This window comes from Alteromonas sp. IB21 (assembly GCF_016405965.1).
Taxonomy (GTDB): domain Bacteria; phylum Pseudomonadota; class Gammaproteobacteria; order Enterobacterales; family Alteromonadaceae; genus Alteromonas.
The window spans coordinates 1-57,671 of the sequence record NZ_JAEFCD010000006.1; the positions used below are offsets into that span (position 1 = coordinate 1).

Below are 57,671 nucleotides of genomic sequence, written 5' to 3' on the forward strand. Positions count from 1 at the left end.
TCCAGTTGAGATAATTATCCCTTAACTGGCTGTGTGAATCTATTGGAGCACGTCAATGAGTAAACAAACTTAGTTAGACCATACACACATGAATCAATACACATGAGTAAGGGATGACTAAGAGAGTCTTAAACACAAACCTCTAGTCCATTAACTAATTGGATTAATCATTGATACATCCAGTAACGGACTGTCTTTAAGACTAACTAAACGATACTGGTGTTGGTCTTAGATTTGATGACTTAGAGTTGCCCCCCTTACCCCCCACGTTATGTAGGTAGATAAGGGTGGAAACAATCATCTGCAAACCAGTATCAGCTAGCCCTAGCGTTGGTCTTGAGTTTGATTGACTGGTCACTTGCCCCTGAGCCGTAGCTCACCACCGTGAAGTTAGTGACCGAGTGTTCGTCTTCACGATGTCCTTTGGAATTTTCTCTGTTCGTAACTCAGGGATTCATACCGTTAGGCACGCTTCCTTCTTCCTTACGTCAGGGAGTCATCTGTTCAATTTTTTCTTCCATATGTCAGGGAGTCATTAACTGAACTTTTTCTTCCATAGGTCAGGGAGTCATTTAAGCGTTGAATTTACTGACATTACTTAACATTAGGGAGCGCTAATAAACATATGGGCTTCATGGTCATTAGGTGTCACAAATGGATAAAGGTAAATCGTAACTTCAAGTCCTCGTAACAGATCGACAGCGGCTCTCTACGGGCTTTTCTAGGCGTGACTAATGCGATTACATTAGGTGAGATAACTCGATCTGAGAGGGCTTTACAGAGCCTCAAACAGTTAAGCGTGAGACTCCTAATGATAGTGCTGAGAATGTCTTGTAGAGGAGTAGCAGACCACACGAACTATAAGTTTCAGTGATCGAATTACATAGATTAATTACTCTGGTTTATGAACTCATTGATTATCTTATGCACCGCTCCCTTACTACAGCTTAATTCTTCAGCAATCTTAGCCATGCTCAAGCCTTCCTCTCGTAGCTGGTGGACTCTCTCACGGTCTACAGACTTCTTACGCCCAAACTTAACGCCTTTCTCTTGCGCCTTAGCGATACCTTCCATCTGTCTCTCGTAGCGTAAAGACAACTCGAACTCAGCTACAGCAGCAATCATGTGGAACATTAGCTTACCGTGTGGTGTTGTCGTGTCGATGCCTTGGTCAATCACAATGAGACCTACGCCTTTATCATCGAGTAACTTCGAGATATTCGCTAGGTCAGCCACAGAACGACCTAAACGGTCTAACTTGGTCACAACAATAGCTTCACCTTCACGCACGTAATCAAGCATCTTCTCTAGTTCTGGACGGTCTGCTGTTTTACCTGAGCGCTTCTCTTGGTAAATCTTTGTGCAGCCTTTCGCCTTTAATGCGTCTAGCTGAACGTCTAGCTTCTGGCCTGTGGTTGATACTCGTGCGTAACCGATAAGTTGACCTGTCATGATTAAATCCATCCTGTTCAATAATGTCTAAAGGCTATGTGGACGATATATTAATGAACGGAATTTGAACGGTCAATAGCTTTGTTAATTATCTTTTACTTTGGTGGACGAATGTCGATATGGAGATTTGCATAGCGAGCACTAATAACCAACCTCCAAGTTTGTCGTTCGGTTTACATCGCCACAACTCTGGAAATTTCCGGAGTGAGAACATAGAGCCACTAGCAGAGCCTGTGCGCTGTCTTCGTGTTTGGTCAAGATGAACCTTGCGACTGGTTTGAAGGTTGTCTTAGCGGTGTTCCTGTGGTGCGTAGAGGCACCCTATGGGGGGAGTTGAGGCTTCATCATTGTCGATTTGGCCTCTCAGATTTTTACACCAAAATGAATTGGGTTAACCGAGCGGCCTTAATCACGCTTACAGCTAACTAAAGCAATGATTCCAGCAGCCCCAATGAACAACAACAGTACACTAACCTGAGTCCACAAGACATCGTAGCTTTTCTTGTGCTCTGTCCTACGTAACTCATTGGACTTTGTGTTCATGTCAACTGCTTCGCTCATGGCTTCTGCTCGTTGATTCATGGACATAGTATTCCAAGTCTCACCATAAACAGAGTCACGTATAAGTTCTATGTACTGCTGCATTTCCTGCTGCTCAGCTTTGGTAAAGTAAGGGATGCTATCCAGTAGTCTCAACGTTAAGCCACTGAGTCCAACTAGCGCAACAATTGCAAATACCTTAATAACTAACTTCATCCTGAATTCCTTATTGTGTGGCTGAGTCTCAGCGCTTAACTACAGTTCCCTGATACCTGAACATTTTCTTAGCTTCAAATAACCTTTCGATTTCCCGTGCGCTCTCCCTGTTGTCCGTGTAGGTAATCATCAGGTAACACTCAGCCTGTAAGAACTTACGCCTACCTTCTTCTGTGGTCAGGTCGTAAGCTGGTGCTATTGAACTGTCGAAGTACAGGTGTTTGGCTAAGATGGAACGTGTCGACCGTACATCACTTGGTTGAACACCTGTACCTTCGTGTTTGAACTTCAGGTACTTCTGAGACGACTTAGCGTGTTGCCTGAGTCTTGCCCTGAGCTTTGTCGCTATGCCGACCTTCAGAGGAATGCCGTCATCAGTGAAGATTTGATACACACCAGCCTTGTTAAGTAACTGGTCAACTTGGCTGAATGCACAGACCTCTACGTCATAGTCATGGTTAACTGACAGTTTGCCTCGTGGCGTAAGCTTACCGTCTGTCAGCACGAGACCTTCAGTTGTTGTATAGCCGCACTTTGCTGCTTGTTTCTTCAGGTCTGTCTCCATGCCTAATCCTTTGCTTCCCATCATTCAATCAATAATATGGGTTACAAGCGGCATATGTAAAGGGTTAGAACGTGAAGCTACGTGAAATCTGAAGGTAAACCAGCAGCTTACCATTGAGACATTCACGTAGCGTTGCCTGATAATTAAGCAAGATGCTCAGAAACAGGCTTGAGACAGTCGGCTTGCTGTATCTTCTCGATATACTGCCAGAGTTCGTCCTTGCTCTTGTACTTACTGTAAAGGTTGTACGTCAAGGACAACTGCTTGTGTCCAGCTAGCTTGGTGGCTATTTCTTCAGGACAACCCACCTGCTCTAGCGCTGTCGCAAAGTGACCTCTAAACGAGTGTAAGCCTGTCTTGTAGCCTTCCACCTTAGCGAACCCTTTAGTTATCTTACCGAACTTCGACGAGATACTGTTAGCGGCACCTTCAGCACCTATTACAGCTTCACCAATCTCAGGGAACAACCAAGGGCTATCTCCTGCCCTGTCTAAGACCTGAAGCACAAGAGGCTTAATAGCTGGTGATACAGGCACTATTCGTTGAGCGTTAACTGTCTTACCCTCTCGTACCTCAAAGAACAAACGACCATCTACATCAACGAACTGTTCCTTTTGAGCTAGTGCTAGTTCACTTAGTCGTGTACCAAGGAACGGCAATAAACGAGGAAGCATGTGTAAGGCATACGGATAAGCCCAAGTCGATGTATTAAGCTTCTTGAAGTCAGTCTCAGCGAGAATGTGAGCCAGTTCTTCATCAGTGAAGTTACGGTAGTGTTCAGGCTTACTTTTCTTCTTGCTTGCTTCAACCTTACAGTTAAGCCAAGGGTTACCGCCTTGAGCCTTCTCACGACTTAAAGCCCATCGCCAGAGTTCTTGTAGCTTAGACTTGTAGTGAGTAACCGTGTTAGCTGATTTACCTGAACTCAGTAATCCATCAATGAACATTTGAGCCTGACCAGAGCTTACATTAGCTGGTAACTCGTCACGACCTAGGAACACTACAAGAGCCTTAACGTATGTAGCCATAGCTGAGACATACTTAGCGTTCTTCTTGTCCTCTGCCCACTGAGACCATTCTTCTGCAACCTCTTTGATTGTCGGTTGAAATTCTGAAGGAATATCTCCAGACATAGCAGCCTTCCAAGCAGCCTGAACTGCTGGATTAGCTTTGTCCTCTGGATTCTCAATGACAACTTCAAGGTCAGCTTCTTCCATCGGGTGATGGTCTGCACCTTCAACTTTCTCACCTTCACGCTCTACGCGTTCCTTTCTCCACGGTGTGTAGTACTCAAAGAACTTAGCCTTGTCTGAGTCACCTCGTTTGACGTGTGCTAGTTGCATATCAATCTCAGCGTTAATCGCGTTACGCTTTAAGATTGCTTCGTGATAGCTGTGAGTGTTGAGAGAGTGTTGTATGTAACTCGACTTGTACTTGTCTTTGAGTAGTACAGGAGTCTTTCGACGATACAACCACAAGCCTGAATCTTGTCTTTTGAGATATTTCTTATCCATCGCTTAAACCATTGCTCAAATAAACAACAACAGAAACTAAAAGTGACCCGAAAGGTGACCCTGCTGGTGACCCAGTTAGGTTATTTAGTTCGTTAATTCGTGGATATTTTTAGAGAGGAAATGCTTGTATGTCAAGCCACTCAAGGGTGAGAGAGAAGTTGGTCGGTGTGAGAGGATTTGAACCTCCGACCCCTGACACCCCATGACAGTGCGCTACCAGGCTGCGCTACACACCGACCGAAAGAGCGAGTAAGTCTACTCAATTTTACTCACAATGCAACGAGAATTAGCAATTAGACAGTTCAAGCGCTCAATTGCTAACCACCTTGTTAAATATCCCCGTAAAACACAGCGTTACAAATGCCGCTAACAGGTGCTAAGCCAATGTCACGTAGCACACCGCGGTGACTACTAAGGCAACCAACACGTTCAGCATCACCCCCTCTCTCGCCATGGTTTTTATATCGAACTTTTCTGTCGAATATGCAATGGCATTAGGTGCGGTTGCTACTGGCAACATGAAGGCGCAACTTGCGCTAATTGCAGCGGGGATCATAAGTAGTTTGGGGTCTACGCCCACCGCAAGACCAGCGGCGGCGAGGATTGGCATAAGCAAGGTAGAGGTTGCGGTATTAGAGGTAATTTCAGTAAGAAACGTAACAAACAAGCAAATACCAAGAACAAGTAGTAACACAGGTAAGGTGGCAAGACCGGTTAACCAAGAACCCATTAAAACGCTTAGGCCCGATGACATAAAGGCTTTAGCAATACAAATACCGCCAGCGAACAACAGCAACATACCCCATGGAATATCATTCGCCGTTTTCCAATCAAGCAGCTTGTCATTGTTGCCTTTTGCGTCAACTTCGCCATTATCGTTTCCGCTATTGGTAAAAAACATTGCAGCAACACCTGCTACTGCAATAGTACTGTCGCTGATTGTAGTTACGCCAATCCAAGCTGTCCAAAAAGGTCTAAAAATCCACGCCAAAGCCACGGTACCAAATATAGCAAGTACACGCTTTTCGGCCTTCGTCCAGGCGCTTGGCACGGGCAAATCTATGTTGCCCACTTCTTTTATACCGCGTGCTAACCATAAGGCCATAATCGGCACACCTAAAATCACAATAGGCACACCTGTTTTCATCCAATCGAGAAAGCTGTATTCAATGCCCAGTGTTTCTTCATACACACTCATAAAAATAATGTTAGGGGGCGTACCTATAGGCGTCCCTACTCCGCCCAAGCTTGCCGAATAAGCAATGCCGAGAATAAGTGCTACCCCAAATCGCGGGTTATCTACCGCGTTAATAATAGCAATGGCCATTGGAAGCATCATAAGTACTGTGGCCGTATTGCTGATCCACATGCTCAGTACGGCGGTGGTTAACATAAAACCCAACACCAGTTTAACCGGGCTGCTACTGCCCGTTATTCGAAGCATGTAAATCGCAAATCGCTTGTGCAGGTTAGCGCGCTCTAGCCCCTTTGAAAGCATAAAAGCGGCCATTAAAAGGATGATTACGTGGCTTCCAAGTGCCGACGCAGCCTCACTGTGTGACAACACTCCAAACAAGGGGAACAGTGCAAAAGGTAATATTGAAGTCGCCGGAATAGGTAACGCCTCGGTTACCCAAAGCACCGCTACAAATAGCGTAATCGCGGCGGTAAAAATAATTTCACTAGGCTGGTTGATAGTCCACAAGCCCAGGCCACTTAAAACTGAGGCGATAAACGCAAACAGAATAATACTGTTTTTACGCGTCGGCTTTCGCTTGAGAATTTCTGAAGAAGGTTCAGGGTGTGTGTGCATTGCGCTTCCCATTGCTGATAGCTTTATTATAAGTGCCAGGGCATTAACCCTCGTTGTTGCTTATATATTTTCTATCAGTAATTAGCGGGAAACGCACGAGGCTTTTCCAAAAAATATTGGTTTTAGGCTATTTTTCTTATTTACTTTCGTCGTCTGAAGAGATTCGGCTTGCTACTGCGCCCGCTTGGTCTTTGTATTTAGCATCCACCCTCGCGTTGTAAGGCTTCTCTGCTGGCGCTGATAGTACCTCAAAACTAAGCGCGCCTATTTTCATTTTGGGGCGAAGCGCCAGAGGCAGTTTACCGCTATTGTAAAACTCAAGAACGATGTTACCCGACCAACCCGGATCAATTCTATGCGCGGTAACGTGCACCATTAAACCCAACCGAGCAAGAGATGAGCGCCCGTCTAGCCAACCAACGATGTTGTCTGGTAATGTGACCGACTCGTGTGTAATCGCCAGCGCCAGTTCGCCTGGGTGTAGAAAGAAGGCTTTACCCTCTTCTAACACAATTTCATCGCTCATTACGTGGTCGAGGGCTTCTTGAACTTGAATTTTTGGGCCACTCAAATCGATAAACGGTGCTTGGTGATCTTCAAACACTCGAAATTTGTTACCTAATCGGATATCCACCGTTACACCGCTAATCTGATCGTAGTCAGGTGTAGGGTCGATTTTAATTTTTCCATCTTGTAGATGTTGGTAGATATCGCGGTCGCACAAGCGCATGGTGTAATCCTCATTTCATTAGGCCGCTATTATGCGGATGTCACTGCTTGCATTCAACTGCTCAAAGGCTTGTTTTACTTGCTTTTGCGCAATTTTTAGAAAGTTTGACGTAATTTTGAATTTAGGCTGCCAAACATGAACTCATTTCGCCTTCTGGCATTCCCTAAACCTATGGTCTTCCATACTGTACCTTTGAAACCATACCTTTAAACCCAAGCCTTTAAATCTATGCCTTCCCTACTATACCTATCGGATCGCCTTTTATATGTTTAGCAGCCCCTTTTCGCGGCTCAACGGTCAAGGCTAGGTGCATAGACAGTGCTCGCGCTGCCTCGCGATAGCTTTCACTCAAGTCGCTTTCAGGTGAGGAAACTAATAAAGGCGTTCCAGCATCACCATGCTCGCGTATATGAATATCAAGTGGAAGCTGACCTAAAAGAGGCAGGCCGTGACGTTCGGCAAGCGCCTCGCCACCGTCTTTAGAAAACACGTAATCTCTTGTGCCGCAAGCTCTGCATTGGTAATAGCTCATGTTTTCGATAAGCCCTAGCACCGGCACGTTTACTTTCTCAAACATGCTTATGCCTTTTTGAGCATCCGCTAATGCTAAATCCTGCGGCGTAGTCACCACCACAGATGCCGTTAGCGGCACTTGTTGGGCCATGGTAAGTTGAATATCGCCTGTACCTGGCGGCATATCTACAATCAAGTAATCGAGTACAGGCCATAGGGTTTCATCTAATAACTGCTTGAGCGCCCGGCTTGCCATAGGCCCGCGCCACACAGCAGCATCTTCTTGAGGAACTAGATAACCAATAGAGTTCGCCACCAGCCCGTGAGCCATAAGCGGCTGCATGTGCTTATTATCTTCACTTTCAGGGTGTGCATCAGGGTTGCCCAACATAATGGGGATAGACGGGCCGTAAATATCGGCATCTAGAATACCCACTTTGGCCCCCTCTTGCATAAGTGCAAATGCTAAATTGATACTGGTTGTCGACTTACCTACCCCGCCCTTGCCCGACGCAATGGCTATGATGTTTTTTATGTTAGTAACCGGCGCTACTTTAGTTTCTCCACTGGCCACATTTTGTCTAAACGTAAGGTTGTCAACATCGAGCTTTCCTTTAAGCTGCGTAAGCACTTCTTGTTTAAGGGAGGCTAATTGAGTAGCAATACAAAATGGCAAGGTAACCGTAACGCCCGCATCTTCATTGTCCGGCTGGCTAAAAGCACACCATGGCAAGGTATCTTCAACATCTAATGAAAAATACGTGGCCAAAATAGCAGCAACTTTTTGAGTTAACGGCTCTGCTTTGCGAGAAAAGAACATAAAATGCCTTACTAGTAGTAGAATTGTGTGAATTACGTAATGCAAAAAACGCGGTTTTCCGCTAGTATTTGCAGCCATTTTGAAACGCAAAGAATCAATAACGTCATTATGTCAGAAAAACGCCGAATTCTGGTAACCAGTGCGTTGCCATACGCAAATGGCTCTATTCATTTAGGCCACTTGCTAGAACACATTCAAACCGACATCTGGACTCGTTTTCAGCGCCTTCGCGGAAACGAATGTTACAGTGTTTGCGCAGACGATGCACACGGTACGCCGGTTATGCTTAAAGCCCAGGAGCTTGGCATTACACCAGAAGAAATGGTGGCGAGAACCCGTGCTGAACATCACCAAGACCTTGTTGATTTTCATGTTAATTACGACAACTACTATGTAACTCATTCGCCAGAAAACAAGGCACTGTGTGAAGAAATTTACACTCGTTTGGATAACGCAGGTTACATCAGCAAGCGTACTATTAACCAGCTGTTCGACCCTGAAAAAGAAATGTTTCTACCGGATCGTTTCGTTAAGGGCACGTGCCCAAGCTGTGGCGCAGAAGACCAAAACGGCGATAGCTGTGACGTGTGCGGTGCAACCTATAGCCCTACTGAAGTTAAGAACCCGCGCAGCGTTGTATCTGGTGCTACACCGGTACTACGTGAGTCTGAGCACTTCTTCTTCGACCTGCCTAAATTTGAAGGCATGTTAAAGGAGTGGATCCGCTCTGGTGCTCTTCAAGAAGAGATGGCAAACAAGTTACAAGAATGGTTCACCGAAGGTCTTCAGCAGTGGGACATTAGCCGTGACGCGCCTTATTTCGGCTTTGAAATTCCAGGTGCGCCGAACAAGTTCTTCTACGTGTGGGTAGATGCGCCTGTTGGCTATATGGCAAGTTTCAAGAACTTCTGCGACCAAAACAACCTAGAGTTTGATGATTTCTGGAAGGCCGACTCAGAAGCTGAGCTTTATCACTTTATCGGTAAAGACATTACTTATTTCCACTGCCTATTCTGGCCTGCCATGCTAGAAGGCGCGGGATACCGTAAGCCGACAGGTGTAAACATTCACGGTTTTGTAACGGTAAACGGCGCGAAAATGTCAAAGTCGCGCGGTACCTTTATTAAAGGCCGCACCTACTTAGACCACCTAAACCCAGAATACTTGCGTTACTACTTTGCCTCTAAGCTGGGTGACGGTGTTACCGACATCGACCTTAACTTTACTGACTTCGCACAAAAAGTGAATTCAGACCTGGTAGGTAAAGTAGTTAACATCGCAAGCCGCTGTGCGAGCTTTATCACTAAGCGTTTCGACGGCAAATTGTCTGACAACGTGATTGAGCCAGAACTTATTGCTGAGTTCCAAAACGCGTCTGAAAGTATTGCTGCGCTTTTCGAAAAGCGTAAGTATCACCAAGCTGTGCGTGAAATTATGGCCCTTGCCGACAAAGCAAACCAATTCATTGATAACAATGCGCCATGGGTTACCATTAAAGACGAGACTAAGCAGCAGTTCACACACGATGTGTGCTCGCTGGGTATCAACATGTTCCGTCTGTTGGTTATTTACTTAAAGCCTGTACTGCCGGTACTTGCGGAAAAAGCTGAAGAGTTCTTAAACGACACGTTCGACTGGAATTCACTGCAAACCCTATTAAAAGGCCACGCCATCAACAAGTTTAAGCCAATGATGCAGCGTGTAGAAATGGAGAAAATTGACGCCATGGTTGAAGACTCTAAAGAAAGCCTAGCGCCTGCTGCACCTGCTATCGACCCAGACAGCCCACTTGCGAAAGATCCAATTAGCGAGACCATCTCGTTTGATGATTTTGCAAAAGTTGATTTGCGTATTGCACGCATTGCTAAAGCCGAACACGTGGAAAAAGCAGACAAGCTTCTGCGTCTAGAGCTTGATTTAGGGGGCGAAACCAAGCAAGTTTTTGCTGGCATTAAGTCGGCTTACTCACCAGAAGCGCTTATTGGCAAGCATACGGTAATGGTAGCTAACTTAGCCCCGCGTAAAATGCGCTTTGGTATGAGTGAAGGCATGGTATTGGCCGCAGGCCCTGGCGGCGACGAGCTATACATTCTAGAGCCGCATGAAGGCGCAAAGCCTGGCATGCGCGTTAAGTAAGCTACTCAAAGCAACATATAAGCGTTTAGGGTTTCATTTAAAAACGCCCTAACCCGCCTTCATATAAAAGCCACGGCAGTTTCAAAACGTCGTGGCTTTTTTATTGCAATGTGTCTGTTCGACTCGGCAGAGTAAAGATTGCGCGTGCTGTCGACTTCTCCTTCCCTGCGCTTAGTGGAAAAACGGCTTAGCAGTATTAACGGCGCGAGCGGTTAAAGGTAGAGGCTCTTACACTGGCGCCTACTGCGGAAAAACTGGGTTTTAAGTTCCGCTTTGGCTTAATTGCCGTCATAGGAATAACCCGCTTTTTCGCTAAAATGACGTAAACCGCACTACACCAAGGCAAGTAAGATGCTAAATACTCTTGAAGCTTAACCGCCCCGCTCCATCGTTGTTGGAAGAAGAGCGTTGAAAACAACACCTGTCGCTGTTCTACTATTTCGAAGCCAAGTAACTGCAGCCAGTCTTTAATGCGATATGAGGTAAAAAAGCGTGCATCGTGAAGAACGTTGCCACGTTTTACTGGCAGATACTTAGCAATACCTGCCAAGCTAAGCGGATTGAAGCCACTAATAATGACATAGCCGTTTTGCGTAATGACGCGATCTACTTCCCTTAAGATTTCGTGGGGATCTTGTGCAAAATCTAATTCATTAGCCAACAGAAAGCCATCAATGCTGTTTTCCGAGAAAGGCAGACGATGTGACTGACCCACTATCGTATTACCTCTATTCTTTTTTACGTTACCATATTCACGGTCTTTGAATGCGTGGCTTGATGCTTTACTTTCGCGTGCTTCCATATCCAGCCCATTTCGCTCACACTGTCCACTTAACTGGCTGTCGAATGGGACATGGTTAATATGATGCCGAATTGGGCTGCTATCTAGGTTAATTTCGGCGCTAAGCGTACCTAATTTTGCAAAGTGATAGCCAAAAATGCGCTCTGCATAATCGCTGCATACGGTGTTGACTGCAGTACGTATATGTTCGCCAGCGGGAAAATCCCCCCAATTTGTAGGGTAGCGAGGTGGTTTGGCTTTAAACGCCGATTTCATTATCACTGCGCGCTCTTTGGTTGCTCTGCTGTCCACAAGCCCCTATAGTAACGCATAATTCTACCTACACAAGCAGGTACAAAAATGACGTCAGAAACACTTCCTTCAAACGTAGCCGTTCACCCTATTCCTGCATTCACTGATAACTATATTTGGTGCCTTCACAATAATGCTAACGCAATTGTTGTTGATCCGGGTGATGCGGAGCCAGTCTTAGCATTCATTAAAGCAAAGGGCTTAACGCTTAGCGCCGTACTTATAACGCATCACCACAGAGATCACACAGGTGGTATTGCAAAGTTAGTATCGGCTGTTCCAGACCTTCCTGTTATTGGTCCGCGAGGTAATCATATTCGAGGCATCACTAAATCGGTGTCGCAAGGGGATACGGTATCGCTGCCTATTCTGAATTTGTCACTGCAAGTGATGGAAGTACCTGGACACACCCTTGATCATATCGCTTTCTTTGGACATGGTGCCTTGTTTTGTGGCGATACCTTGTTTTCTGCTGGTTGTGGGCGATTATTTGAAGGCTCACCGGAGCAAATGTATCACTCACTAAACAAGCTTAAGCGCCTGTCTGATAGCACAAAAATTTACTGTACCCATGAATACACCCAGGCGAACGTTAAGTTTGCGATGGCAGTTGAGCCCAACAATGTAGCGCTTAATGAGTATGCAAATTGGGTAGTATCAATCCGTGAACAAAACCTACCAACGCTGCCAACTAATTTAAAAGAACAGAAAAATATTAACCCGTTTCTACGGGCCCATGAACTTTCCGTAAAAAATGCTGCCGAAGCGTATTGCGAAAATAACCTGGCCGACGATGTAGCAGTCTTTGCTGCAGTTCGCCGCTGGAAAGATGAGTTTTGATGCATTATTAAGCCGATTATCGTAACATTGTCGGTTTGCAGTGCTCCAAGAGGTTTCTTCATATATGCAGTTGAAGTTTTTCCCTCTATCGCCGCTGATATTGGCGATAGGTTTAACGGGTTGTCAGTTAACCGATAATAATAACGACAATGCGCAGATAGAAAGTCACGAAAACGCTTCATTAGAGGCCTGTAATGAAATTCATAACACCGAAGAAGCCATTTCAGATTGTGAAATCGCAAGGGACGGCGTTATTGACGTTGTTCACCCGAATGATCAGACCTTGGAAGAAGGCGCGGAAATCACCGATACACCTGATGTACATACACAGGCGGTAATTACGGATGTGTGGGCGCGAGCTAGCGCCAAGTTTGGGCTTGCAATTCCAGATGATAAAAGAATTAATTCTCAACGAAAATGGTACTTAAAGCACCCTGAGTATATGGCTCGTGTTGTTAAACGGGCAAAGCCTTTTCTTTATTATATTGTTGAAGAAATTGAAAAGCGCGACATGCCTATGGAGCTTGTGCTTTTGCCTATTGTAGAGAGTGCTTTTGACCCCTTTGCCTATTCCCACGGACGCGCTGCGGGAATGTGGCAGTTTATTCCCGGCACGGGTAAACGTTTTGGCATGCCGCAAAACTGGTGGTATGACGGGCGCCGTGACGTAGTTGCTTCAACCCAAGGTGCGCTTGATTACCTAACCTATTTAAATGAAATGTTTGATGGAAACTGGCTGCACGCGCTTGCCGCGTACAACAGTGGCGAAGGCCGAGTACAAAGAGCGATAAAAGCGAACCAACGAGCGGGAAAACCCACTGACTTTTGGAATTTAGACTTACCAAGGGAAACTCGCGCCTACGTACCAAAGCTTCTCGCATTGGCGGATATTCTCAAAAACAAAGATGAGTACGCTTACTCTTGGCCGGAAATTGAAAATGTGGCTGTTATCGAAGTCGTCGATATAGGCTCACAGGTCGATTTAGCCTTCGCAGCAGAGCTCGCAGGCATGTCGTTAAAAGAATTACACGGATTAAACCCAGGCTTCAATCGCTGGGCAACCTCTCCAGATGGCCCTCATCGGCTGGTCCTGCCCATCGGAAAGGCGGCGGCGTTTTCTCAGGCCCTTGCCAATATTGATCAAAAGGAGCGGTTAAACTGGGTGCGCCATTCCGTTAAGCCCGGCGATAGCTTAAGCAAAATTGCCAAGCAGTACCACACTACGGTAAAGGTGCTAAAACGAATCAATGAGCTGGATTCATCTATGATCCGCGTGGGTCAAGCTATTATGGTACCTGTCGCGCTTCAAGAGCTAGACAGCTATACCTTGTCGCAGGAACAACGTCTTGCAAGCTTGCAAAATAGTCATAGTTCTAAGCAGAAAGTTAGTCACACAATTAAATCGGGTGATACGCTTTGGGATATTGCGCGTAAGTACAAGATAAGCACCAATCAGCTTGCTAAATGGAACGGCATGGCTCCAGGCGATATGCTGCATCCGGGCAAAACGCTGGTTGTATGGCAAGAAGGCAGCGCGCAAACTGGGGTTACTAAAACAATTACCTATACGGTAAGAAGCGGTGATTCTCTTTCTCGTATTGCCAGTAAGTTCAATGTTAAAATAGGCGACATAGGCAAGTGGAATTCGCTTAATACCAAACGCTATTTACAGCCAGGTCAGCAACTTAAACTTCACGTGGATGTGACAAGGTCAAGCGCCTCGGGCTGATGACTGTTTAAAAGCACTATACAGGATACGGAAATGCTAAGAATTAACCGAGAAAATTTGCGAAACAGTCATGAAACGCCTTGGTTAATTTTAGACTTAGTCATGCTGGGTATACTTTTTATAAACCTGGCATGGCTCATTTTTGATGCGCTGTATGCCACTGACTTCGTTTATGGCCTTCTAGGTACTTATTTCCCCGCATTTCTAAATACTTACGACCCTATACACAACAACTTTTTGCTGGTCGACCTAGTTTTCATCGCCATCTTTTTCACCGAATTCTGCTTTCGCTGGATTGTTGCTATTGTTCGAAAAGAACACTTACGTTGGTATTTCTTCCCTTTTTTACACTGGTACGACATTATCGGCTTGATACCAACCGGCCCTACTCGCCTGTTTCGTTTCTTGCGCATATTCTCAATACTACATCGACTGCACAAGTTCGAAATTATCGACTTAAATCAAACCGCGGTCTTCCGCTTTTTTGCGTTCTATTATGATGTATTTGTGGAAGAACTGAGCGACCGGATTGTTGTTAAAGTGCTAAGTGACGCGCAAAAAGACATCTCTGCGGGCTCTCCTTTGTTAGATGATATTAACGCACAAGTGCTTGCCCCCCGCCGTCCTGTCATTACTCAATGGATGGCAGGTGTAATCAATCATTTAGGCCAGTCTATTCAAAGCGAAGAACACGGCGAGGTGATTCGAGAGCACGTACGGAAAAGTGTAGGTAAAGCGGTAAGAAGCAATGCACAAGTTTCCTCTCTTCACTACCTGCCGGTAATTGGTAGAACTATCGAAAACACCCTAGAGGAGTCGGTAACGGATATCGTAACCACATCGCTGGTAAACCTGTTAAGCGACTTAGACGCTGAACGAATTGACCACTTTATTTCTGTGGGCATGCACGACTATACACCTACTGCCGACGCGCTAGATAAAGAAGTGCTTAATGTTGTAAATGAATGTTTGGAATTGGTGAAAGCCCATGTTGCACAGCAGCGTTGGAAGTCACATCTCACCGAAAAAGAAACAGCTATTCCTACCGGCAAACCTGACGTAAACCAATAAGCGCTGTCTTTAGAATACCCATCCTCGGAAGCAGCGTAACAAACGTTACAACTTGGCATACAGGCTACATAGTTATTGGCGACGCAACCCAAACCCTGCTATTCGGTGTGCAGGTTAGTGTTCGCAAATGGAGATGTGTAGAGCACAAATATTCTGTCAACAAACGTTGTAGATATCGACAAAAAAGCCCACATCCGTGGGCGCTCAATTTAGGGCTGAATAAACTGGCTTATCTTTTATGCCAAATTAGGCTTTACGCCACGTTGTGCCGCTTGGGCCGTCTTCTAGCACTACGCCTTTTGCATTTAACGCATCGCGTGCAGCATCTGCGGCTGCCCAGTCTTTAGCAGCACGGGCATCGTTACGTTGTTTAATTAACGCTTCAATTTCAGCGGCTTCGTCATCATTGCCCTCACCACCTTTAAGATAGGTGTCTGGGTCGCTTTGAAGCATACCCAAAATTGCACCTAAGCCTTTAAGAACCGCTGCCAGTTTACCCGCTTCTTCGGCGTTGCCTTTTTGGCGGTTAAGCTCACGGGCCACATCAAACAACACTGAAAAGGCTTCAGGCACGTTTAAATCGTCGTTCATAGCCGCTTCGAAACGCGCTAAGTAACCACCGTAGCTAAGGTCAGTACTTTCGTCTACTTCAACACAACGCAGCGCGGTGTACAAACGCTCTAGGGCCGCTTTTGCTTGGGTGATGTTGTCTTGTGAGTAGCTTAACTGGCTACGATAATGCGCCGACATTAAGAAGAAACGCAAGGTTTCTGAATCGTGCTCTTTAAGCACATCGCGCAATGTGAAGAAGTTGCCTAACGACTTAGACATCTTTTCGTCATTAACTTGTACCATACCCGCGTGCATCCACACGTTTACATAAGGCGTGTCGTACGCGCAGCACGACTGAGCGACTTCGTTTTCATGGTGCGGGAAGGTTAAATCTGAACCTCCTCCATGAATATCAAAATGTTCGCCAAGATGCTTGTGGTTCATTGCAGAACATTCAATGTGCCAACCGGGGCGACCGTCTCCCCATGGTGATTGCCATGCTGGCTCACCGGGCTTGGTGGTTTTCCAAAGTACAAAATCTAGCGGATCGTCTTTACCTGCCGCCACTTCAACACGCGCACCAGCTTTAAGCTGATCTAAGTCTTGCTTACTTAACTTGCCATAATCTTCATACTTACTTACGTCAAACAACACATCGCCGCTTTGAGCTTGATAAGCATAGCCTTTGTCCATCAGACGCTGAATAATTTCGATGATCTCATCCATGTGGCCGCTTACTGTCGGCTCCACATCTGGCTCTAGTAAATTAATTGCCGCAAAGTCTTCGTGCATCATAGCAATCGTACGTGCGGTTAGCGCCTCAAAGCTTTCGCCATTTTCATTGGCGCGAGCAATAATTTTATCGTCAATATCCGTGATGTTACGCACGTACTTTACATCTAAACCAAGGTGGCGTAAGTAGCGTACTAAAACATCGAAGCTAAGGTAGGTACGGGCATGCCCCATATGACTGAGGTCATAAACGGTAATACCACACACATACAAACCCACTTTCCCTTCTTGAAGCGGAACAAATTTCGCTTTTTCACGGGTTCGGGTATTGTAAAGATGTAGCATGTCTATATTTCCTATTTGTCATAATTTTTGGGCCGCAAAGTTTAGCACCGTCATCATTTAAATGGTACAAGGCTTTTGCGTTGAAGCACTATTTTGCGCTACTGCCCTCTTTTGCGCTAAAATCCGCGCACTTAATTTATAGGCTAACACACAGGACAAACCACAATGGTTACGTTAAAAACAAATTTCGGTGACATCACGCTTGAGCTTTTTGAAGATAAAGCGCCTAAAACCGTAGCGAATTTCCTTTCTTACGTGGAAGACGGTTTTTTCGACAACACTATTTTTCACCGCGTAATTAACAATTTCATGATTCAAGGTGGTGGTTTTACACCTGATATGGATCAGAAAGACACTAAAGATCCTATCGAAAACGAAGCAGACAATGGCGTAGCTAATGAAGTCGGTACTATCGCAATGGCGCGTACTCAAGATCCGCACTCCGCTACTGCACAGTTTTTTATTAACGTAAACAACAACGACTTCCTTAACCACTCTGGCAAATCGGTCAACGGTTGGGGCTACTGTGCTTTTGGTAAAGTGGTTGAAGGCATGGACGTAGTAGAGAAGATCAAAGCAGTGAAAACAGGCAACCACGGCTACCACCAAGATGTACCTGTAGAACCAGTGATCATTGAGAAAGCAGTCGTTGCTTAAATAACGCTGAAATTACAGCTTAGCTAATTGCCTAAATAACTCTTTAGTCAAACTACTAAACAATGGCTTAGCCGGCACGTTTTTCGAAACATGCTTATAAGCCTTTAGTTAAATACAAGCCGCGTTAATTTAACGCGGCTTTTTAAACCACATTAAGAAGATTTATGTCGTTTACCTACTTCATTGCCGATTTACATTTAAGTGCAGACCGTCCGGATATTACTGACTGTTTGATGCGCTTTTTACAAGAAGACGCGATCAATGCCGATGCACTTTACGTACTTGGCGATTTATTTGAAGTATGGATTGGTGACGACAATGTAACCCCCTTTAACACCGCTATAGCATCAGCTTTTAAAACGGTGAGCAAACAATGCCCTGTTTACTTTATTCACGGCAACCGCGACTTTGCTATTCGAGATAAATGGCTGTCTAAAGCGGGCATGACGTTGCTAAATGAACAGGAGGTTGTAGACCTTTACGGTACACCCACCCTTCTCACTCATGGCGACGAGTTATGCACCCGTGACGTTGCCTACCAAAAGTTTCGCAAGAAATCACGTGGCTGGTGGTGGCCTCGCTTAATGCTGGCCCTTCCTTTGTGGTATCGACAACGGGTAGCTGATAACGGTCGTGCCGAAAGTAAAGAAAAGCAACAGAACCTAAAGCCTGAGATTATGGATGTAACGCCAGAAGAAGTGGTTAAGGTGATGGAAAAGTGGGGCGTACAGCGCATGATCCATGGTCATACGCACAGACCAAACATTCATAGTCTCAAAGCGAATGGAAAATCAGCGACGCGTATTGTTCTTGGTGATTGGTATGACCAAGGCAGTGTGTTGAAGGTTACCGCCTCCGAAGTTATGTTACAACATCACAACTTTAAATAAGGAAATCTGACACTTACACGTGGTCCTACCACTTTTTTTATTACCATTAATAAAATTTTAAAGTGTGCAATTCCTTACCGCTAACTCACTATAAAACGTGAGCTTTATCAAATTTCCAATAACGTTAAAATCCCTCGATAATACAGTTTTGTGACATTTATGACAGTTCAGCAATATAAATGTCAAAGAATTGTCACCTTATCTCCCTACGCTCTCCGTGATTTAACGATTCACTCCCCATGCAAGGAATGCTGATGGGTAGTGATGAGATGTCTAGACAACACCACAACCAATACAAACAATACGTTTAGGAAAAAATCATGAATCGTACCTGGAAAGTGGCATGCACCGCAGTCGCTCTAGCGGTTTCTGCTAGTCTTCACGCGGCAGTGTTACCAGAGCATCAGTCAAACAGCGCTTGGTTTACTGACGCTCAAGCCAAACTATCTACAAAGCTCCAAACAAACAATCAGTTTAAAGCGAAGAATGTTATTTTATTCGTTGGCGATGGAATGGGTATTTCTACCCTTACCTCAGCACGAATTCATAAGGGGCAGTTAGCAGGCAACCCTGGTGAAGAAGGTTACTTAAGTTTTGAAAGCTTTCCTCATACGGCGTTGGTTAAAACATACAACGTAGATGCGCAAACGCCAGATTCTGCGGGCACCATGACCGCCATGGTGTCAGGCCTTAAGACCGACGTGGGCGTTATTGGTGTTGACGAAGATATTGAACGCGGTAACTGTTCAACGGTTGCTGGCAACGAAGTCATTACCGCATTAGAACTTGCTGAAATTAAAGGCCTGTCCACAGGTATTATTTCTACTGCGCGTATCACCCATGCAACACCAGCGGCAACCTACGCAAAATCGGCAGATCGTAACTGGGAAGACATTTCAGATATGCCGGAAGCCGCTGTAACTGCTGGCTGTAATGACATTGCGGACCAGCTCGTCAATTTTGAAACCTACTTAGAAGCACGCTACACCGGTGTTGATGTGGATGGTATCGATGTCGCTATGGGCGGTGGTCGCCGTCACTTCTTGCCAAAAGACGCCGCATTTAACAGCCCTGATGCCGTAAGCGACGTTGAAGGTGATAGAACCGACGAGCGCGATCTTACAGCTGAATGGCAAGCCATGTATGAAAATGGTGTATATGTTTATGACCAAGCAGGTTTTGACGCGATAGACACTGAAAGTGTTGAACGTGTGTTCGGTCTTTTCAACGAGTCTCATATGCAATACGAAGCAGACCGCGGAAACGACATTGCTGGTGAGCCATCAATTGCAGAAATGACAGAAACGGCAATTAACATTCTTGATAACAACGAGAATGGCTTTTTCTTAATGGTTGAATCAGGTCGTATTGACCACGCTCACCACGCAGGTAATGCAGCAGGTGCATTAACCGACACCTTAGCATTTGAAGAAGCGGTAATGACTGCGGTTGAAAATACCAACCCGTCAGAGACGCTAATTCTCGTCACTGCCGACCATGGTCACGTGTTTACCATTGCTGGCTATCCAAAGCGTGGCAATCCAATTCTTGGCAAGGTAGTCAATGTGGGCTCTGAGGATGCGGCAACGGCGGCAGACGGCACACCATACACCACGCTAGGCTACACCAATGGTCTAGGTTTCCGCAACTTAGGTAATGAAACGGATTCCGATGCCACGTACGCACTGGAAAACGAAGCAGGTCGCGTTGATATCACTAATATCGACACCACAACGCCGGGCTATCACCAAGAAGCACTTATTCCACTTAGTTCAGAGACTCACTCTGGAGAAGACATTGCATTGCATGCCAAAGGACCTGGAAGCCAGCTCGCGCAAGGCGTAATAGAGCAAAACGTTGTTTTCCACTTGATTAATCAAGCGCTTGGCCTTGTAAACGAGTAAGTAGAGATAAGAATATGAACCTTTTTAAATTAAGTATAATTGCGGTAGCAGTAGCAGGTCTCTCAGCGTGTAGCTTGGAAGGCGATGATGGCAACGATGGCGCGCCTGGAGCCCCCGGAGCTGATGGTGCAAACGGTCAAAATGGCTTAACAAGCCTTACCGTTCAAACTGAATTAGCGGTGGGCGATGCTAATTGTCCTAATTCAGGTGTGCGCATCGACTCAGGCTTAGATGCAGATGCTGACGGCACCCTTGCCGATTCTGAAATCACTTCAACAAGCTTTGTTTGTGTGCCTGGAGTTAACAGCGTTAGTAACAGTGAACTTTTGACTAGCTTAAATAACGAGTGGTTCGTAGCCGCTCAAACCGAAGTGGAAAACAATAAAGCGGTGTGGATGAACGCAACTTCGGGTGAAAGCGCTGCTTCATCAAATGCGGCGTTTACTGCCACAGTTAATTCTCGAGAAGAATTAGACGCCATGGTAGCTAATCTTCGTGGTAAAGCAAAAAACGTTATCTTGTTTGTAGGTGACGGCATGGGCGTTTCAACGGTTACCGCAGCTCGTATTTTAGACGGACAAATGAACGGCCTTGCCGGCGAAGAAAACCAGCTTAGCTTCGACAAATTCCCCTTCTCTGGCCTTTCAAAAACCTATAACGTCGATGCCCAAACTCCGGATTCTGCGGGCACAATGACCGCGATGATGAGCGGTATAAAAACCGACGTTGGTGTTATCGGGGTTGACGAAGATATTGAGCGCGGAGATTGTTCTACCGTTGCGGGTAACGAGTTAGTGACGGCGCTTGAGCTTGCAGAAATCGCAGGTAAGTCTACCGGCATCATTTCAACTGCCCGTATTACACACGCAACACCTGCTGCAACTTACGCTAAATCTGCTGACCGCAACTGGGAAGACATTTCGGATATGCCAGAAGCAGCGGTTACTGCAGGCTGCTCTGATATTGCCGACCAGCTAATTAATTTCGAAGCCAACTTAGAAGCGAGCTTCGAAGGCTTAGACGTTGATGGCATTGAGGTGGTAATGGGAGGCGGACGCCGTCACTTCTTACCTCGCGACGAAGCGTTCAACAGTCCGGATGCGGCTAGCAGCGTAGAGGGAGACCGTACAGATGGACGTGACTTGACCGCTGAATGGCAAGCAATGTACGAGAACGGCGTGTATATTTTTGATCAGTCTGGCTTTGACGGATTAAATACAGAAACCACTGAAAAAGTGTTTGCGCTGTTTAACGAATCGCACATGCAATACGAGGCCGACCGTGGCAACGATATTGCGGGTGAACCGTCTATCGCCGAAATGACGAGCGCAGCAATTAAAGTATTGGATAATAACGAAAAAGGCTTCTTCCTTATGGTTGAATCTGGTCGTATTGACCATGCTCACCACGCGGGAAATGCCTACGGTGCACTTCATGACACTATCGCCTTAGCTGAAGCCGTTGATGCTGCTGATAAGCTTACCGATGACGAAGATACGTTAATTATCGTTACTGCTGATCACGGGCACGTATTTACCATTGCGGGTTACCCTAAGCGTGGCAACCCAATTTTAGGTAAAGTAGTAAACGTAGGTTCAGACGAAGCAGCCACAGCTGCCGACGGTACGCCATACACCACGCTTGGCTACACCAATGGTTTAGGCTTTAGAAATCTTGGAGACGTGACTAATTCAGACGCCTCTTATTTAGAAGGCCCAGATACAGGTCGTAAAGATATCACTGATATAGACACAACTACACCAGGGTATCACCAGGAAGCGTTGATTCCGTTAAGCTCTGAAACTCACTCGGGTGAAGACGTAGGCATTTATGCGAAAGGCCCAGGCGCTTTCCTTATCAACGGAACCAACGAACAAAGCGTTATTTTCCATGTTATGGATTTTGCGGGAGACTTTGTATCTCAAGCAGAAAGTGCAATGGAATAAGCTTTTTAAAAGTTAAAACAAGGGCGGCCTTCGGTCGCCTTTTTCCATGTAAGTAAGCAACATCATTCACTCTAGGATTTAATGAATGAAATCACTCAAAGCCTCTATCTTTGCTTTTGTGTTTTTTTCTGGTTTAAGCACGCATGGCCTGGCTCAAGATATGAAGAATCACTCTGCCATACATGCATCTCCTGAACTTGTTTGTGAGAAAAACGGCGCTAACCTTCACGCAGCGTACGAAACAAGCATTAAAAGCCCATCAAAAGACCCAAAAACTACATCACTTCATTTGTGGCGAAATGCAAATAATGTGGCGCATGAATATCCCGTAACAAATATTACTGAGTCTTGGACACTGGTTCGAGAGCGTTTTATCAAACCAACTCGATATTTTGATGCTCACGTGCGCGCCATAGAATATCAGCCTGGAGAAACTATCCACGGTAAAAAAGAGACGGATTTTTCCTACCGCTACCAGCTTATAAGTGACAAACTCATTAACGCAATGTCGCTAGACAAAAAAGACGGTAAAGGGTGCGATACGGTTGAATACTACTCACTGGAAAGCCCCCAAGGTAAATTTACACTTAAGTGGCTTCCTTACCTAAAATTGGTGGCATTTTTTAGCGTTGATAAAAACGGCGTAACCAGAGAATGGAAACTTACGAACGTTGATTTTAATGCTAATACCGAAGCCTTTTTTTCAAAAAGACGTGACTATCAAAGTACAGATTACGCTGATATTGGCGATGACCATACTGACCCGTTTTTAACCAAAATGGTCACCCAGGGCTTTATTGAAGCTGGAGCCAGTGGGTTCTATGATGAACATGGCCACAGTATCGGTGAAACCCATTCTCACTGAGAATATAGCGCGTAATAAATAAGTGGCCATGCACTTTACATGGCCATTTAAAAATTCTGTAAAAAGGATTTATTACAAACTATCCCAAAGTACATAAGTTATTCACTGGCTTAATTTTTGTTCTATGGTATAAAAGAGCAAAATGAGCGACTCATCATGGATGGTGTAAATGACAGATGTACTTCTTTCCCCTGCAAACTTTTGGTTCAGCATCGCGCTATTCGCCGTTTTCTTAGTTTTTATTCTTGAGCTTATCAGCACCGTTTTTGGTATGAGTCTTTTGGGATTAGGCGACGACTTTGCCGAATTCGATGGTGAAGGATTCCTTAGTACATCCTTTGCCAGTTGGCTAAATATAAACAAAGTTCCTTTTCTTGTTTACCTCATTGTATTAATGACCTTTTTTGGCCTTTCAGGGCTAATCATCAACGGTTTAAGTGCAAGTATCCTTAATACAACATTCCCCTCACTTGTCTCAGTTTTGCTCGCTTTGGCGATGGGGTTGTTTATTACGGCAAAAACTGTTCGGCTGATTTCAAACTTGCTACCCAGCGTCGAATCTAGCGCCCTTAGTAGCGACGACTTTCTTGGCTCTGTTGCTGAGATAACCATTGGAAAGGCAAGTAGAGGAAACCCCGCAGAGGCAAAGTTCACCGATCATTATTCGCAACCTCATTTTGTGTTAGTAGAGCCATTTGAAGACCATGAGCTTTTCTCGCAAGGAGAGCGCGTAATTTTAGTTCAAAAAAATGAACACAGCTGGTTAGCAACACGCTACCAATAACCTAAAAAGAGATAAAAGTATGGATACAATTCAACCATCTAGCTTGCCGTCAATCCTCTTTATTGCCGGTGCCATTGTTGTAGGGCTCATTGTTATTGGCCTTATTTTCGCAAAACTCTATACCCGCGCCACCAAAGAAACCGCCTTTGTAAGAACGGGGTTAGGCGGCGAAAAAGTAATCAAAGACGGGGGTGCCTTGGTACTGCCTGTTGTTCATGAAATTATTCCGGTGAACATGAACACCCTTCGCATTGAGGTAGAAAAAATTCAGAAAGACGCGCTTATCACCAAAGATCGCATGCGCGTTGACGTAAAAGCGGATTTTTATTTGCGCGTCGCGCCAAATGCGAGCGGCATATCAATGGCCGCGCAAACGCTTGGTACACGTACCACCCGAGCAGAAGAAGTTAAAAAGTTAATGGAGTCGAAATTTGTTGACGTCCTTCGCGCCGTAGCCGCTGAAATGACTATGACTGAAATGCATGAACAGCGTGCTGACTTTGTGCAAAAAGTTCAGCAAAGCGTCGCTAACGATCTTGAAAAGAATGGTCTAGAGTTGGAATCGGTAAGCTTGACAGGCTTTGACCAAACAGACCTTCAGTTTTTCAATGAAAACAACGCGTTCGACGCCGAAGGTCGCGCTCGCTTAACCAAAATCATTGAAGAAAAACGCAAAGAAACCAACGATATTCAGCAAGAAAACCGTATTCTTATCGAGCAACGCAACTTAGCAGCAGAAAAGCAATCGCTTGATGTAAAACGCGATGAAGAAGAAGCCCGTCTCGCCCAAGAGCAAGTGCTAGCCTTTAAACGTCAGGAACAAAAAGCAGAAATTGCCAAGCAGCGTGAAATGAAAGAGCGTGAAGAACGCGAAGCTGAGATTGCAAAAGAACGTGCCATTGAGGCCGCTGAAATTGAAAAGTCGCGAGAAATTGAAACGCAAGAAATCGCCAAGCGTCAAGCCTTGGAGCAGGCACGCATCCGCCAGCAGCAAGAGGTAGAGGTTTCGGAACAAATCAAGCAAATTGCGGTTGCAACTAAATCAGAAGAAGAATCCGCAGCCCGCGCAAGAGCAGCCGAAGCTGAAAAACAGAAAGTAGAAAAAGAAGAAGCGGTACTGACAGCAAAATCTGTAGCTGAAGCAGAGCGTAAAAAACAAATTGAAGTTATTGATGCACGTAAGGAAGCGGAGCGTGAGGCGGTAGGTATTACCGTTGAAGCACAGGCTAAGAGAGAAGCTGCTGAAAACTCTGCTGCCGCGATTCTTACTGAAGCGAAGGCTAATGCTGATGCCAAAATGCTTCAAGCTGCGGCTGACGAGAAAGTGCTCGCCGTTGAAGCGCAAGGTAAACAGGCGCTTTACGAAGCTGAGAACACACTTAAAACTGAACAGATTGAACTGCAAAAAGCCCTTGCTATGCTTAAAGTATTGCCTGAACTCGTGGCAAACGCAGTTAAGCCTCTTGAAAATATTGAAGGTATTAAAATTCTACAAGGTTACGGTCAAGGTAACGGCGCAAAAGGCGAGCACACTATTGCCACTACTGGCGGTGGTCTAGCTGAACAAGTAACGCAAGCCGCGCTTAGTTACCGTGCCAATGCACCTTTGGTAGACTCGATGCTTCGTGAAGTGGGCTTGGTAGACGCTGACAATGGCACATTAGAAGACTTGGTAACGAGTAACAGTGATTTGCTAGCTAAGGCAAACGCTGTAAAACCAAAAGCTATTGCAACACCACCTGAGCAGTCAAGTGGTAATAAGACATCAGAAGCGTCTCCATTGGAATAACGTTAAGTTTTCAAATACGTTCTAAACCTGACATTGCTACACTGTTTACGCTCTAGGAAACGCCCTCAACATTCTAACATTTCATTCGTTGGGGGCCTCTTGTGTTTGCATTCCTCCCCTTTTTTAAACGCTGCAAAAGTTGTTTGTTAGTAGTAGTATAAACGCGTACTGATAGACGCCTGGCCGAGTTAACATATCTTTCACAAACCGAGATGATAGGCCACTTAAATTCGAGGAGATTTCTGATGTCGTCGATACACGAAGAACCTGAAAAGCCTTTGAGAGATGACTGCTGCGGTGGGGGCTCATGCTGCCCTTGTGTCTGGGACGTCTACTATGAAAAGTTGGCTAAGTGGAAGGAAGTCAAGGAAGAACAAGAAAATAACGAAGCGTCGAGCGACATCGGCAATTAAAAAGTTACAGGCGCACGTCGTAAACTAGCGACAATAACCCACCGTTCCACCTACAGCAAAACCAAACAATCAACGCCAAACCAACATTTTTGCAACACCCTTCGTTATTGAACTTCTCATTTACAAATTCTCGTTGTGCTGATAACCTATCTTAATCGATTAAGTTATTAATTTTACTGGCGTCAACTGTCACTACGTTATGTTAGTAAAATATCAACAATTAAGCAAAGCCCGTTACATGTTCAGCTATGGACCAACAAGACTGGTAGCGCTTGACTTAAAGTAATGCACGCTCGCGATGTATTCGAAGTACGAGTAAGCACATGCTGAATTTTGGAGAGTTATCATGTCTATACGCAATGGCGTTCAATTAATCACCTATGCAGACCGATTAGGTGATGGCAACATAGAGAGCCTTACAAGCCTTCTTCAAGGCCCGCTAAATGGCTTATTCACCGGTGTTCACATTCTCCCCTTCTACTACCCATATGATGGTGAAGATGCTGGCTTCGATCCTATTGATCACACCTCCGTCGATGAACGATTAGGTGACTGGAACAACATCAAAAATCTGGGTGAATCGGTAGATATCATGGCCGACCTTATTGTTAATCATATGTCTGGCCAAAGCGAAGCGTTTAAAGATGTGTTGAAAAAAGGTCGCGAGTCTGACTATTGGCCACTATTTCTTACTAAAGAAGATGTGTTTAAAGGTAATGACCAAGCGTTAATCGATGAGCAAATTGCTCAAGTGTTCCGCCCTCGCCCAACACCGTTTTTCAGCGATTATGAGGTAGGCACAGAAACTGATTCTCCAGAGACGGTTCCGTTTTGGACTACCTTTACTTCCAACCAAATCGATATTGATGTTGAATCGCAATTAGGTAAAGATTATTTATCTTCTATCCTACAATCATTCACTGAAAGCAACGTTGATCTTATTCGTCTTGACGCGGCAGGCTATGCAATTAAGCGCACAGGCACTAACTGTTTTATGCTTGAAGAAACCTTCGAGTTTATTGAAGAACTTTCAACGCGCGCACGTTCGATGGGCATGCAGTGTCTTGTAGAAATTCACAGCCACTACCAAACCCAAATTGATATTGCTTCTCGTTGTGACAGTGTTTATGACTTTGCACTACCGCCTTTGGTGCTGCATACGCTGTTTACCAAAGATGCAAGCGCACTGGCACATTGGCTATCAATTTCACCTCGCAACTGCTTTACAGTTCTAGATACGCACGACGGCATCGGCATTGTTGACGTGGGCGCAAGCGGTGACAAGCCGGGCTTATTAAACGCCGAGGCTATTAATGCGTTGGTGGAGCAAATTCACGTTAACTCTAATGGTGAGTCTAAAAAAGCCACCGGCGCTGCCGCGAATAACGTTGATCTCTACCAAGTCAACTGTACCTATTATGATGCGCTTGGCAAAGATGACTTCGCTTATTTGGTGGCGCGTGCCATTCAGTTCTTTAGCCCAGGTATTCCTCAAGTTTATTACGGTGGTTTACTCGCTGCACAAAACGATATGGAATTACTAGCTAGAACCAACGTCGGTCGCGATATTAACCGTCCGTACTTAACATCTACCATGGTTGAAGAGGCAGTGCAAAAGCCGGTTGTTAAAGGCTTAATGCAACTTATTACCCTTAGAAACGAAAGCCCAGCATTCAATGGCGCGTTCGACGTAAGCTACAGTAATAACACACTGGTACTTACTTGGAATAAAGACGGCGATATTGCGTCATTGACCGTCGATTTTAACAATATGAGTGCCACAGTACACACTGTCACTAACGGCGAGGAAAGTACGCTGTCTGTCGTTTCTTTACTTGCCTAAACCGTAAATAGATAGGTAATTAACCTTAGTAATAGTGTGGCTCGAAAAAGGTGGGTGTGGGGAAGCTTTTCCTACACTCACCTTTTTTTGTTTTCCTCACTTTGTGTAATACAGAGCGCCTAATGCACTTTATCGCTGCCCCTTAAATTACCTATGTTCATCATTGTAGGTTCTGCCCCAATCACATAGCTGGCGCAAGGTTGGCTCTAGCGTACGACCTAGGTCTGTAAGTGAGTATTCGACGCGCGGGGGCACTTCAGCATACACTTTGCGATTGACCAACCCATCACGTTCTAGTTCTCTTAACTGCTGAGTAAGCATTTTCTGTGTAACGCCCTGAAGACGCCTACGCAATTGACTAAAGCGCAGCGTTTTATGGCACAAGTGCCATAAAATAACGCCTTTCCACTTTCCACCAATTATTTCTAACGATACGGCTACGCCACAAACATACTGAGCCGCGTCATTTTCTTTTTCCCCAATTTTAGCTGATTTGGCATTAATAGAATCTACGGTAACAATACCGTCAGCCTTCTCTGCTTCTACCCGTGTTAAATTCGCCGTCATAGCAATTCCTTAAAAAGCAAAACAGCCGACGCTGCTCTTGGTTTTAACCAGTGCAAACTTCAATAAGATAATTTAGAGAAGCCAGCGATCATTTCCAATAGTATCTTTTTGGGTACTACCCTACTAAAAAGTGCATACTTGCGCAAAGTGTATATATTGTCACAATGGGAAGCGTAACTTTCAACCAATGGAGACAGGTATGACATCGTTCAAAGCGTTGCTTGTAGAAAAACAGGAAGATAAATCATTTGTCCGCAGTGTAAGCCAGCGTTCGCTTGATGATTTACCAGAGGGCACCTTACTCATTAAGGTGCAGTATTCATCACTAAACTATAAGGATGCGCTATCAGCCACCGGAAATCCCGGCGTAAGCAGAAACTTCCCCCATACCCCGGGTATAGACGCGGCAGGCACAGTTATATCCTGCGATGACAACAGCTTCAAAGAAGGCGATGAAGTTATTGTAACCGGCTATGACTTGGGTATGAACACGGCAGGAGGGTTTGGCGAATATATTCGAATTCCAAGTGAATGGGCAGTGGCTAAACCCGATGGTTTATCGTTAAGGGAGTCTATGGTAATAGGCACCGCAGGCTTCACTGCCGGGCTATCTGTTCAAGGTTTAGTCGAACATGGTATTTCGCCAGAAAAAGGCGATATTCTGGTTACAGGTGCAACGGGGGGTGTGGGCTCTGTGGCAGTAGCCCTGCTTGCCAAAGCGGGTTACTCGGTCGTCGCCTGTACTGGGAAAAAAGAACATGAGTCATTTTTAAAAACACTCGGCGCAAGCAAAGTAATAACTCGCGACGAACTGTTAGAAAATAAAGAGCGCCCAATGTTAAAAGAACAATACGCTGGCGCTGTAGATACGGTGGGTGGTGAATACTTAGCGCAAGCCATTAAGGCTACCCAATATGGCGGAACAGTGACATGCTGCGGGCTTACCGCTTCTGCCGACCTGAATGTTAGCGTATTTCCATTTATCTTGAGAGGCGTTTTGTTACTTGGCATCGATTCTGTGCAGTGCCCTATGCCGCCTAGATTGAGATTGTGGGATAAGCTTGCCAGTGAATGGAAGCTCGATTGTCTTGATGACCTTACAGAGGAAGTAAATCTAGATGCCGTTAATGAAAAAATTGACGCCATTTTAGAAGGGCAGATTTCAGGCCGTACGTTAGTGAATGTTCAAGCCTAGGCTTTGGGGTCAAATTAGGCTTTATTCTTTCCTATTGACCATTAATAGTCGCAGGCAATTAAATATTGCCTGCAACTAACCTACTCTTAATTAGAAGCCTTCCAAGACGAGTTTACCAATAGCCCGCCCTTCTTCTAAAATTCTGTGCGCTTCAATCAAGTTTTCAGCGTTAATTTTACCTAAGTGTTTTCCTACAGTTGTCTTTATTTTTCCTTCATCAATAAGTGATGCAACATGAGTAAGTAAACGACTTTGCTCAACGATATCATCAGTTTTAAACATTGAACGGGTAAACATAAATTCCCAATGTAATGACAGACTTTTTTGTTTAAGCTTTGCCACATCCAAGCTTTCTGGGTCGTCAATTAACGCTAATTTACCCTTCGGCTTCATGACTTCCACAAAGTCTTCAATGTACTGGTGTGTGTTGTTTAAACTCGCCACATGGGTCACTTCACCAATATTCAAGGCCTTGATTTGCGCGGCCATAGGTTTACTGTGGTCAACTACGTAGTCGGCCCCTAACTCTTGCACCCAGTTTTTTGAACTTTCCCGAGATGCAGTAGCAATAACCGTTGCGCCGGTTAATGTTTTAAGTAGTTGCAGCATTATTGAACCAACACCACCTGCTGCGCCCACAACAAGTACAACTTCGTCACTTTTTTCACTTTGCTGTTTTAGCGCAAGATGATCAAACAACAACTCATAGGCCGTAATGGTAGTTAGCGGAAGCGCCGCGGCATCGCTATCTGATAAAGACGTGGGCGCTTTTCCGACAATGCGCTCATCAACCAGTTGAAACTCGGCATTCGACCCTGCTCGGGTAAGGTCTCCGGCATAATAAACTCTGTCGCCAACGGCAAACTCGGTGACATCAGCGCCAATTTCAATCACTTCACCTACGGCGTCCCAGCCTAACACTTTAGGGTCGCCACCTTCAGGATTTACTCGTTGACGAATTTTGTAATCTACAGGGTTTACCGCTATCGCGCTTATTTTTACCAATAAGTCTCTACCCGAAGCGCTGGGCTTAGCGAGTTCTAAATCTATTAATGCATTTGGCTCGTTAATATCTAGTGAGTGGGTATAACCAATAGCTTTCATCATTCGTTTCTCCTTTTGAGTAATATTCTCATCATACTCTTGATTAAATTTCGATAAACAGCACAATATAAGAAACATTATCAAATAGTTTTTGAAAATCATGTTGCTCGATGACTTGAACGTTGTGATAAAAGTAGCCGAATTTCGAAACATTACCGCTGCAGCTACCCACCTAAATATGCGCACCGCTACGGCGAGTGCTGCAGTTAAACGGGTTGAGCAAGCCCTCGGCGCTGAGTTATTTGTACGCACAACTCGATCGCTTAGGCTTTCCTCTGCCGGTGAGCGCTTCTTGCCAACATGTGAACAAGCCATGGCGATGCTTTCAAATGCTAAGCAGAACTTAAAAGGCGATACTGGCGTTATTGAGGGCGAACTACGACTAGGTTTGTCATCTGACTTAGGACGAAATGTAGTAGCGCCGTGGCTTGATGATTTTATGGAGGAGCATGAAAAAATAAGCGTAAAACTTAATTTAAACGACAGCAATATCGATTTTTACCGCGATCCTATCGATTTAGCTCTGCGTTATGGTTCACCAGATGATGCAAGCGTTTACGGATTTAAAATTTGCGACGTGCCTCGGTTTCTTGTCGCCGCCCCTTCTTATCGCAACACCCACGGTACCCCAGAACAATTTGAAGACTTGAAAACGCACAATGGGCTTTTTTATCAACTACACGACAAAGTGTATAACGAATGGGAATTCGTGCACGACGGTAAACCGCTAAAGATTAAAATGCAGGGCAACAGAACGGCGAACGACGGTGAAATGGTCAGAAGATGGGCTGTCGCAGGTAAAGGGGTAGCGGTTAAATCAAGCTTAGATACCTGTGACGATATTTTAAGTGGGCGCCTTGTTACGTTATTGCCCGGCTACCAGCCAAAACCTACGCAGCTTTGGTTAATCTGCCCGAGCCGCCAATCAATCACGCCAGCAGTGAGGTTATTAAGAGACATGTTAAAGGCGCGCTGCGCTGAATGTCTAGCGCGCCTTAAAGAAGCAGGTATTTAATGAGAATAGACGCTAGAAAAGCGCTTAGCTTACCGACGAGGCTCTTTTTACATGCGATGGGCAAAAGGCTATAGCGCTACGTCGACAAGTCTGAGTAGGAATAGCCGTCATTATTAGTACTGGTTAACTTCTAACTAGCGCTTGTACATGGCGGGTGCGCCTTTGCCTGGTGTGCTAGCCTCAATGAATTCACGTAAGTCTTGGTTTGACTGTTTTAAGTCATCGCGACGCAAGTACATCATGTGCCCGCTGCGATACCCTTTAAAGCTAAGGCGGTCTTTTAGGTTGCCACTTTGATCTAGCTGCCACATGGTATATTTGGCGTCAAAGTAGTTAGTTGCGCCATCGTAGTATCCAGCTTGAATCAACACATTCAGATACGGATTTTGCGCCATCGCCAAACGCAAGTTTTCTCCAGTTTGGTTGTTACTTCTATCCCAAGGGTGAACATTGCCAAACATATTGTATTTAATATCAGTTTTGTAATTTAATTCTTCGCGCAGGTAATAATTAATGGCAGGCGTGAATGAATGCAACCATGATGTTAACTCTGCCCAATAATCAGGGCGATCGCCAGTTTGCTTCGCGTCTATACCCAAATAACGGCTATCCAAGCGGCCTAAGGTCTTCCCTTCATCTCGTAATAAATCTTTCCAGAAGAAAGCCGTGCTTACGTCTAGGTTATTTTGAGCGATAGACGCCTCACTTAACCCTGAAAAGCGCGCCATTTGTTTTAGCACGTCACGCTTTTCCGCTTCGCCGATGAAGCCGCCTTTAGCCAACGCAGGAATGAGCTTATTGATGGTAAAGTCTTCGACTTCAGGAAGTAATTCAGTAAGGTCTTTGTTCTGAAGTTCAGGCTCAAGTTTATTATGATACCAGGCGGCAGCCGCAAAATAGGGCAAGCGGTTAGCGGCTTTTACAGGCCCATTGCGCTCAATTCCGATGTCGGTTGGCGACACCAACACGACACCGTTTAGATACATCCACTGGCGGTTTTGTAGCTCCAATGCAAGACCCGAAACCCGCGTAGTACCGTAACTTTCACCAATTAAATATTTAGGAGAGCGCCAGCGGTTATTGCGTGTTACAAAGGTATTCACCCAATCCGCTAAATAGCTAATATCGGCGTTAACCCCAAAGAACATTTTTTGTTGCTCGTCTTGCGAAGGCATACTGCCATCAGCTTTTGGCAGTACACGGCTGTACCCTGTGTTTACCGGGTTTACAAATACGATGTCTGCCACATCTAAAATGGAATAAGGGTTAGTTTGAACACCATAGGGCTGAACGGGATAACCCTCATCATCAATATTTAGAATACGAGGGCCAGTATACGCTACGTGCATCCATACTGAGGCAGATCCAGGGCCACCATTAAAGGAAATAATAAGCGGGCGCTCCGTATTCTCTTTAATGTCAGTTCGCTGATAGTACGTGTAGAATAAGGTAGCAACCGCTTCGTCTTTACTGTTCCATACGGGTTGCGTACCTGTAGTAGCACTGTATTTCACGCGCTTGCCAAGAATTTTGGTTTCGTGTTCTGTCACTACACTGCTATCAATTTTCATAGCGCGAGCGTGTGCTGAGGGGCTTTTCTCATCTTCAGAAGCACTCGCATTCAAACTTACAAAAGCAAGCATAGCGGCCATTAGCCAAGGCAGCGCTTTATGCTTGTTATCACCGTGGCGAAATGACACAAGTGATGTTACTAGGTTTAAGGCTTGTTTATTCATCATTACTCTTGTCTTTGTGTGTCGTTAGATTTATCTTTTTTGTATTCTTAGAGCCTGCCGACCTGTCACTTATACAGATGTGCAAACATTCTAGTTAGACTATATCTCTGTTTGTACGTCAGCTTAGCAATCAACGACAAAACCACCAATTTCTTCGATACATTTCTGTAACACGGCCTACGATTTATCCATATTTTCAGGGCTGTTATCGTTTATATGTGCAATGAGGTCAGGGAAAAAAGCTAAAAACCTCGCCTCTATTTCCTGTTGGTGTTTGCCTATATCGTCTACAGCATTATGAAAAGTATTGGGAAAACGAATGCGTTTAGCGACAACAGAAATCGCTTTGGCAATGCCCTCTTCGTTAGCATAATCCTCAAACCAGTCATGAGTTATCATATGCCCTACACTGTGCTGCATCGTTCTTGGCATGGTAGGCAACCGTTGTTCTAACAAAGCGAAGCTTTGCTCGCGAAAATCATCGAAACATTGGGTTGAAAATTTTGTCCAGTGTTTAATGAGTAAATGATCGAAATAGATATCCAATGCTACAGGGGCAAAGCGCCGGCGACTTTTATCGAATAGCACCTTTGCAGCTAAAACGCTCTCGTGACTATCGGTGAATCGATCAACTTCGTAGTGGTTTTTAAGGCCTAGCTGAACTGCGTTTCCAAATCTGTTGGTATCAACACCTCGCCTAAAATCTCCCAACAAGTTACCAAAATGAGAGTCTGCGGTTGGTCGTGCCAGGAAAAGGTGAGCTAGGTAGTTCATTTTGTAATTTAACGGCCTCTTTTTAAGTTGTAAGGGCTTGTAGGTATCAAGTAAAATCACGCCTCGATCAGAAACTTTGAATGTGGCCTCGCCGAAACGTAGGTTGCCAGATGCCAAATTCAAATTTAACTGAAACATCGTAGCACTTAACATTGAGTTTCAACATGTCTGTAATATCCACTTCTGAAGTCACCTCTCTACTTGCTCCAGTTAGCGCTTTTTTGCACTGCGAGACGCCACAGTCGTGGATAGACGAAGCTCAAAAAGAAGAAAACCTTCGCGTGATTCTTACCGATCACTTAATCTGCGAATTGAAAGCGGCTCAGTCAGCCATGTACTTACTCCGCCGTTATGTGGCTGATGAGGAAACAAGCAAAGTGCTTTTAGGCTGGTTAAAACCTTACGAGGACTTTACCTACAGACATGAGGGCGATTGGCAGTCACTCAACACTAAGCACCTTTCAAAAAGTGTGTTTAATGTTGAAGGGCTTGAGCCCTTCAAAAAAGACATGCTAGATAAAATGGTATTGCTCATAAAAGAAGAGCTTCATCATTTTTATCAAGTGCTAGAGATTATGCACGAGCTAGGCTTTGAATATAAATCGGTAACGTCTAGCCGTTACGCCAATGGCTTACTACGTCACGTACGCACCTATGAGCCTGAAAAGCTTGTCGACAAGCTTATTTGCGGCGCCTATATTGAAGCCCGTTCTTGCGAACGCTTTGCCAAGCTCGCTCCTTTTGTGTCTGAAGATTTAGGCAAGTTTTACGTTTCGCTATTGCGCTCTGAAGCCAGACACTTTGAAGATTACCTCACGCTTGCTGGACAAATATCCGACACGGATATCACTGAACGTGTAGCTCACTTCGGTCACGTTGAAAAATCGTTGATAGAAAGTGACGACAAAGAGCTTCGTTTCCACTCTGGGGCGCCGAACATCAACTAGCTTTATAGTGGTGTTCATAAATTAAACTATTTATGTTGACGCCTTTGATTTTCTGCTGCACACTAATTTTGTAAATGTATTGTTAATGGCAGTTCTTTAGCGCTTGCCGCTGTGTCCGAGTTTACTTAAATTCTCGGCTGATTCGTGTGTTTCTACTGCCTCACAACAATTGTCTAATAATAATGTTGGTGAACAAGGCAGGACCTTATGATTTTAAATCACTTAATTGGTATCTACACTCATCCAAGAGAAGAGTGGCAAACCATTGATACCAAGCACGAAACCTATTTTTACGCACTTACCCATATCGCTTTTATAGCGCTCATTCCCTCACTCGTAGCGTATTATTCAAGCGCTCACACTGGTTGGAGTATTGGCGCGGGTGATGTGATCAGACTCAGTGAAAGCACCGCCATTATGATGGGCATAGGTATGTATTTCGGTTTGATAGCTGGAGTCGTGGCGCTGGCAGTACTTATTCACGAACTTGCTAAAGCGTTTGATGCGACGCCAACTTATACACAATCATTAGAGCTTGCAGCTTACACGGCCACACCACTATTTATGGTGGGTTTTGCCGGTCTTTATCCTGAGCTATGGGTGGTGATGACGGCCTTGTTGGTAGGCATAAGCTACTCGGTATATCTGCTTTACTCGGGGGTTCCAATTTTAATGCACATGCCAGAGGATAAGGGCTTTATTTATTCAAGTTCGGTGGTGACATGCGGTCTAGTGTTGCTCGTTATCCTAATGACAGGTTCAGTATTGGTATGGGGGCTCACTGGTGGGCCGGTATTCGTCCACTAACGCTTTTTTGAAAGATTAAACCCATTAAAAAAGCCGCTTTCAAAAGCGGCTTTTTTTGTCAACAAGTAGCTTCTCTAAAAGCTTATGCAATACTAATCAGCAGCATCCATGTTATGAACGTCAAGATTACTTAGTTCCGCCTGAACCACCGGCGCTTTTCTCGATTGTTCACCGCGAGACAAGTCGATGCGTTCAAGGTACGCTTGATCGATGTCTGCTGTAATGTAATTTCCATCAAAAACAGACGTTTCAAAACGCTGAATGGTTTCGTTTTCTTCGCGAACCGCATCAACCAGGTCAGAGATATCTTGGAAGATAAGGCCATCTGCTTGAATAAGCTCTGCTATTTGATCGATCTCTCGACCATAAGCGATGAGCTCATTGGCCGAAGGCATATCAATACCGTAAACATTAGGGAAGCGAATTTCCGGTGCGGCTGACGCAAAGTACACTTTCTTCGCGCCTGACTCACGCGCCATCTCGATAATTTGACCTGATGTAGTACCACGTACGATTGAGTCATCAACAAGCAATACGCTCTTGCCTTTAAACTCAGAGGAGATTGCGTTTAGCTTGCGGCGTACTGACTTTTTACGCATGGTTTGGCCGGGCATAATGAAGGTCCGGCCAATGTAGCGGTTCTTAACGAAGCCCTGTCTATATGGCAGTTCTAGCGTGTTGGCTATTTGAAGCGCTACGTCCATCGACGTTTCAGGAATAGGAATAACCACGTCGATATCTAGGTCTGCCCATTCGCGCTTGATTTTTTCACCAAGTTTACGGCCCATGTTTACGCGCGATGCATATACTGAAATACCGTCAATAAAGCTGTCTGGGCGAGCAAAATAAACAAATTCAAAAATACAGGGGGACGTTACCGGGTTTTCAGCGCACTGTCTTGTGTGTAGCTGGCCCTCTTCAGTAATAAATACTGCTTCACCTGGCATAACATCGCGAACAAACTGGAAGCCTACCGCGTCAAGCGCCACGCTTTCAGAAGCTACCATCCATTCCTCGCCTAGCTCGCTCATACGCTTACCTAGCGCCAATGGGCGAATACCGTGAGGGTCACGAAACGCAACTATACCTTGACCGATAATGGCCGCTACTACTGCATAGGCACCGCGGATTTTTTTATGAACTTTCGTGACGACCTCAAAAATATGTTCAGCACTTACACTTAAACCCGCAACTTGCTGCAGTTCATGAGCAAGAATGTTAAGGAGTAATTCAGAGTCTGAAGTCGTGTTAATGTGACGGCGAGCAATGCGGAATACTTCTTCTTGCAACTCGTGGGCATTGGTTAAATTGCCGTTATGCGCAAAGGCAATTCCAAACGGTGAGTTCACGTAAAACGGTTGCGCTTCTGCCGAACTTGACGTTCCAGCCGTTGGATAACGCACATGGCCGATACCCATGTTGCCAGACAATCTTTTCATATGGCGCGTATGAAAAACATCTCGAACCAAACCATTTGCTTTGCGCAAATTAAACATATTTTGGTCGATAGTCATTATGCCTGCGGCATCTTGTCCTCGGTGCTGAATAACCGTTAGACCGTCGTACAGCGACTGAGCTACGGGTGTTTTACCAACTATTCCGACTATACCACACATGTGCGTTACCTATTTCAAGCGGGATTTAAGAAACTGGAGGAGTCTTTCACATAGCTGAAAAACCACTCAATGATGACACCAAACTCGGGAATGAGTACCGACGCTTGCCACCATGCTGCTGAGGCTGCGCGAGTAAAGGTATCCATAAAAAAGAGCAATGCGCTCACTATCAAAACGCCACGCAATGCACCAAAAACTATGCCTAAGACACGATCGGTTCCTGACAGCCCCGTGGCTTGTACCAACTGGCTGATTACGTAATTTATCATGCCGCCGAGGATAAGCGTTGCGACAAAGAGCGCGGCAATAGCTGCGCCATTTTTTAAATAGGGGTCGTCAATAGCTGTAAAATAAATGGCGAGGTCTGCGTAGAAATTGCTTGAAATAAAGAGTGCAGCAAACCATACCACTAACGAGATGGCTTCTTTAACAAACCCTCTGATTAGGCTTATTAAGGTAGATACCGCAATGATACCCAGTATGGAAAAGTCTACCCAGTTCATCGTCTCTTTATTGCGTTGATGTTGCTTTTTGTGATGAAGCAACGAGCCTTTGGCGAGATGGCGCGCATTCTAACAGAAGATAGAAATATTACTAGTCTGTAATACAGATCCATACAGGTAAGAATACGCACTACTCTACTTTGAACGTTGTAACTTTGCCTTTCAGGCTCGTGAGCTCTTTTAGATGAGGCAGTGCCGACTCAAGCTTTTTCTTATCTAGGTCAGGACCAACAAACACTTTATTAAGTGGCCCAGAGCTGGTCTGAATTTTACGACTGAAGGCCCGGTAGCCCGCTCTTTCAAGTTTAGCTAAGAGCGCTTTGACGTTCTTCTCATGACGAAAGCTCCCAAGCTGAATAACCCAACCTGCATCATCATCTGCCACCGCGCTTTTGTTATCAACCACGGTTTGGCTGGCAAGGTTATCTTGTTCTTCGAAAAGGTTTTCTTTTGGGGCTTGGGTAACGCTAGCGCCAGAACCCTCAACACGCGATGCCACCATAGGCTCATCGTCAATAGCGGTTTCATCTTCTATTTCGACAGCAGGAACTGCTGCTTTTGCCACTCGCTCTGATGGAAATGGCTCGGGCTCTACAATTGGTTTCTTCGGTGGATTGGCAGGTACAGAAACAAATGGTTCTCTGTTCGTTTGCTTTTTGCCATCAAGAAAGTCTGGTAAAAAAATGACCGCTAAGGCAACGACAATGATCGTACCCACCAGTCTATTCTTTAATGCCGATGTCACTTTGCTCTCCTGCTTGAATACACGTTTTTCTCTACAATGCGCGTGTTAGTTATGCTCAGCAAGCACGTCTGCTACGGTAACAAAAGAACCAAAAACGAGAATAAGTTCACCAGTTTGATAATCTGCAAGCGCATGCTGATATGCCGAGGTTACGTCCTTAAACGTCTCTATATTCTCTATGGTTGTACCAGCATTAACAAGTGCATTTTCAAGTACTTCTGCATTGCACCCTCGAGGGCCGCTTGTTGAGGCCACATACCACTCGGCATTAAGCGCAGAGAGTGGCGCTAAGGTTTCTGCAATAGACTTATCTTTAAGCATGCCCACGACAATGCGCATTTTGCTCACATCATATCGATTTAGCCAGTTTTGCATAGCTGTAGTGGCTTGTGGATTATGGGCGACATCAACAACCACAAAGGGCGATTCACTTATAGTCTGCTGTCGACCCGGCATGGTAGTGTTTTCAATGATATCTCTTACCACACCCTCTTCAGGAAGCAAGTCTAGCAGCTCTAGCGCGGCTAACGCCGTGCTTGCGTTTTGAAGTGGAATTTTAGGATAAGGTAACGATGCGTAGCTGTTGCTTTTTCCTTTCCAGCTCCACTCACTGTAATCACTTGCCACTACCGTTACGAAGTCTTGTGTTGCCCAGCGTACATTCGCCTGTAGCTCGTTTACCACATCGTAAAGCGAAGATGGCGGGAATAAATCGCCCACCACCGCATTACAGTTTTTACGCATTATACCCGCTTTTTCACGAGCAATTTTTTCGCGGGTATTGCCAAGCCAATCCTGATGGTCAAGGTCGATAGTGGTAATCACAGCAAGATCGGGATCGATGATATTGGTTGCATCCAGTCGCCCACCCAAGCCCACTTCAAGAATAACCACATCTACAGCCCATGACTGCATCATTTTCATTGCCGCCAAGGTGCCGAATTCGAAATAGGTTAAGGTGATAGGGTCGCCTTCCGTTTCCTTTCGCGACTTTTCAACAAACTCGAAAGCTTTAACGAACTCATTCGCTGGCGGTAACTCACCATTATAACGAACCCGTTCTCGATAATCGGTTAAATGGGGCGAACTGTATACCGCAACACTTTTTCCTTGCGATAGCATGGCTTGCTCAAGCAAGCGACACGTGGTGCCTTTACCATTAGTACCAGCTACCGTAATAACAAGCGATTGCGTTAAAGAAAGCGCCATAGACTGCGCTACAGCTTTAACTCTGTCTAGCCCCATATCAATGGCACTAGGATGAATAGATTCGAGGTAGGATAACCACTGGCCCAGGCTTGTTTGCGTATTTGAAGACGAGGTGCCCTCTTTTGCGTTTGGCGCTGAGCCGGCTTTTAGATTGTTTTCGTTATTCACTAATTCTTATAATGCAACTTAACCAACAGGCTGTGTAATCTATCACGCATATCTCTGCGGTCAACAATCATATCAATTGCGCCTTTCTCAACAAGGAATTCACTACGCTGGAAACCTTCAGGTAGCTTTTCTCTAACTGTTTGCTCGATTACGCGAGGGCCCGCGAAACCGATAAGGGCTTTTGGCTCTGCCACATTAACGTCACCAAGCATTGCCAAGCTTGCAGATACACCACCCATAGTAGGGTCGGTAAGCACACTGATATAAGGCAGGCCTTTTTTGCTCATCTTAGCGAGAGCTGCAGACGTTTTAGCCATTTGCATCAATGACATAAGCGCTTCTTGCATTCGCGCGCCACCACTTGCACTAAAACAAATAAGCGGCATGTCGTTCTCTAAACACGCATTAACAGCCGCAACGAAACGTGCGCCCACTACTGACGCCATTGAGCCGCCCATAAACGCAAACTCAAAACAAGCGACGACCACAGGCATACCTTTAAGCTTTCCCTGCATTACCACTAACGCGTCTTTCTCATTAGTTGCTTTTTGAGCGGCAACAATACGGTCTTTATAGCGCTTAGAGTCTTTAAATTTAAGCACATCTTGAGGTTCATGCTCGGCGCCTAACTCCACGCGATCTCCATCATCGAGAAACGCATCGATACGGCGACGTGCCGTAATACGCATGTGATGATCGCATTTAGGGCAAACTTCCTGAAGTTTTTCCAGTTCGCTTTTGTACAACACGGCTTGACAAGAACCACATTTTGTCCAAATACCTTCAGGTACATTACCTTTGTGTGATGTTTGCGTGCGCGGGAGAATTTTTTGAATCCAGCTCATGGAAATTGAATCCTTTGTTTTTTTGTTTGCCGACCATGACGATTAATAATTGTTCATACTTGAGGCCAACAACACATTAAATTTTTAAGTTCCATGCTGTATTACAAAGAAAAAATACGTAACACAACAGAACAGCTACCTAATATAGCGCGCTATTAGACCACAATACAACGAAATGGAAAAAACAAAACTGGTCTTAGAAGTTGGCGGTCGGGATTAGTGACGCTTACCTCTGTTATTACTGCATTTAAATTAGTATATAAAGGTATCAGTATGTACTGGCTTAAATAGACGTCTCTAGCATTTAGCCTTCGGAAACTGGTTAACACCTGAATGACGCTCAAAAGATAGTTGCCTTTGGCCGCTTTCAACAAAATGCTTAAGTGCGATATCAATTTTATCTTTAAGAGAAGTGAAACCAGAACGAATAACGAACACTAAACTCACCCGACTAATAACATTAGGCGACTGATAAAACTCTGTAGAACAGAACTTCGGGTCAAACATGACTGAACGGGCATTGTGTTCATTCATTATCGCAAAGTCACAGCGTCCTCTCGACAGCATCATAGCCATTGTAGATTGGCTACTTGAGTCAACCCTATCAATATTATTTTCTTCCCTATCAAAATACGGTGTTAAGGCAGGATAAACAAAACCGTATCGTGTACAGATACTCGAGGATACGTTCTCCTCTGGAACAAATGGTCCTTCGAAATTTGTAGTGGAGTAGATATAACTTTCATGCTTAATCAACTCTTCGCTAAAGAGAAAGCTGTTCGGTTTACTTATCCAACTTTCGGAAGATAAAAACAAGTCTACGGACGACGACTTTAATAAATCTTCACTTCTAGCGCGATTTGAATCTAAATAGACGACGCGAAACTGACTTGATAGTTCATCAGCATTAAAAAAATCGACGACGACGCCTTGGTAGCGCTTTGCGCTCTCATCATAGTACAAATAAGGAGCTGAGCCGGGTGTGTTAACGGCAAAACGCACGCTAGGGATATGATCTTGTGTATTAGCACGGCAGTAAAATGTCGTTAGACACAGTAACGAGCAAAGTAGTGTTAAGCTGAAGTGAAAAATAGGCACATTACCTCCTTGTATATTTATCGACAGCGCATTATGAACGAACCACTAAAATCACGACTATACGTCGGTTTACTTCGCTATCCTTACTCCCCTGCAGAATACTAAAAAAAGCATAATGCTTAAAACCCTTGGGGTAGCTTCACACAATCTATTAGCGTGCTAAATCATGTCAATTTGGCAAAAACAAAGGTCCTAAAGGCCCTTTGGGCAAGTCATGCTCCTCAGGGTAAGTTACGTCAACCAAATACAAACCGTTTGGCTTAGCCGTTGCAGCTGATTTACTTCTGTCTTTTAGACTTAGTAAGTGTGCAATCCAATTGACATCTTGCTCCCCTGCCCCAATTTCAACAAGCGCACCGGTAATGTTGCGAACCATGTGGTGTAAGAACGCGTTTGCCCGAATATCAATAATGACATAGCGGCCTTGTCTGTAAACATTCACATCAGTAACGTTTCGAAATGGCGTTTTACTTTGGCATAGCGCTGCGCGAAATGAGGTAAAATCTTGCTCGCCTAATAATGCCTGTGCAGCAAGGTGCATTTTCTCTTCATCCAATTCACGATGAATATGCGTAACCCCTGAATGCAGGATAGCGGGACGCATTTTGGCGTTGTGAATTACATAACGATAGCGGCGATGGGTGGCAGAAAACCGAGCGTGAAAGTCATCGCTGACGTTCTTAGCCCACGTAACAGCGACAGAATTAGGAAGGTTCGCGTTTACACCGAGCGTCCATGCGCGCTCGGAGCGTGGCGCATCACAATCAAAGTGAACCACTTGCCCTGTGGCATGCACGCCCGCGTCGGTGCGCCCAGCACATTGTACTTCAATGGGTTCATTGGCCACTGTCGATAGTGCCTTTTCGAGATGTTCTTGAACACTTGGGACTTCACGCTGACGTTGCCAGCCGTAAACTGCTGCACCGTCGTATTCGATCCCTAAGGCAATTCGCCCCATCTGTATTACCCCTTCGCTAAAAAGGCGCTAAGTTTAGTCATCCTACGAGCAACATGCAATGCTGCATATGCGTAAAAAATGCTGACGTAATGACATGTTAACGCGCAGCGACTTAAACAAAAACAGCCTGCATTATAAAAATGGCAGGCCGTTCATTTATTCAAAATATGCTTAGCTCAAACGCTAAACGATTTTTGCAAGTATTGACGCAGCTTCCTGCTTTTGTTCTTCGCTACCTTCATTCATTACTTCTTCTAATAATTCTCTTGCCGCCTCCGCATCATCCATTTCAATGTATGCGCGAGCTAAATCAAGGTTTGCGTTTTGTCCTGCATCCTTATCAATATCGATAACAGTATCTTCATCAGATACGCCTGTGAAATCAGATAAGCTTACGTCAAGATCTAGAGCCTGGCTGTCAGGGTCGATAGCATTTGCATCGTCACCATCATCTAGCAGCGATTCTACATCGAGGAAATCTTCTGATGCAGAGCTCGTCTCTCCTTCATCATCTGTTTCTATATCACTTAACAGTGCAGCAAGGTCAAGGTCAGGATTATCTAGCTTAAGTTCATCATCTTTATCTTCAACGGCAGGTACTTCTGGTACCGACTCATTGTCTTCAATTTCAGATGGCGTAGCGATGTCTAAATCATCTGGAATCTCAAGCTCATCTACATCATCTCCACTTTCGTCCTCATCTATCTCAGAAAGCTTACTATCATCATTTTGCTCAAGTTCGAATGTGTCGTCCGCGTCATCGTCTTGTTCAAGTTCGAATGAACCTTCCGCATCGTCGTCTTGTTCAAGTTCGAATGTATCGCTCGTATCGTCGTCCTGCTCAAGTTCGAATGTGTCGTCCGCATCGTCGTCTTGTTCAAGCTCGAATGTGTCGTCCGCATCATCGTCTTGTTCAAGCTCGAATGAATCTTCCGCATCATCGTCTTGTTCAAGTTCGAATGAATCTTCCGCATCATCGGTTTTTTCTGCTTCTTCGCCTGACGCATTTGCTCCAACATTACTTTCATCTAGAGATTCGGGTTCTTCTGCGAGTTCGCTCGAATCCACCACATTGTCAGACTCTAGGCTTTGTAGTAACTCATCGAATTCAGCACTGTCTAAATCGTCAAGAATTTCGTTATCATCAACAGTGTCATCGTCATCGTCATCGTCAGAAGCAGAAAGCCAATCATCAAGCCCAGGTACATCGTCTAGTTCTTCAAAATCTTTATTGGCACTCTTTTGAGAACTATCTTCTTCAGATAGGGCCTCATTTTCAGAATAAGTTTTTTGTTCTTCTGTATCTTCACCGTCAATAACACCATCAACTTCTTGTTCTAACTCGAAGCTTTCTATTTCGTCAAAAGCTTGGTTCAGAAGACTATCATCATATTCATCATCGCTGCTCGATTCTTCATTGGATAAAGACTCCTCAGGCCCTATTGAAGCGTTATCATCCGTCGAATCAGTGCTCTCTTTTGACGTTTCTTCTGCTTGAAGTTCTTCATCCATTCCCATCTGACTAAACGATGGAATATCATCCATCATTTGCTTTTCGAACGCTTCAATAGCGTCATCAAGCGGGTCTTCAGAAGTTAAAGCACTTTCGTTCGCCTCAGCATTAGCGTCACTATCGTTCTCTTCTTCATGGTTGAGCTCTGTTTCTGGCTCAACCTCAGCTTCGGGCTCAAACTCTAGTTCAGCCTCGGGCTCTGGCAGAGAATCTATTTCAGCTTCAAGCTCAGGCTCCTCTTCAGAATCAAGGTCTTCTTCTACTGCTGTTCCGGGTTCAGGTTCAGATTCCGAGGCAACCTCTGGCTCTTCCTCAGCTTCAGACTCTGGTTCTCCCGCTGCATCCGGTTCGGGTAAAGCTTCTACTCCCGATTCGATTTCTGCCTCTAACTCGGACAGCAGTTCATCAGTTAACTGCTCTACCTCATTGCTGCTTTTCGATTCTTCAGCTTCTAATTCTGCAAGTAACTCGTCGGTTAACGGATCACTGAAGTCGTCATCCTCTCTGTCTTCAATTCCATCAGGAAGATCGTTTTCAGGCTCATCAAAAGCGTCGATATCCGGACTAACTACAGGTTCACCTTCAAGCTCTGCTTCAAGTTCGGCGAGTAACTCATCAGTGAACGGATCATCAAAATCTTCATCATCACTTTGCTCAGCGACCTCTTCAGGTGAAGCTTCTTCGTCTTCAGAGTAGCTGTGGTCGTGTTCCTCTTCTGCTTGCAATTCTGCTATAAGCTCGTCCGAAAGGGGGTCGCTGAAATCCGAATCGACTTCAATCTCTTCTTCAAGAATATCGTCTAAATCGTCCGTTATAGCGTCAAGGCTTTGAATTGATTGGGGTGACGGCGCTGATGTTGTTATTTCATCTTCAAATTCATCATCATCTTCTAGCCCCCCCATCATTTCAATTTGTTCAATCTCGTTGAGCAGCTCGTCAGTAATTTTATTTATTTCTTTGTTTTGCTGATTAATCTCGTCATCAAGCTTGCTTAACATATCTTCATTAATGAGCTCATCATTACTGTCTAACTCATCAGTAAGACCGGCATCTACACCATGCTCGTCGAGCAGATCGTCAATGCTAATCTCGGGTTTGTCGTCTTCATCCTCTATCGTCGGAAGCGAGGGTGAACTTTTACTTGGCTCAGCGTCATTAGTAAAATCTTCTACAGAACTAGCAAGCAACGCATCTATATCATCTTCATCAACATTTTCAGATTCAGAGGTACCATTAACCTCGTTTAAGATGTCGTCAGGGTTGATATCTCCTGCTTCCTCTCCCTCTGCAACGGGCTCTTCGTCAGCGACGCTACTTTGAACATCATCGAGTAAATCATCGATATCGAAATCATCTTCAGCACCTGTATCGTCGATACTCGCTGAATCTAACGCCTGTTCGCTATCATCCTCGCTGCTTTCATCAAACACATCGTCGTCGCCTGATAAGTCGAAACCTTCCAGGTCATTTGCATCGCTTTCATTAAGCACCTTGTCTGATAAGTCATCGTCATCAAACAAACTGTCGAGCTCACTTTGATCAAGCTCATCATCACCAGCTTCAAATAGATCGTCATCATTATCTGGCACTAACATATCGTCTTCTAGGTCGGCGAAGGCCTCAAGCTCATCATCCAGGCTTTCTTCTAAGTCGGAGGTGAGTACATCGTCTAGAAGATCATCGTCATTGAATAAGTCATCGTCAGATAATTCTGCCTTGTCATCTAAATCTGGTGCTAGTGCACTCGAGAGGTCGCCAATGTCACTATCAGGTACAGGTATCTCATCATCGTCTGCAGTTATTTTAGGTCCGGTCGACGGCGTTTCTTCAGGCTTGCTGTTGCGTTTAAGCAGCCACATGATCAGGCCGCCAACGAGTAACAGCGACAGAAATGCAGAGCCTATTATGAGGCTTAGTGGACTTGTTAACGTATTTAAGAACGATGATTGCTTTTCTGCTTCACGCTGAGCTTGCTCAGCTTTGATCATATCTAGCAACTCTTGCTGAAGCGCTACTTGCATATCGAGCTGTGCTTTAACGTCACCTTCAACCTGCCCTCTTAACGTTTCTAGCTCGCCATTTACTGCTTCAACACGCTCATACAAACGTCTATTTTCATTGAGAATGGCTTCAACATTTTCCAGAGAGGCGGCAAACTGCATGCGTAACTCATCAAATTGACGATTTTGCTCTTGATCTAAGCGCGTGATCTTCTGTTCGATATCAGTTTGAGTTTGGGAGAGATCTTGTTGATTAACGAGTGGGGATGCCGGCTTGATATTTCTTACGCTGCTGCCAGGCTTATTAAGCATTTCAGCGAATGCTCTTTCGTCTTGCTCAGCGCGCATTTGGGCATTCTGTTTATCAATCCTCGCAATATAACGCTCTGAAGGCAGCTTCAACACTGCACCATCAACCAATAGGTTTAAGTTACCATTTTCAAACGCGTTGGGATTGAGCTCGTAGATAGCGGCCATAACCTGATATACACTCAGATTATTATTCTGACGATAGCGCTCGGCTATTCTCCAAAGTGTGTCATTGGCGTCAATGGGGCCATATTCCAAGCCAGAGAACTGGTCGGTAGCGTCCTTTGGACCTTTTAAGAAGGTAGCGCGTTCTTGTGCTTCTACAGTTGTTATAGGGCAAGACAAACAAAGTGTGAGTAAAAGTAAGCCCGTCAAATGCAATTTCATAGCAATCCTATATGCCCTCAAGCGTCTTGACCACCCGTATATCTGGGCGGATTTTCTAGCCAATCAGTACGGAAGAAAACATTGGCTTTTATTTTTATTCTTAAGCTACCTCAATATCATCTCATCAAGCTAGCGTTTTGCAGTTATTGCGACCTTAGCAGTAAGATTTATTTGTGCTTTTTTGGAGTTCTTACATTTTGGCTAAGTATCTGACTGACGATTGTTTTTAACGTTATTTAATTCCCAACCTTACAAACTATAAACCAGTTATGAAGGGTGATCTAGTTAGACAGAAGTATTGCCCTGTTCCGATGCTTAAATTTTCTCAGACCACTGACTTTTTGTTACATCGAAATCCTGACTGTCGTTAGATATCGGCAAGCACAGAAAAATGTTTACCTTTTCCTGCGCTTATCCAATAAAACTTAGGCCTGCACCTCGTTACGTTACTTAAAGGTAGTCGCGAATTAACGTCTCAGCTATTTGGATGCTGTTAGTTGCCGCGCCTTTGCGAATATTGTCAGAAACAACCCACAGGTTTAAACCACAAGGATGGGTAATATCGTTTCTAATTCTGCCCACATGCACAATGTCATTACCGCTAGCGCTACTTACCTGCGTTGGGAACTGCTCGTTACCATCGTAAACCGTTACACCAGGTGCATCAGCTAAAAGTTCTTTAACGTGTTGTGCATCTATCGGCGTTCGCGTTTCAAGGTGAATAGCTTCCGCATGACCGTAAAACACTGGCACGCGAACTGCAGTGGCATTCACCAAAATACTTTCGTCACCCATAATCTTCTGCGTTTCCCACACCATTTTCATTTCTTCTTTGGTGTAGTCATTGTCTTGGAAAACGTCGATTTGAGGGATAACGTTGAACGCTATTTGATGGCTAAATGATTCAGGCTTTACTTCTCGTGCGTTTAGCAAACCTGCGGTTTGTTTAGCCAGTTCTTCCATGGCTTCTTTACCTGCTCCAGACACTGACTGGTATGTGCACACGTTAATACGGTCAATCCCAACAGCGTCTTGAATAGGTTTAAGCGCAACCAACATTTGAATGGTTGAGCAATTTGGGTTCGCAATAATGTTTCTATTGCGAAACTCTGCCAGTGCATGGGCGTTTACTTCTGGCACCACAAGTGGGATATCTGGCTCGTAACGAAACTCTGAAGTATTGTCGATAACAATACAGCCTTCCTCTGCGGCTAGCGGAGCAAATTTTGCAGAAATGCTGCCACCAGCAGAGAAAAAGCCGAACTGCACTAATGACCAATCGAAGTCATCAGCATCTAACACTTCAATGTCTTCGCCTTTAAACGATACGGTACTTCCAGCTGAACGTTTACTGGCAAGCGGATACAAACGGTTTACCGGAAAGTCTCGCTCTTCTAATAGTTCAATCATGGTTTGGCCCACTAAACCTGTGGCGCCAAGTACCGCTACGTCAAACGCTTGCGACATAATGCTTTATGCTCCTAATGTAAAAATAACTAAACCAGGCTAACGTGAAAGCCCAGTTTGGTGAATGTGTGTTGAATTTGCGTACTGGTGTTCGTTGGCAAGTGTAACGCATAGGCGCTGCACTCGCGACGCACTCTGTATTGTTTGCGCAATGAAGAGAACGTATTCGCAATGTGTCTGTCTGGCATTTCATCATGGCCTGACGTTAACGCAAACGCGTTTCGCGTTATTTCATCGTCAATGGCTACGTCATACACGTGATGAAACACAGTAATTAGATCATCAACCGACAATCGCGATGCCTCTGGCGATGCTAACGCAGCATTTATCGGGTTGGTTTCGTCTAAAAAGTCGCTAAGCGCTTTGTCTGGGGCTGTGCCCACTACGTCACAAATTTGCTCGTAAATCATTTGTGTACCGCGCACCTTGCCTTCTACAGAGTGACCCGCAATATGTGGCGTAACGAACCAAACATAGTCGAATAGCGCGGTATTTATTTCTGGTTCGTTATCAAATACATCCAGTACTACCGTTGGCGCCTTTTCCCGTTGAAGTACGCTAAGCAGTGCAGCTTCATCGATAACCTCGCCTCGACATGCATTTATAAGCAGCTGTCTTGACGTCAATTCATCCAGAAACGCCTTGTCTATCAACTGATACGTTGGGTAATCGCCGCCTTTAATAAAAGGTACATGCAGAGAGATAACGTCGCACCTTGCTATTTGTGTTAAATCTACAAACGGCTGGCCGTTATGCGCCGTCTTTCCAGATTTTGCGAGCGTTTGCTGTAGAGGTGGGTCATACAGGCAGTGTTTAACGCCAACTGCTGTAAGAATACGTGATAACGAGCTTCCCACGTTACCGGCGCCCACTATTCCCACTGTCGCACTGTATAAATCGAGTTTTTGCGCTTTTTGCGCGTGCAGCAAAACACTTAATACGTACTCGGCTACCGCAACGGCATTACAGCCTGCGGCACTGCTATGCGCAATACTCACGCTGTCCAAATGCATTTTATCTAAATGATTCGTACCCGCCGTTGCCGTGGTAACAAATTTAAGCCTAGTAGCCTTGGTCAGCAGTTCAGGGGTTACTTTGGTGGTAGAACGCAGGGCAAGGATGTCAACATCGCGCAGCATTTCAGGCACAAGAGATTGCCAGGCATAGGTTTCAACCTCACCTATGCTGTTAAGGTAATCAGTGCCAAACGGAATGGTATCTTCAAGAAGTATTTTCATGGCGCTAAGTGTACCTTAAGTTAGGCTTTTAGTAACCCAGCGCCCTAGATTTATCTTGTCAGTGATTGGCTCTAATTTACGTCATTTTGATACACGTTTGGCCGCTACAGGTAAGATACGGCCGACATACACAAAACCTTTCAAGACGGAAGCTTTTAAGACAAGCGCTCGTGAGCTCGTTCTTTTTATCTACCTCATCCTTTACGAGCATCGTGTTGGATAACGTTCAACTTCAAACCGTTACTTATCGTACCCAGGGAAGCGACGCTCAATACGACGTTTAATACCCGGCCACGCCAGCGAACCACCTGCCTGCTTAGTAACTTGATCGGCTTGAGCGCGAATTCCCTCTAAAATTGCTGAGTGTATTGGAATGAGCGGTTTGCCTGTTGCCTGCGCTTTTAGCTGAATTTCACAAGCTCGCTGCATGATAAACATGAACAAAAACGCATCGGGAATATTGTCTGCACAGGTCAAAAGCCCGTGATTGCGCAAAATCATAAATTGAGTATCGCCCAAGTCGCGAACCAGCCGCGCTTTTTCGTCAGGATTCAACGCCACGCCTTCGTAGGCATGGTAAGAAAGTGATGCCAGCGGAAAAAGCGATTGCTGCGAATAAGGCTGTAGCCCCTCTTCTAAAATAGATACCGCCACGCCTTCTGCTGTATGCAAATGCAACACGCATTTGGCATCGTCTCGAGCCTCATGAACGGCGCTATGAATAATAAAACCTGCAGGGTTAATATCGTATTCACTGTCCATGACTTTATTGCCTTGAAGATCGACTTTAACTAGGCTTGACGCAGTAACCTCGTCAAACATTAAACCGTAAGGATTAATCAAAAAGTGGTGGTCGGGCCCCGGAACACGGGCAGAAATGTGGGTAAAAATAAGATCGTCCCAACCGTACATAGCAACGGCGCGGTAACATGCGGCAAGATCAACACGGGTTTGCCATTCTTCACTGCTCACCTTCGATTTTACTGACTCTGTCATAACTTTACTCTTTTAATGTACAAAAAGGATTTCATTTGAAGCCTACCAGCAAAGCCGTGTCGGCACTCTCTTCAAGAGATCGATACCGTTAGAACCTCAATGAAAATTCCATTTACTTTTTCTTACCGCCTACATTACGCACAGTAATTGCTATAAACTGTCGGATACGCGACATTGTAGGAAATTTGTTAAATGGAAAAATTTAAACCGGTTTTAGCTAGCTCAACGTGGTTTGGCGCGATCCCCTACTATTTACAAGACGCCATGTTCGACAAGATGCGCCTTAAACATCTAAAAGCAGGGCAGCAACTACATGCGAGGGGTGAAGAGGGTGTGGGGTTTTATGGAGTGTGCGAAGGCCGCTTAAGAGTTGTCACTGTGGGCGTAGATGGTCGCGAAATGCTATTTGCGCTACTGGGCCCCGGCACCTGGTTTGGTGAGATATCGATGTTTGACGACCTCCCTCGTACTCACGACAACTTCTGCGAGACAAATTGCACAATTGCTATTATTCAAAAGAACGCGTTTAAAGCACTGCTTGAGCAATATCCTGAACTCTACCCGCATTTTACTCGCCTTTTATGCACGCGAGTGCGCAGCGCTTTTCAGTTTATAGACTCAAGTGCGGGTCTTAGCCTTAAGCACCAGCTTGTAAAACGGCTTTTAATGCTTACCACCAGTTACGGTCAACATTTGCCCAAACATAACGCGATTACACTTACCCTTTCGCAAGAATCTTTAGCGCAAATGATAAATAGCAGTAGGCAAACGGTGAACCAGTTACTAGGTGAACTTCAACAAGAAGGTTTGGTAAAACGGCATTACGGGAAAATCACTATTCCCGAACCAGATACCTTGTTTAGTCGTTATCAGTTTATTTGACTTGACGCTTCCGCCACATTACTGGGTCTTTCCTTCGTATTTCAATCGCATAGATGTATAGAGTATTTCATCTGTTGATGGAGTACCCTAATGACGAAAATACCGTCATCGACTTTTTTATAGAAGACCATGTGCCTATGAACTGGCAGTTGAAAGTAAGTCTTTCTGATATCCTCTGCTGAAGTACCGATACTAGGGTTTTCCGCCAAAATAACTAGAGCTTCGTGTAGGGCAACAAGATAGGCTTCAGCTTGAGTTACGCCATGAATATTGGCTGAATAATCGTAAATCCCGGAGATATCTTCCTCTGCTTTATTAGAGAGGGTATATTTATTCATTCTGAGGCTCGGGTTTTCTTAGCTTGAATAATATCTAAAACATTCTTATCACTTTTCCCACTCAATTCACCTTCTATGAGAGCTAAGCTAATTGCCTCTCGCTCACTCTGATTGCGACGTACTAAATCGCGAATATAATCACTAGCATTAGCAAATTTGCCAGTTTTTACTTGTTCATCAATCCACGTACGCATTTCGTCAGGAAGCGACACATTTAAAGTTGCCATTGTCTATTTCCGAATGTTCACCACCCTCAAATTATGGCAAACATTGACAAAGATTGCCAATTAAGTAGTGGAAGTTTGGTTTAACCGAAGGCCCGGAGCAGTTCGTTAAACAACCAGTTTAGCGTCACTCGAAACACTGCGCTTATTCAAAATTTGACGTTCTGCTTCACGGAAAAAAACTTAAAATTAAAATCACTTAAGCGGCCGCTTCTGAAAACGCAGGTTTAGTCAAAAAACGGCAATAAAAAAGGGCGTAAACACAAGCACCCACGGTGCTCAGGTTTACGCCCTTTTGTTTTTTTGAAACTTCTTAACTGAAGCTAAAAAGCTTACTGGATCGGCGCTTTTGATTAACCGTTATAACGCTGCATAACAAGCGTTGCGTTAGTGCCGCCGAAGCCAAAGCTGTTAGACATAATAGTGTTTAACGTTGCTTCACGTGCTTGGGTAACAATATCTAACCCTTGTGCCGCGTCGTCCAGTGTGTCGATGTTAATTGATGGCGCAATAAAGTTATTTTCCATCATCAACAAGCTGTAAATAGCTTCGTTTACACCCGCAGCTCCTAGTGCGTGACCTGTCAGCGACTTGGTTGCACTAATTGGCACGCCCGCTTGACCAAACACTTCTTGAATAGCGGCAAGTTCTTTCACGTCACCTACTGGCGTTGATGTACCGTGAGTATTTAAGTAATCGATAGGCGCATCAATATTTTGCATTGCCATTTTCATACAGCGAATTGCGCCTTCACCCGACGGTGCAACCATGTCGAAACCGTCTGATGTAGCCCCGTAACCTACTACTTCGCCGTAGATTTTTGCGCCGCGTGCAAGCGCGTGCTCAAGTTCTTCAACAACAACCATACCGCCGCCGCCAGAACTTACAAAGCCGTCGCGTGCTGCGTCATAAGTACGTGATGCAACGGCAGGATTGTCGTTATATTTAGAGCTTAGTGCGCCCATAGCGTCGAATTGGCTTGATAGTGACCAATGTAATTCTTCACCGCCACCGGCGAATACTACATCTTGTTTACCAAGCTGAATAAGCTCTAGCGCGTTACCAATACAGTGGGCACTGGTTGCGCATGCTGAGGCAATTGAATAGTTCACGCCGCGAATTTTAAACGGTGTAGCTAAGCAAGCCGATACTGTAGACGCCATACAGCGAGGAACCATATATGGGCCAACACGCTTAACGCCTTTTTCGCGAAGAATATCAGCAGAAAGTACTTGGTTTTCAGAAGACGCGCCACCTGAGCCTGCAATAATACCGGTGCGCTCGTTAGAAATGTCGCTTTCTTCTAATCCAGAGTCGGCAATGGCTTGTTGCATCGCCACGTATGCGTAGCCCGCCGCATCGCCCATAAAGCGCATTGCTTTGCGGTCAATATGATCTTTTAAATCGATGTCGATGTTGCCCCAAACCTGGCTGCGAAGGCCCATTTCGGCGAACTGTTCTGAAAATGTAATTCCAGACTTACCCGCTTTAAGTGAAGCAAGTACGTCTTCTTTATTTACGCCGATGCTTGATACGATACCAAGACCGGTGATAACTGCTCTTCTCATAGTTTACCCTTTGCGTTGTTGCGGCTTATGGTAACGATTTTGAATGATAAAGTGGTCTGCTCTGCCAATTACCATACTCAAATTAGGCAAGCTTCAGCGTTGCAGTACCTGTTTCAATTCTGGGCTTATGTGTATAAACAGGTAGTTTCCCACTTCCCTTCTTATTCGTTTTTGCCGTCTTCGTCTAAGCTTTCTTGTTCAGAATATTTCCAATGTAGCACGAATGTACAGGGTCATGACCAGCGTTAATTTATACCTTCACAAAACCTTCAAAATAGCTTTAGCGGTTTCTTTTATTGACTAAATTGGGCTCTAAGTTTGTTCTTAAATATTTTACCCGTATCTTCTCTGGGCAGAGCATCGAGTGTCTGCAACATTTTAGGCCACTTGAACCGCGCCAGTTTGCCATCTAAATACCCGTGTAGCGCGTCAATTGAAAGCGCATTGTCGGGTGAGCATTGAACAGCCGCCACGACTTTCTCGCCATACTCAGCATCAGGCACACCGAATACCGCGCAGTCTGCAACCTCAGGCATTTCTATGATGACGCTTTCTATTTCAGCAGGAAATATATTGGCGCCACCTGAGATGATCATGTCTTTTTTCCTATCGCAAATATATAAGTAGCCATCTTCGTCCACATAACCCATATCACCTAATGTCGTGAATTCACCAACATGTAAGTCGCTTTGCGTGCCCGTAGTATTGGTATATTTGAATGGCGCGAACATGGAAAGGTGCGCATATATAACGCCAACATCACCTACTTCGCACTCCTCTTTATCGTCGCTCAGTATTTTAATCGCGGCACCGGGAATGGGCTTACCCACAGAATTTGGCTTCTCTAATGCTTCTTGAGATGAAATTAGGGTCATAAAGCCTAATTCACTGGCGCCATAAGACTCATAGAAAATTGGACCAAACCAGTTAATCATTGCTTCTTTCACATCGCTTGGCAGTGCGGACCCGGTTGATAAGGCAAATCGCAAGCTTGAAGTGTCGTATTTGCTTCTTATCGACTCGGGCAGTTTAAGTAGCCTCACCATCATGGTAGGAACAATATAGGCGTGAGTCAGCTTAAACCGCTCTATGTCTTGTAAAAAGCGTTCAGGATCGAATTGAGGCTCAATGTATACATCAATATTACCCGCTGCTAAACAGCAGAGCGTAAGCGCATGTGGTGCACTGTGATAAAGCGGTGCCGAGACAAAAAAGCGATCACCTCTTGATAACTGCATTAACGCTTCAGACAGCCCTTTAAATATTAAATAAGGGTCTGGCCGAGTTAGGTCTACATCTCGCTTAATACCTTTAGGTTTTCCAGTGCTGCCAGATGTGTAGGGAAACATGCCTTTAAAGCGCTTGGGCGGTTCATTGTGGCGCTTTGCGTTTGGGGCAGCTAATAGCGTATCAAGGCACTGGTACTGCTCCCCGGTTTTCGGTTCTGTCGCCAATTCAGAATCACCTGTAAGATGATAGCGCTCTAAAATGCTTTTTGACGTTTTAATCGTGTAAATCGCAGACAAGGTGGGAACTTGTAATAACGTTTCGTGGGCATTCTCACCCTTTAATAAATCTTGATGAGCGAACAGTACTTTAGCGCCACAGTCGTCCAAAATAGGCAAAAGTTCGGCAACGGGACTGTGCCAATTAAGCAGAACATAGCGCGACCCCACATATCGGCATGCCTCTACTATTTCGAATATATCGACGTGGTTTCGCATAAGAATAGCTACCACATCGTTATCGCACACACCTTGCTCAGCAAGTGCACGTGCGATGATACGTGCACGATCATCCAGTTCGTCTCTAGTGCGTTTGCAAATACTTTTGCCGCATTGATGAAACACGCCTGCCATACCTTCTCCCTGAACTATCTTCAATAGACCTGCAGCTGAATTTAACAAACTATTTACAAAAACAGTCAAATAAACGTATTGTTTTTACTGATAGATTGATATTTGCAGAAGCAATAAGAAAAGAAGAGTTTTAAGCAGGTACAAACTTTTGCGGAAAAACAAAAAGGTGACAGGTAGAATACGCGGCAAAACGTTCGAAATTTAGATAAAACTGAAGATTGCTGTGTTATTAAAAAAGCCAAGAACCATTGCTCTACGTATATTCCAAAGTGCGGCACCCCGACTTTCTTCCATGGTGGCTGCCTTAATCATTGCTTTTGAAGCGACTGTCTCAGCAACAGCTTCGCCTATCGCCCTCCCCGCGCTACCAGAGCCAGTTTCAAACAATGCCATAGCTTTTGTCACCATAGACGACACACAATATGTATTTAGTTTTATGGGACTGGGCAATGGCAAAACCCATAAAGACGTACACAACCGTGCTTGGCAACTTGTGATTAACAACACCGATAAACCTTTGCAGTGGCAAGCTCTTCCCCCAGTTCCATCCAGCCTTGCACTAAAAGGTCGTTTGGCTTCCGTAGCAGTGGGCCTAAATGACAGCGTTTATATTTTTGGCGGTTACACGGTGGATGAAGATCACAATGAAATTAGTACGCCAGATGTATATAAATACTCGCCCACGACTGAAGAATATACGCTATTGGCGCCTATGCCCGTGCCTGTTGATGATGCAACTGCACTGGTTTACCAAGACCGTTACGTTTACTTAGTTTCTGGCTGGCACAACGATGGCAACGTAAATCTTGTGCAGGTTTATGATACGCAAACCGACCAATGGCAACAGGCAAGCCCTTATCTTGGCAGTCCGGTATTCGGGCAAGCTGGCGGCATCGTTAACAGCACTATGGTAATTTGTGACGGCGTATCAGTAAAACCTCACAGCGATAAACGCCGCAGCTTCGCACCAGAAACCGCCTGCTTTAAAGGTGAAATTGATAAGGAAAACCCTTTCAAGATTGATTGGCGTACGCTTCAGCATCCAACAGGTTCTGCGCGCTATCGCATGGCCGCAGCGGGCAATGAAGCCACCAGTAAAATCTATTTTGTTGGCGGCTCAACTAATCCGTACAACTATAATGGCATTGGCTATAACGGCGAGCCTTCAACTGCGGATGACGCCATATGGACCTTTGATATTGCAGAAGAAACTTGGGCTATATCAAAAACAGATGCTGAAGCACCTACAATGGATCACCGCGGGTTAATTAACGTTAACGGTTCTTGGTACACCGTTGGCGGTATGCTTGGCGCGCAGCTCGTGACCAGTAAAGTAACATCGCACTTTTCAACACCTGCAGAAGTGTCCTGTCCCGCTAAAAGCCAGGCGAGCACTGGCGTTTCAAAACAAGGATCGGATGGGCAAGCTGTTGAAGTAGTGAAAACTGCCGCCAATTCAAAGTGCCAACACAACAACGACATATACGGAGCAAAATAAACAGTGAAATCTAAGCATGCACAGGTTCATTTTAATGAGAGCGGTACGCCTGTCGCCGACCATTTTGACGACGTTTATTTTTCTAACGACAGCGGTATTGATGAAACCCAACACGTTTTCGTTGCAGGCAACGACCTTGTTGAGCGCTGGCAACAGTGGCGCAACCCTACATTTGTCATCGCCGAAACAGGCTTTGGAACAGGCCTGAATTTCTTGGTTGCCATGCGTGCTTTTAACGAATTTAAAGCAGCGAACCCAGATCATCCGTTAAAACGCCTGTATTTTATTACTACAGAAAAGTTTCCACTGCCTCAACGGGATATGCACCGTGCGCTAGAAGCGTTTCCAGCCCT

At 45.0% G+C, this 57,671-nt stretch carries 48 protein-coding genes and 1 tRNA gene (1 of these 49 running past the window's edge); 20 read left to right on the forward strand and 29 right to left on the reverse strand.

The genetic code is table 11. The annotated features are described in order from the left end of the window. Positions 1-888: 888 nt before the first annotated feature. From JC525_RS05750 to apbC, 8 genes are all read right to left on the reverse strand, one after another. Positions 889-1,452: a recombinase family protein gene (locus JC525_RS05750; protein WP_198814964.1), complete on the reverse strand. Its 564-nt coding sequence runs from the start codon at positions 1,450-1,452 to the stop codon at positions 889-891. A gap of 405 nt (positions 1,453-1,857) precedes the next feature. Further along, positions 1,858-2,208 (reverse strand): hypothetical protein, encoded by a 351-nt coding sequence (locus tag JC525_RS05755; RefSeq protein ID WP_198814965.1) that lies wholly within the window; start codon positions 2,206-2,208, stop codon positions 1,858-1,860. Positions 2,209-2,236: 28 nt separating this feature from the next. Then, positions 2,237-2,773: a hypothetical protein gene (locus JC525_RS05760; RefSeq protein WP_198814966.1), complete on the reverse strand. Its 537-nt coding sequence runs from the start codon at positions 2,771-2,773 to the stop codon at positions 2,237-2,239. A 143-nt stretch (positions 2,774-2,916) separates the two neighbouring features. After that, positions 2,917-4,287 carry a tyrosine-type recombinase/integrase gene (locus tag JC525_RS05765; RefSeq protein WP_198814967.1) on the reverse strand — a complete coding sequence of 457 codons (1,371 nt, stop codon included), beginning with the start codon at positions 4,285-4,287 and terminating at the stop codon, positions 2,917-2,919. A 159-nt stretch (positions 4,288-4,446) separates the two neighbouring features. Continuing rightward, a tRNA-Pro gene (locus tag JC525_RS05770) sits at positions 4,447-4,523 on the reverse strand. Between the two features lie 140 nt (positions 4,524-4,663). Beyond that, the gene (locus JC525_RS05775; protein WP_198814968.1) at positions 4,664-6,100 is read right to left on the reverse strand and encodes an SLC13 family permease; all 1,437 of its coding nucleotides are present in this window, start codon (positions 6,098-6,100) and stop codon (positions 4,664-4,666) included. Between the two features lie 136 nt (positions 6,101-6,236). Beyond that, positions 6,237-6,830, reverse strand: a complete 594-nt coding sequence (gene dcd / locus JC525_RS05780; protein ID WP_198814969.1) for a dCTP deaminase — start codon at positions 6,828-6,830, stop codon at positions 6,237-6,239. A 226-nt stretch (positions 6,831-7,056) separates the two neighbouring features. Continuing rightward, a complete protein-coding gene (apbC, locus tag JC525_RS05785; protein WP_198814970.1) occupies positions 7,057-8,163 on the reverse strand; it encodes an iron-sulfur cluster carrier protein ApbC in 1,107 nt (368 codons plus the stop codon). Positions 8,164-8,271: 108 nt separating this feature from the next. On the opposite strand from apbC, the gene metG reads away from it, so the two are divergent. Then, positions 8,272-10,299, forward strand: a complete 2,028-nt coding sequence (metG, locus tag JC525_RS05790) for a methionine--tRNA ligase (RefSeq protein ID WP_198814971.1) — start codon at positions 8,272-8,274, stop codon at positions 10,297-10,299. A 196-nt stretch (positions 10,300-10,495) separates the two neighbouring features. On the opposite strand, the gene JC525_RS05795 is transcribed toward metG, so the two are convergent. Further along, a complete protein-coding gene (locus tag JC525_RS05795) occupies positions 10,496-11,356 on the reverse strand; it encodes a class I SAM-dependent methyltransferase (RefSeq protein WP_198815087.1) in 861 nt (286 codons plus the stop codon). An 84-nt stretch (positions 11,357-11,440) separates the two neighbouring features. Between JC525_RS05795 and gloB the strand changes: the two genes are divergently transcribed. The 3 genes from gloB (at position 11,441) to JC525_RS05810 (ending at position 15,032) form a co-directional block, all read left to right on the forward strand. Then, the gene (gloB, locus tag JC525_RS05800; RefSeq protein WP_198814972.1) at positions 11,441-12,232 is read left to right on the forward strand and encodes a hydroxyacylglutathione hydrolase; all 792 of its coding nucleotides are present in this window, start codon (positions 11,441-11,443) and stop codon (positions 12,230-12,232) included. A 64-nt stretch (positions 12,233-12,296) separates the two neighbouring features. Next, positions 12,297-13,961, forward strand: coding sequence for a lytic transglycosylase (locus JC525_RS05805; RefSeq protein WP_198814973.1), 1,665 nt, complete (start codon positions 12,297-12,299; stop codon positions 13,959-13,961). Positions 13,962-13,994: 33 nt separating this feature from the next. Next, on the forward strand, positions 13,995-15,032 hold the full coding sequence (locus tag JC525_RS05810) for an ion transporter (protein ID WP_198814974.1): 1,038 nt from the start codon (positions 13,995-13,997) through the stop codon (positions 15,030-15,032). Positions 15,033-15,278: 246 nt separating this feature from the next. Here the strand turns inward: JC525_RS05810 and cysS are convergent, their stop codons facing one another. Beyond that, positions 15,279-16,661 (reverse strand): cysteine--tRNA ligase, encoded by a 1,383-nt coding sequence (gene cysS / locus JC525_RS05815; protein ID WP_198814975.1) that lies wholly within the window; start codon positions 16,659-16,661, stop codon positions 15,279-15,281. 165 nt (positions 16,662-16,826) lie between these two features. Here cysS and JC525_RS05820 point away from each other — a divergent pair, with 165 nt between their 5' ends. From JC525_RS05820 to gtfA, 9 genes are all read left to right on the forward strand, one after another. After that, entirely contained in the window at positions 16,827-17,318 is a 492-nt protein-coding gene (locus JC525_RS05820; RefSeq protein ID WP_198814976.1) for a peptidylprolyl isomerase, read from the forward strand. Between the two features lie 164 nt (positions 17,319-17,482). Beyond that, positions 17,483-18,208, forward strand: a complete 726-nt coding sequence (gene lpxH, locus JC525_RS05825) for a UDP-2,3-diacylglucosamine diphosphatase (RefSeq protein ID WP_198814977.1) — start codon at positions 17,483-17,485, stop codon at positions 18,206-18,208. Between the two features lie 320 nt (positions 18,209-18,528). Then, entirely contained in the window at positions 18,529-20,112 is a 1,584-nt protein-coding gene (locus tag JC525_RS05830) for an alkaline phosphatase (protein WP_198814978.1), read from the forward strand. Positions 20,113-20,126: 14 nt separating this feature from the next. Next, positions 20,127-22,058, forward strand: a complete 1,932-nt coding sequence (locus tag JC525_RS05835; RefSeq protein WP_198814979.1) for an alkaline phosphatase — start codon at positions 20,127-20,129, stop codon at positions 22,056-22,058. Between the two features lie 85 nt (positions 22,059-22,143). Then, the gene (locus JC525_RS05840; protein WP_233095011.1) at positions 22,144-22,923 is read left to right on the forward strand and encodes a hypothetical protein; all 780 of its coding nucleotides are present in this window, start codon (positions 22,144-22,146) and stop codon (positions 22,921-22,923) included. Between the two features lie 169 nt (positions 22,924-23,092). Then, complete coding sequence (locus JC525_RS05845) at positions 23,093-23,707, forward strand: OB-fold-containig protein (protein WP_198814980.1); 615 nt, start codon at positions 23,093-23,095, stop codon at positions 23,705-23,707. A gap of 19 nt (positions 23,708-23,726) precedes the next feature. After that, positions 23,727-25,496, forward strand: coding sequence for a flotillin family protein (locus JC525_RS05850; RefSeq protein ID WP_198814981.1), 1,770 nt, complete (start codon positions 23,727-23,729; stop codon positions 25,494-25,496). A gap of 245 nt (positions 25,497-25,741) precedes the next feature. Then, positions 25,742-25,909, forward strand: coding sequence for an oxidoreductase-like domain-containing protein (locus JC525_RS05855; protein ID WP_198814982.1), 168 nt, complete (start codon positions 25,742-25,744; stop codon positions 25,907-25,909). A 346-nt stretch (positions 25,910-26,255) separates the two neighbouring features. Continuing rightward, positions 26,256-27,752, forward strand: coding sequence for a sucrose phosphorylase (gene gtfA, locus JC525_RS05860; RefSeq protein ID WP_198814983.1), 1,497 nt, complete (start codon positions 26,256-26,258; stop codon positions 27,750-27,752). A gap of 147 nt (positions 27,753-27,899) precedes the next feature. On the opposite strand, the gene JC525_RS05865 is transcribed toward gtfA, so the two are convergent. Continuing rightward, entirely contained in the window at positions 27,900-28,319 is a 420-nt protein-coding gene (locus tag JC525_RS05865) for a winged helix-turn-helix transcriptional regulator (RefSeq protein WP_198814984.1), read from the reverse strand. 199 nt (positions 28,320-28,518) lie between these two features. On the opposite strand from JC525_RS05865, the gene JC525_RS05870 reads away from it, so the two are divergent. Beyond that, positions 28,519-29,514: a YhdH/YhfP family quinone oxidoreductase gene (locus tag JC525_RS05870; RefSeq protein ID WP_198814985.1), complete on the forward strand. Its 996-nt coding sequence runs from the start codon at positions 28,519-28,521 to the stop codon at positions 29,512-29,514. A gap of 90 nt (positions 29,515-29,604) precedes the next feature. On the opposite strand, the gene JC525_RS05875 is transcribed toward JC525_RS05870, so the two are convergent. Continuing rightward, positions 29,605-30,618 carry a zinc-binding alcohol dehydrogenase family protein gene (locus JC525_RS05875; protein WP_198815089.1) on the reverse strand — a complete coding sequence of 338 codons (1,014 nt, stop codon included), beginning with the start codon at positions 30,616-30,618 and terminating at the stop codon, positions 29,605-29,607. A 100-nt stretch (positions 30,619-30,718) separates the two neighbouring features. Here JC525_RS05875 and JC525_RS05880 point away from each other — a divergent pair, with 100 nt between their 5' ends. Beyond that, positions 30,719-31,633: a LysR family transcriptional regulator gene (locus JC525_RS05880; protein ID WP_198815090.1), complete on the forward strand. Its 915-nt coding sequence runs from the start codon at positions 30,719-30,721 to the stop codon at positions 31,631-31,633. Between the two features lie 134 nt (positions 31,634-31,767). On the opposite strand, the gene JC525_RS05885 is transcribed toward JC525_RS05880, so the two are convergent. Both JC525_RS05885 and JC525_RS05890 read right to left on the reverse strand, forming a co-directional pair. Beyond that, positions 31,768-33,369, reverse strand: a complete 1,602-nt coding sequence (locus JC525_RS05885) for a S10 family peptidase (protein WP_198815091.1) — start codon at positions 33,367-33,369, stop codon at positions 31,768-31,770. A 177-nt stretch (positions 33,370-33,546) separates the two neighbouring features. Further along, the gene (locus JC525_RS05890; protein ID WP_198815092.1) at positions 33,547-34,143 is read right to left on the reverse strand and encodes an acyl carrier protein phosphodiesterase; all 597 of its coding nucleotides are present in this window, start codon (positions 34,141-34,143) and stop codon (positions 33,547-33,549) included. A gap of 164 nt (positions 34,144-34,307) precedes the next feature. Here JC525_RS05890 and miaE point away from each other — a divergent pair, with 164 nt between their 5' ends. Next, positions 34,308-35,090, forward strand: coding sequence for a tRNA isopentenyl-2-thiomethyl-A-37 hydroxylase MiaE (miaE, locus tag JC525_RS05895; RefSeq protein ID WP_198814986.1), 783 nt, complete (start codon positions 34,308-34,310; stop codon positions 35,088-35,090). 207 nt (positions 35,091-35,297) lie between these two features. Continuing rightward, positions 35,298-35,897 (forward strand): Yip1 family protein, encoded by a 600-nt coding sequence (locus JC525_RS05900; RefSeq protein ID WP_198814987.1) that lies wholly within the window; start codon positions 35,298-35,300, stop codon positions 35,895-35,897. A gap of 92 nt (positions 35,898-35,989) precedes the next feature. On the opposite strand, the gene purF is transcribed toward JC525_RS05900, so the two are convergent. The 11 genes from purF to JC525_RS05955 all read right to left on the reverse strand — a co-directional run bounded on the left by purF (position 35,990) and on the right by JC525_RS05955 (position 50,949). Continuing rightward, entirely contained in the window at positions 35,990-37,513 is a 1,524-nt protein-coding gene (purF, locus tag JC525_RS05905; RefSeq protein WP_198814988.1) for an amidophosphoribosyltransferase, read from the reverse strand. Positions 37,514-37,527: 14 nt separating this feature from the next. Continuing rightward, positions 37,528-38,016, reverse strand: coding sequence for a CvpA family protein (locus JC525_RS05910; protein WP_159117575.1), 489 nt, complete (start codon positions 38,014-38,016; stop codon positions 37,528-37,530). A 130-nt stretch (positions 38,017-38,146) separates the two neighbouring features. Then, positions 38,147-38,761: an SPOR domain-containing protein gene (locus JC525_RS05915; protein ID WP_198814989.1), complete on the reverse strand. Its 615-nt coding sequence runs from the start codon at positions 38,759-38,761 to the stop codon at positions 38,147-38,149. A 45-nt stretch (positions 38,762-38,806) separates the two neighbouring features. Then, a complete protein-coding gene (gene folC, locus JC525_RS05920; RefSeq protein ID WP_198814990.1) occupies positions 38,807-40,138 on the reverse strand; it encodes a bifunctional tetrahydrofolate synthase/dihydrofolate synthase in 1,332 nt (443 codons plus the stop codon). Next, positions 40,138-40,983, reverse strand: coding sequence for an acetyl-CoA carboxylase, carboxyltransferase subunit beta (gene accD / locus JC525_RS05925; RefSeq protein WP_198814991.1), 846 nt, complete (start codon positions 40,981-40,983; stop codon positions 40,138-40,140). Before accD ends, folC begins: the two co-directional genes overlap by 1 nt. 297 nt (positions 40,984-41,280) lie before the next feature. Then, positions 41,281-42,081 (reverse strand): substrate-binding periplasmic protein, encoded by an 801-nt coding sequence (locus tag JC525_RS05930; protein WP_198814992.1) that lies wholly within the window; start codon positions 42,079-42,081, stop codon positions 41,281-41,283. 169 nt (positions 42,082-42,250) lie between these two features. Continuing rightward, positions 42,251-43,039: a tRNA pseudouridine(38-40) synthase TruA gene (gene truA, locus JC525_RS05935; protein WP_198814993.1), complete on the reverse strand. Its 789-nt coding sequence runs from the start codon at positions 43,037-43,039 to the stop codon at positions 42,251-42,253. 183 nt (positions 43,040-43,222) lie between these two features. Then, entirely contained in the window at positions 43,223-47,248 is a 4,026-nt protein-coding gene (locus tag JC525_RS05940; protein ID WP_198814994.1) for a FimV/HubP family polar landmark protein, read from the reverse strand. Between the two features lie 450 nt (positions 47,249-47,698). Then, positions 47,699-48,715, reverse strand: coding sequence for an aspartate-semialdehyde dehydrogenase (locus tag JC525_RS05945; RefSeq protein ID WP_198814995.1), 1,017 nt, complete (start codon positions 48,713-48,715; stop codon positions 47,699-47,701). Positions 48,716-48,744: 29 nt separating this feature from the next. Next, positions 48,745-49,953 (reverse strand): 4-phosphoerythronate dehydrogenase, encoded by a 1,209-nt coding sequence (locus JC525_RS05950; protein WP_198814996.1) that lies wholly within the window; start codon positions 49,951-49,953, stop codon positions 48,745-48,747. Positions 49,954-50,193: 240 nt separating this feature from the next. Beyond that, entirely contained in the window at positions 50,194-50,949 is a 756-nt protein-coding gene (locus JC525_RS05955) for a class II aldolase/adducin family protein (RefSeq protein WP_198814997.1), read from the reverse strand. Between the two features lie 192 nt (positions 50,950-51,141). Here JC525_RS05955 and JC525_RS05960 point away from each other — a divergent pair, with 192 nt between their 5' ends. Next, positions 51,142-51,831 (forward strand): Crp/Fnr family transcriptional regulator, encoded by a 690-nt coding sequence (locus tag JC525_RS05960; protein WP_198814998.1) that lies wholly within the window; start codon positions 51,142-51,144, stop codon positions 51,829-51,831. Between the two features lie 41 nt (positions 51,832-51,872). Here the strand turns inward: JC525_RS05960 and JC525_RS05965 are convergent, their stop codons facing one another. From JC525_RS05965 to JC525_RS05980, 4 genes are all read right to left on the reverse strand, one after another. Continuing rightward, positions 51,873-52,169, reverse strand: a complete 297-nt coding sequence (locus JC525_RS05965) for a type II toxin-antitoxin system RelE/ParE family toxin (protein WP_198814999.1) — start codon at positions 52,167-52,169, stop codon at positions 51,873-51,875. Further along, a complete protein-coding gene (locus JC525_RS05970) occupies positions 52,166-52,396 on the reverse strand; it encodes a type II toxin-antitoxin system ParD family antitoxin (RefSeq protein ID WP_012518842.1) in 231 nt (76 codons plus the stop codon). Before JC525_RS05970 ends, JC525_RS05965 begins: the two co-directional genes overlap by 4 nt. Before the next feature lie 350 nt (positions 52,397-52,746). Further along, positions 52,747-53,961, reverse strand: a complete 1,215-nt coding sequence (gene fabB / locus JC525_RS05975) for a beta-ketoacyl-ACP synthase I (RefSeq protein ID WP_014949953.1) — start codon at positions 53,959-53,961, stop codon at positions 52,747-52,749. Between the two features lie 293 nt (positions 53,962-54,254). Beyond that, entirely contained in the window at positions 54,255-55,820 is a 1,566-nt protein-coding gene (locus tag JC525_RS05980) for an AMP-binding protein (RefSeq protein ID WP_198815000.1), read from the reverse strand. 223 nt (positions 55,821-56,043) lie between these two features. On the opposite strand from JC525_RS05980, the gene JC525_RS05985 reads away from it, so the two are divergent. Then, positions 56,044-57,318, forward strand: a complete 1,275-nt coding sequence (locus tag JC525_RS05985; RefSeq protein WP_198815001.1) for a Kelch repeat-containing protein — start codon at positions 56,044-56,046, stop codon at positions 57,316-57,318. A gap of 3 nt (positions 57,319-57,321) precedes the next feature. Then, a protein-coding gene (gene mnmC, locus JC525_RS05990) for an FAD-dependent 5-carboxymethylaminomethyl-2-thiouridine(34) oxidoreductase MnmC (RefSeq protein ID WP_198815002.1) crosses the window boundary here: on the forward strand, positions 57,322-57,671 show its 5' portion. It continues 1,870 nt past the right edge of the window; 350 of the gene's 2,220 nt are visible here — the first part of the coding sequence; the start codon lies at positions 57,322-57,324; its stop codon lies beyond the right edge, outside the window.

Coding starts and splice junctions, on each gene's coding strand:
- JC525_RS05875 (WP_198815089.1), bottom strand. CDS start 30,618: ATGAAAGCTATTGGTTATACCCACTCACTAGATATTAACGAGCCAAAT.
- JC525_RS05810 (WP_198814974.1), top strand. CDS start 13,995: ATGCTAAGAATTAACCGAGAAAATTTGCGAAACAGTCATGAAACGCCT.
- JC525_RS05910 (WP_159117575.1), bottom strand. CDS start 38,016: ATGAACTGGGTAGACTTTTCCATACTGGGTATCATTGCGGTATCTACC.
- JC525_RS05750 (WP_198814964.1), bottom strand. CDS start 1,452: ATGACAGGTCAACTTATCGGTTACGCACGAGTATCAACCACAGGCCAG.
- JC525_RS05870 (WP_198814985.1), top strand. CDS start 28,519: ATGACATCGTTCAAAGCGTTGCTTGTAGAAAAACAGGAAGATAAATCA.
- gloB (WP_198814972.1), top strand. CDS start 11,441: ATGACGTCAGAAACACTTCCTTCAAACGTAGCCGTTCACCCTATTCCT.
- JC525_RS05805 (WP_198814973.1), top strand. CDS start 12,297: ATGCAGTTGAAGTTTTTCCCTCTATCGCCGCTGATATTGGCGATAGGT.
- accD (WP_198814991.1), bottom strand. CDS start 40,983: ATGAGCTGGATTCAAAAAATTCTCCCGCGCACGCAAACATCACACAAA.
- JC525_RS05835 (WP_198814979.1), top strand. CDS start 20,127: ATGAACCTTTTTAAATTAAGTATAATTGCGGTAGCAGTAGCAGGTCTC.
- metG (WP_198814971.1), top strand. CDS start 8,272: ATGTCAGAAAAACGCCGAATTCTGGTAACCAGTGCGTTGCCATACGCA.
- JC525_RS05850 (WP_198814981.1), top strand. CDS start 23,727: ATGGATACAATTCAACCATCTAGCTTGCCGTCAATCCTCTTTATTGCC.
- JC525_RS05965 (WP_198814999.1), bottom strand. CDS start 52,169: ATGAATAAATATACCCTCTCTAATAAAGCAGAGGAAGATATCTCCGGG.
- apbC (WP_198814970.1), bottom strand. CDS start 8,163: ATGTTCTTTTCTCGCAAAGCAGAGCCGTTAACTCAAAAAGTTGCTGCT.
- JC525_RS05880 (WP_198815090.1), top strand. CDS start 30,719: ATGTTGCTCGATGACTTGAACGTTGTGATAAAAGTAGCCGAATTTCGA.
- cysS (WP_198814975.1), bottom strand. CDS start 16,661: ATGCTACATCTTTACAATACCCGAACCCGTGAAAAAGCGAAATTTGTT.
- miaE (WP_198814986.1), top strand. CDS start 34,308: ATGTCTGTAATATCCACTTCTGAAGTCACCTCTCTACTTGCTCCAGTT.
- purF (WP_198814988.1), bottom strand. CDS start 37,513: ATGTGTGGTATAGTCGGAATAGTTGGTAAAACACCCGTAGCTCAGTCG.
- JC525_RS05765 (WP_198814967.1), bottom strand. CDS start 4,287: ATGGATAAGAAATATCTCAAAAGACAAGATTCAGGCTTGTGGTTGTAT.
- JC525_RS05940 (WP_198814994.1), bottom strand. CDS start 47,248: ATGAAATTGCATTTGACGGGCTTACTTTTACTCACACTTTGTTTGTCT.
- fabB (WP_014949953.1), bottom strand. CDS start 53,961: ATGAGAAGAGCAGTTATCACCGGTCTTGGTATCGTATCAAGCATCGGC.
- JC525_RS05890 (WP_198815092.1), bottom strand. CDS start 34,143: ATGAACTACCTAGCTCACCTTTTCCTGGCACGACCAACCGCAGACTCT.
- truA (WP_198814993.1), bottom strand. CDS start 43,039: ATGGGGCGAATTGCCTTAGGGATCGAATACGACGGTGCAGCAGTTTAC.
- JC525_RS05980 (WP_198815000.1), bottom strand. CDS start 55,820: ATGGCAGGCGTGTTTCATCAATGCGGCAAAAGTATTTGCAAACGCACT.
- JC525_RS05820 (WP_198814976.1), top strand. CDS start 16,827: ATGGTTACGTTAAAAACAAATTTCGGTGACATCACGCTTGAGCTTTTT.
- JC525_RS05865 (WP_198814984.1), bottom strand. CDS start 28,319: ATGACGGCGAATTTAACACGGGTAGAAGCAGAGAAGGCTGACGGTATT.
- JC525_RS05755 (WP_198814965.1), bottom strand. CDS start 2,208: ATGAAGTTAGTTATTAAGGTATTTGCAATTGTTGCGCTAGTTGGACTC.
- JC525_RS05950 (WP_198814996.1), bottom strand. CDS start 49,953: ATGAAAATACTTCTTGAAGATACCATTCCGTTTGGCACTGATTACCTT.
- JC525_RS05900 (WP_198814987.1), top strand. CDS start 35,298: ATGATTTTAAATCACTTAATTGGTATCTACACTCATCCAAGAGAAGAG.
- JC525_RS05855 (WP_198814982.1), top strand. CDS start 25,742: ATGTCGTCGATACACGAAGAACCTGAAAAGCCTTTGAGAGATGACTGC.
- JC525_RS05945 (WP_198814995.1), bottom strand. CDS start 48,715: ATGTCGCAAGCGTTTGACGTAGCGGTACTTGGCGCCACAGGTTTAGTG.
- JC525_RS05970 (WP_012518842.1), bottom strand. CDS start 52,396: ATGGCAACTTTAAATGTGTCGCTTCCTGACGAAATGCGTACGTGGATT.
- lpxH (WP_198814977.1), top strand. CDS start 17,483: ATGTCGTTTACCTACTTCATTGCCGATTTACATTTAAGTGCAGACCGT.
- JC525_RS05955 (WP_198814997.1), bottom strand. CDS start 50,949: ATGACAGAGTCAGTAAAATCGAAGGTGAGCAGTGAAGAATGGCAAACC.
- gtfA (WP_198814983.1), top strand. CDS start 26,256: ATGTCTATACGCAATGGCGTTCAATTAATCACCTATGCAGACCGATTA.
- JC525_RS05795 (WP_198815087.1), bottom strand. CDS start 11,356: ATGAAATCGGCGTTTAAAGCCAAACCACCTCGCTACCCTACAAATTGG.
- JC525_RS05960 (WP_198814998.1), top strand. CDS start 51,142: ATGGAAAAATTTAAACCGGTTTTAGCTAGCTCAACGTGGTTTGGCGCG.
- dcd (WP_198814969.1), bottom strand. CDS start 6,830: ATGCGCTTGTGCGACCGCGATATCTACCAACATCTACAAGATGGAAAA.
- JC525_RS05885 (WP_198815091.1), bottom strand. CDS start 33,369: ATGAATAAACAAGCCTTAAACCTAGTAACATCACTTGTGTCATTTCGC.
- JC525_RS05830 (WP_198814978.1), top strand. CDS start 18,529: ATGAATCGTACCTGGAAAGTGGCATGCACCGCAGTCGCTCTAGCGGTT.
- JC525_RS05840 (WP_233095011.1), top strand. CDS start 22,144: ATGAAATCACTCAAAGCCTCTATCTTTGCTTTTGTGTTTTTTTCTGGT.
- JC525_RS05760 (WP_198814966.1), bottom strand. CDS start 2,773: ATGGAGACAGACCTGAAGAAACAAGCAGCAAAGTGCGGCTATACAACA.
- JC525_RS05775 (WP_198814968.1), bottom strand. CDS start 6,100: ATGCACACACACCCTGAACCTTCTTCAGAAATTCTCAAGCGAAAGCCG.
- JC525_RS05845 (WP_198814980.1), top strand. CDS start 23,093: ATGACAGATGTACTTCTTTCCCCTGCAAACTTTTGGTTCAGCATCGCG.